This is a genomic window from Metabacillus arenae (assembly GCF_014773385.1).
Classification (GTDB): domain Bacteria; phylum Bacillota; class Bacilli; order Bacillales; family Bacillaceae; genus Metabacillus_D; species Metabacillus_D arenae.
The window spans coordinates 1-57,671 of sequence record NZ_JACXAI010000017.1; the positions used below are offsets into that span (position 1 = coordinate 1).

Here is a 57,671-nt window from a genome sequence, read left to right on the forward strand (position 1 = left end):
ACGCCGCTTTTTCTGCCTCCGCAAGCTTTGCTTGCTGTCACGCCTTTGGCGTGCCAAAATTCTTGAAGGAAAAACGATTCCAGAAATGAATTTCTTTCATCTTATGCTCCCAAAGAAAGAGGGTTTTAAACGGAAAGAATCGGAGGATATGTCGCTTGATATAACGCTCTTGTGTCATCTCGCCGCTGTGCTCTGACATGACACAAGAGCTGGTGTGGGGCTCAAATAAAAAATGGGTATGGAAACGCCGCTTTTTCTGCCTCCGCAAGCTTCACTTGCTGTCACGCCTTTGGCGTGCCAAAATTCTTGAAGGAAAAACGATTCCAGAAATGAATTTCTTTCATCTTATTTTCCTTCAAGAATTTGGAGGCAGAAAAAGCTTAGGAGGAGAAGAAATTGGGTGCATATTTTGCTTGAGCTTGTTATAATCCTATAAGTGAATCAATTGATTACACGGGTTGGGTTGAGGGTCCATCTTTATAAGGAAGGTTTGTGTTGAATAAGTTTTTTGGGATAGATGAGTTTGGTTCTTCTGTTAAGCAGGAGATTTTAGCTGGGGTTGTTTCGTTTTTTACGATTGTTTATATTATTGTCGTGAACGCATCGATTTTGGCTGATGCGGGGATTCCTTTGGAAGCAGGGATACTTGCTACTGTGTTGACCTCTTTTGTAGGCTGTTTTTTGATGGGTTTCTTGGGGAGGTCGCCTATTATTTTGGTTCCTGGTATGGGTGTTAATGCATTGTTTACCTATACGATTTGCGGGACGATGGGATTGTCTTGGCAAGAGGGTTTAGCCGTTGTGTTTGTTTCTGGTATTTTATTTACGGTGATTGCTTTTACCAAGCTTTCGAGCATAATTTCTAAGGCAATTCCAAATTCACTAAAAGAAGCTATTTCTGTTGGGATTGGACTTTTTCTTACATTTATCGGTCTTCAAAAAGGTGGAATTGTCGAGGGAAGTAAAACAACTTTTGTTGCTCTCGGTGATTTTAGTGATCCTCATGTATTGGTTACTTTAATTACTTTAGTTGTCACAGTTGTTTTGTATGCTCGAGGTGTACCTGCAAATTTTTTAATCAGCCTTTTTATTGGATCGATACTTGCAGGCTTTTTTGGTCTGGTGGACTTTAAAGACCTTAAGAATTCTGGTATTGAATTTGGCTCCTACACAGATGTACTAGGTGCAATGTCCTTTGAACGAGTTTTTGATCTGGCGTTTTGGATTGCAGCATTTTCGCTTACTATGGTTATCGTGTTTGAGAATATTGGACTAGTACATGGGTTTGTGACCACAATCAATAGGCCTGATCGGTATAAACGTTCGTTGCAAGCTAATGCAATCTCAGCCATTACATCGGGCTTTTTTGGCACTAGTCCTACGGTAAGTACCGCGGAAACTTCAGCTGGTATTGCTGCCGGCGGAAGGACAGGCTTAACAGCTGTAGCGACAGGGTTACTATTTATGGGAACTTTGTTTTTTTTGCCTGTTGTTAAAATCGTTCCTGATAGCGCGGTTGCTCCAATTTTAATATTAATTGGCGGGCTTATGATTCAAGGAATACAAAAAATAAACCTGAAGGATTTTACAGAAAGCTTTCCGTCCTTTTTAATTATAGCTTTTATTCCTCTCACATATAGTATAGTCGATGGGATGGCATTTGGATTTATTTTGTATCCAATATTAAAAATAGTTATGAAGAGACGACAAGAGGTTGCGATGCCTCTTTATTTCATTGCAGGCTTATTTTTAATTAATTTTATTTTTCATACTCTCCATTAAAGCTGCTTATTTTAAGCAGTTTTTTTTCAATTAAGAGTTTATGTTAATTAAAGTATTAACGTAATAAAGAGTGATATCATTGTCCAGCGCAGGCAGACAGGACGTCCTTGTGCCGGCAGGCATAAGGCCCGAAACCTTTGCCAGCCGAGCGTCATCAACCCTTAGGTCTCAAGGTCAATCCGTCCGAAAGGGTAAAGAACAACCTTCGTGACAGCTCACCTTATGCTTGTCGCCGAAAGTCCTGCATCTTCCACTTTCCAGTTTAGTCCAGTAGTGTTACCATTTTAAAAAGTGCTTTGATCTTGTTAACAGCATCATCATAGGAAAGAGCACATTTATTTAGCATTTGTTTGCAATTATTCCTTAGCATAAACTATTTATCTTGTAAATTATTTGTAAAGGAATAGGAATGTTTGCATGCTTTGAAGAATAAGTAATGATACCTAAACAATACAGAAAAGGTGGATCTTATGTCACAACTTCAGTCAGGTAAGCCCAATGTGCAGCTGCAAAAACCAGCATGGCAGCTTTTTTTAACCCTGCCGGTTCTTTCATGGGCGCTTTATGATTTTGCCAACACTATTTTTTCATCTAATATTACAACCATTTTCTTTCCCTTTTATCTTCAGGAGGTTGTAGGAGAGAGTGAAAGGCTGAATCAAATAGCCAGTACGTTTATCTCCTATGCAAATGCAATAGCAAGCTTCTTCCTAGTCGTCTTCTCTCCCTTATTTGGGGTTATGATTGACCGAACTGGCCAAAAGAAAAAATACATTGTTCCATTCACGATAATTTGTGTATTTTGTACGATCATGATGGGGGTTTTAGCTCCCATTGAGACGGATCTAAAACTATTTGGCTTACCATTGCCGCTTGTTTCTGTCATTGTTTTATTTATCATCGCTAAATTTTTCTACCATTCCAGCTTGATTTTTTACGACACGATGCTTGCAGATTTAGGGTCAAAGCAGGAGATCCCCTTACTTTCAGGGTTTGGAGTGGCAGTGGGCTATATTGGAACCCTGGTAGGTCTAACTGTCTATCTATTTATAGGGGACCAAGGGTTTTATAAAGCGTTTATTCCAACAGCTCTTCTTTTCCTTGTTTTCTCAATGCCCCTTATGTTTTTTACAAAAGATAAGCCATTCGAAAAAATAGGTAAAAAAACATCCTTCATCAGCGGATATCGAGATATTTATCAAACGTTTAAAGAGATGAGGCTTTATAAAGCCACGTTCTTATTTATGATTGCGTATTTCTTTTTAAATGATGCGATTGCGACAGCCATTGCGATGATGGCTGTATATGCCAAGGCAATCGTCGGATTTACTTCAGGTGAATTTATCCTTTTATATCTAGTGTCAACTGTAGCAAGTATTATTGGATCCTTTATTTTTGGGTACGTTACAAAAGCGATTGGCGCTAAAAAAGCTGTAACATTTGTGGGGTATATCCTCCTCATTGCATTGGCAGTTGGTACCTTTGCGCAGACAACTTCAATGTTCTGGATTGCAGGGAGTTTATTTGGTGTTTCTTTGGGAGCAGTTTGGGTCACCTCTCGTACGCTTATTATCCAATTAACACCTGAAAACAAAAGAGGCCAATTTTTCGGGTTGTTTGCCTTTTCAGGTAAAGTTTCATCCATTATCGGACCAGCGTTATACGGAACAATTACACTTGTTCTAGCCGATTATGGAAATATCGCTAGTCGAACAGCATTAGGTTCATTAATGGTCTTAGTGATAATTGGTTTATTCATTCACAGAAATGTAAAAGTTTAGGCATTGATTAACCTTTTGCCCATATCCCACATATATATGTTTTAGAAACATAAGGGAAAGGGTGTGAGATCCCTGGCGCGTAAAATATGGGGAGTTGACTCAGCCTCTAAGGTGGACCAAGATTTATATGCCTGTGTCAAAAAAAAATTTGGTACCCCTAAATTTTGGGGAAGATACTTAACAGACGTAGGCGGTGTTTCAAAAGGCTTAACTAAATTTGAGTTAAGTTTTATTAGAAGTAAAGGAATAAAGCTCCTTCCAATTTATAATGGGTTTAACATCGCAGAAGGGTATGAACAAGGAAAGCTGGCTGTCCGAAACGCCACTTTCCATGCGAAAAAAATAGGAGTTCCGAAAGAAACCGTCCTTTTTGCAAATGTTGAACGATTTATCAAAACAAATGAGGAATGGATTAAAGGCTGGGTTGAGACAATGTATCAAACCGGCTATCGACCAGGGTTTTACCATGACCCTCATGAAGGAGACTTTTCATTTGCTTATTGCCAGGCTGTTGCTGAAAATCATGAAATAGCCAATCAAACAATCCTCTGGAGCTCGGAACCAAATCCAGGTCCTACTTCTGAAAGAAAAGCACCGAAATATAACCCTGCAACAATGAGATGCAGAGGAAATGTATGGGTTTGGCAATACGGAAGAGATGCTGCCGATTGTTCGATTAATACAAATCTTGCTGATGAGCGGTTAGTAAAATATCTCTATTAAAAAGCTTGGACAACGTGTACGTAAGGAATTTTTTAAAACACCTAATTTCTATTGATTTAACAAATTAGGTGTTTTTTAGTTTCTTTTTAGTCTGGTGAAAATCCCAATCTCTTAGTGATATAAACGAGAAATTGGGATTTATTGTTTTAACAATTGCGTCCTTTAATGGAATAGAGAATGATTAATCGTTCCCTTCTAACTTGAAACATTTGAATATCAAAAATTCGAACCATGCAGAAAGTTCTAACTCAAAATCAAATTCACCTTCGTTTATTGGGGACCGACATTCAAATGAATATGACAATACCTCCTATTAAACTCGTACATATGAAGAAGCTGCTAAATTTCCCCACCAAAGATGGCTACATTCTGCCGGTCAGGAACAAACGCCTGCCCGTTCCATTTCAATACGGTCTCTGCATATCCAAGTGAGTCAGCATTGTACCTCCCGGCTATCCTCTGATACGCTTCGAGCTCATATGTGCCGTCCCTGTTAAAATCAACCGGATATAAACCAGATAAAGGATTTACCCAGCCTTTAATCGGTGCTTTCAAAATACCATCCTGGTTGTAAATTTCAGATAAATATTCTTTACCCTTGTAAGTAAGATCCAGAATATACTCTTCTTTAAGTTTATGACTGACCACCGTTGCCTTGTATTGATTTTCAAAATTCACATCGTACTTATAGTGTTCATTGAATGCATCGGAATTAAAAATCTCCCTCATTTGCCCGTTAATATAAGAAAATACATACGCATAAATCATCCCGCCGCTTCCTCCAGTATCAATGACTACTAAAATATCATCCACTTTGTTGCCTGTAAAATCACCTAGAAAGAGTGTCGGATTGTATCCGAGATTATTTTTCAGGGGAATTCGCTGATTTTGGACGACCAGAGTTATATTTTGCCACAAAGGACTATCAGGAGTTTTATTTGCTGTAAGAAGGACATTGTCCATTTTCCCGTCCCCATCAATATCTCCACGCTTAGCGGCCACAATTGAGGGTCTGTTCTGACTCATTTCTCTTGAAGGAAAAGGCTGGATTCTCTCGTGCATTTGCAGCAGCTCTTGCCTTGAAGGATACGGATTTGGAAACGACAAGGCGTTATTAATTGTCTGCCGTGCTTCGTTTGTTAATCCGGCTCTTGCCTGTGTATCAGCCAAACAGTACCAATAATAAGGGTGATTCGTTTCCCGTATTTTTGTGTAATAGTAATGGATCGTTTCTCTGAGATCATACGTGTTCATCTTTATCCCACCCGTCTCTTTATTCTCATATAGAATTATATGCAGGAATTTGGGTTATAACCGTATATATATGGTTTCTTTTATAGGTCAGAAGTCATATCCTTCCGCCTGAAAAATGCAGCTCATTCAAAAAATAGTTGTTTACAGAGCGAGTCGAAGAAAGCCCACTGCTTCAGCTGTGGGAGTATCAAAAGGTTGCAAACCCTTTCTAAATTTAGGCTTTATAAAATCACGCATAAACGATAAAATTGAAACTTCCTATAGTTGAAATTATGTAAGCTGAATCTGTATGGAGTATTCATTTGATTCATTAGGAATTGTTTAAAATCATAGTAAAATAGGATAGGAAACTAAAATAATAGAGTAGAAATAAGAGCAGCATGATGGGTGAATTTCAACAGACGAAATTGGTTAAACTATCCCTAAATTGGGGGTGGTTCGATTGATAAAAATAGTAAAAAGTCTAACAGTTTTGCTAGTCCTAATTTTCCCTAATACGGGAACAATTCTGGCGCAAACTCTTACACCAATATCCTATCCATGCAGCGTGGTTCTTCATCCAGTTAAAGATGTTCCCAATATCCAAGGCACAGCATTAATTACCAAAGTTAAAAAGCCATATACCGATACACCAATGAGTCCTGTTAGAGAACGGAAAAGCGTGGGAATCTATGCTGATTGGCTTCCATTACCTTCTTCATTTGGCGGCTATGACCAATATGAAGGTTTCGCCCAAATAGCTGATGAAATCAGTTGGCAATTTAAAATGTATCAAATTAAGGAGGAAGCTCCAAGTTGGTTTGGTGGAACGCCTTGGGTAGGCAAATTTGACGAGATATCTCTAGAACTTCCTGCAAATACACGAGTAGAAGTACGTCTTTTTAATTCGAAAACGAAAAAGTTGGGACCTGCTATTTTGCAAAACACGTTACAAAGCTGCCGCAACTAAAAAGAAACGGTGATTAAATTGATATTACTCAGTTAAATGCATAAAGGGACAAAGATTGGAGAAAATGCTCAAATAAGTAATTCACTTCCAGCTCATCCAATTAATTGATCAGAATATCCAATATAGGTACTTGTGTGAAAAGAGGCGATTTACATTGAATTTAATTGACAAGGCAAAAAGGTTTGCTGAAATAGCACATAGCGGCCAAGAACGGAAATTATCGGGCGAACCGTATTTTCAGCACCTTGAAAATGTTGCCCTGATTTTATTAAAAGCAGGATTTCGAGAGGAAGTTATCGCAGCAGGGTACTTACATGATGCCGTGGAAGATACAGACACTGAAATCTCACATATAGAGAAGAAATTCGGTATCGAAGTAGCCCAATTAGTAACAGCAAATACAGAAAATAAAAACCTAAGCTGGGAAGAACGGAAACAGCGTACAATCTCCTTCGTAAAAACTGCCTCTATTGAAGAGAAAGCCATTATTGCGGCTGATAAACTGGACAATATCAACAGCTTAGAGGAATTCTACAAGCGACATGGGGATTCTATCTGGTCTTATTTCAATCGAGGAAGAGACAAACAAGCTGAATATTACAAGGCTGTGAGTGAAAATCTTTTTTATCATTTAGATCCAAATCAAATCCCGTCTTATTTTTATTCACTTCAGAGAAGTGTGAAAGAGCTTTTTGGTTAAAAGCTCTAACAGATTTTTTAAATTCAGTTAAAAAACTTTAAGTTTATTAAAGTATTAACGTAATAAAGAGTAGGATCATTGTCCAGCGCAGGCGGACAGGACGTCCTAGTACCGACCGGCATAAGGCCGTAACGCCTTTGCCGGCCGGGCGCCATCGGGCCCTTAGGCCTCAGGGTCAAGCCGCCCGAGAAGGTTAAAGAAAAATCTGCTCGCCTTGTGTTTGGCGCCTATAGGCCTGCGCTCTGCTTTTCATTCATAACCCCCTTCGATTTTGGAAGGGGGTCTTCTAATTACAATCAAACTTCAAAACCCCTTATTTCAAACTGCTATTTAATTTTTGTTGCAGTCATTTATTTTTATATGTTAGTATAAAAATGCAAAATCACATACAAGATATTAAATCACATATATGATTTAAGGAGTTGAATAAATGTCAGTTAAATCTGCTGAACGAGTATTAAGAGTGTTTGAATTGTTAAGCCAGGTCCAACATGGTTTAACGATTAAGGAAATTAGTGAGGCTTTGTCATTTCCTCAAAGCAGTACATCTGGTCTTATTGGAACGTTATTAAAAGAAGGGTACTTATCACTTGATTCTACTAAAAAATATAAGCTGGGACCTAAGCTTATACAAATTGGAAGCGCTGCAATGGAATCATTGGATATCTCATCTCAAGGCATACCCCACCTAAAAAGCCTAATGGAGGATGTGCAGGAGACAGTCTTTATGGCTGTTTTATCTGAAAAGGAACTAGTCTATGTTGCAAAGATAGATAACAACCGATCTATTCGGACGACTGCTCAGCCTGGAAGTCAAAAACCTTTATACTGTACTGGGCTTGGTAAAGCATTTTTAACGTTTATGCCTGATAGGCAGAGAAAAAATATTTTGGACAACATTGAATTGATTCCGATCACTAAACACACGATTACGGACAAAAAAATACTAGAAGAGCAGCTTGATAACTTTAATGAGCTTGGTTATTCGATAGATGATGAGGAAAATGAGGAAGGGTTATTTTGTTTAGCTGCTCCAGTTTATGGAGTAGATCACACTCTTCAAGCGGCAATCAGTGTGGCTGGTCCTAAAGAAAGAATGATAAGGCAAAAGGATTATATTGTAGAAAGATTAATTCATACTTCAAAAGAAATCGCTGTTAGTATTGGCTATACATCAATGAATAGTTAGGTTAAATGAAACGAGGGATTTAAATGGATGTTGTAAGTTTAGGAGAAACAATGATTTTATTTTCTCCTGAGGAAACGGGTCAATTACGGTATAATCGTCAATTCACCTCAAGAGTGGCCGGCGCCGAGACAAATACACTCATTGGCCTTTCTAAGCTTGGCTATCGGACTGGCTGGATAAGCCGAGTTGGCGGGGATGAGCTCGGAAAACGAATTCTATCCAGCGTACGGGGCGAGGGAGTGGATACCTCTTTTGTTAAAGAAGATGGAAGCGCTCCAACAGGTTTGTTTATAAAAGAGCGAACAACTGCCGATAGCTCACGAGTTTTCTATTATCGGAACCAATCGGCTGCTAGTAAAATGACACCTGCCGATATTGAGGAAAATTATCTAGCCAAAGCTAAATTATTGTACATTACAGGGATTACCCCGGCACTTAGCGTTTCTTGCAAGGAAACAGTATTTCATGCAATCGAACTAGCTAAGAAAAATAGTATGAAAATTGTGTTTGATCCTAATGTCCGAAAAACGCTTCTGGATGAAAGAACAGGAAGAGACACACTAATAAAAATGGCAGCTTTGTCAGATATCATCCTTCCTGGAATATCTGAAGGAGACTTTTTATTTCAAACAACTGATTGTGAAAAGATTGTAAGAGAATGTAAACGCTTAGGTGCTGAAAAAGTAATTGTAAAGCTGGGGGAAAAGGGAGCTTATTATTCGACTTCTGAAGAATCCGGCTATGTTCACCCCTTTAAGGTCGAAACGGTAATTGATCCGATTGGTGCGGGCGATGGCTTTGCTGCTGGTGTGATATCTGGAATATTAGATGAACTGCCTATTCATGAGGCAGTAAAAAGGGGCTGTGCAATTGGAGCCATCGTCACAACAGTCAACGGTGATATTGAAGGGCTTCCAGATAAAGAAACACTGGAAACGTATATGAAAAGGACGAATAAAGAGGATGTAATCCGTTAATTCAACTGAAAGGAGTGTAAAAAATGAATACACTTTCAACTATTTTCGAACACAAAATTGTCTCCATTGTTCGCGGTGCTAACCCAGAGGATACCGTAAAGATTGCAGAGGCCCTGCGAGATGGCGGGATTAGATTGATCGAAATCACGCTTAACTCTCCAAATGCTTTAGAATCTATTGAACTAGTTTCAAAAACACTTGGCGATGAGATGGAGGTTGGTGCAGGGACGGTATTAGACTCTGAAACAGCTCGATTGGCGATCCTCGCCGGCGCAAAATTTATTCTATCCCCAACTGTCAATGCAGACACCATAAAAATGACGAAAAGATATGGTGCGGTCAGCATACCGGGTGCTTTTACACCTACAGAAATCCTAAGCGCATATGAAAATGGCGGGGATATTATTAAGGTTTTTCCAGCAAGCATTGGCCCTGATTATATAAAAGATATACGTGGTCCGCTTCCGCATATCCCGCTCTTGCCAACAGGCGGCGTTACTCTAGATACTCTGGGGGAATTCCAAAGAGCAGGTGCTGTCGGTTTTGGGATTGGCAGCTCACTTGTCGACACAAAACAAGAAGTAAACGAAAGATATCTGAGGCTATTAACAGAAAAAGCTGAATCATTTGTTGCCGCCGTCCAGGCTTAAGAAAGAAGGCTGTTTTTGCAAACTTTGTTGCAATTGAAACAAAGTCTATTACTTCGAGTTTAGGGTATCTCCCTGAGGTGAGAGATGAGACTTGAAGTAATCGGGAATTAACGATTGCCTTAATTTCAAATGCCCCTTTTTTTAGTTAAAAGCAACAAACACTTAGAAAAAAGCCTAAAAGAAACATACTTACTACATATTTATGAGGAGAGAATACTATGAAAATTACAAGCTATGAATCATTTCAAGTACCGCCGCGCTGGTTATTTTTAAAAATTGAAACAGATGAAGGAATTGTTGGATGGGGAGAACCTGTCATCGAAGGAAGAGCGGCAACTGTCAAGGCTGCAGTGGATGAATTAATGGAATACCTGATCGGAAAAGACCCGCTTAATATTGAAGATCATTGGAATCTCATGTACAGAGCAGGCTTCTATCGGGGCGGCCCAATTCTAATGAGCGCCATCTCAGGGATTGACCAAGCTCTCTGGGATATTAAAGGAAAATATTATCATGCTCCAGTCCATCAGCTACTGGGAGGAAAAGCGAGAGAATCCATAAAAGTCTATTCCTGGATAGGGGGGGACCGTCCTTCTGATGTTGGGGAAGCCGCTAAAGAAATAGTTTCTAAAGGATTTACTGCTGTAAAAATGAATGGGACTGAAGAGCTCCAATATGTGGATTCCTATGAAAAAATTGATCAAGTGATAGCCCGGATTGCAGCTGTACGTGATGCCGTAGGGCCTTATGTCGGAATCGGAATTGATTTTCACGGAAGAGTTCATAAACCTATGGCCAAAATTCTTGCTAAAGAGCTGGAAGTATACAGGCCAATGTTCATTGAAGAACCAGTATTGCCTGAGAACAATGAAGCGTTGAGAGAAATTGCTAACCATGTTGCCATTCCAATTGCAACTGGAGAAAGAATGTTCTCAAAATGGGATTTCAAAAAGCTGCTGACGGATGGATATGCCGATATTATCCAACCTGATTTATCACATGCTGGCGGAATTACGGAGTGTAAAAAAATTATCTCAATGGCCGAGGCTTTTGATGTTGCAGCAGCTCCTCACTGTCCATTAGGGCCAATTGCACTGGCAGCTTGTCTGCAAGTGGATGCCACTTGTCATAATGCATTTATCCAAGAACAAAGCTTAGGCATCCATTATAACCAAGGCAGTGATTTACTTGATTATATTGTCGATAATCAAGTATTCAAATACGAGGAAGGTTATGTGAAGATTCCGAGCGGTGCGGGGCTTGGAATCGAAATAAATGAAGATCACGTGAGAAAAATGGCAGAGATTGGCCATAATTGGAGAAACCCTGTATGGAGACACCGGGATGGAAGTATAGCTGAGTGGTAATCAAAATAGGCTCTTTTCTAAAAGTTTGCTGATTTTGAAGTATAAAGGATTGTTAAATAGAAGCAATCGGTGTGTTTCGCCGATTGCTGTACCTCTCACCATAGGGGGGTCAATAGTTGTCGGGGTGTGATGAACGATGTGTTATTCGGAACAAAATTTACGAATACAGGGTTAAAATTAAAAGGAAAACAGGTGAGGACATTGACCAACAAGAAAATGACAAAAGTTCGTTACGGGATTGTTTTTATGCTATTCATTACCGTCATTATTAACTACATGGATCGGAGTAATATTTCCATTGCAGCACCTTTTATTTCAGATGAACTTGGATTGGATTCTGTGCAAATGGGGTTAATCTTCTCAGCTTTCGGCTGGACATATTGTGCTTTGCAAATTCCAGGCGGATGGGTTCTAGATAAATTGGGCAACCGAAAAACACATGCATACGGTATTGCAGGATTTTCCCTTGCAACCCTTCTGCAAGGTTTTGTTAGCGGATTCTCAGGATTTTTCCTGCTGAGGGTTGGTCTGGGGGCATTTGAAGCCCCAGCCTTTCCTACCAACAGCAAGGTTGCGGCTAGCTGGTTCCCTGAAAATGAAAGAGCAAGGGCCGTCTCGATTTATACGTCCGGCCAATTTGTTGGATTAGCTTTTTTAACGCCAACATTAGTCTTATTACAAGATTCAGTTGGATGGAGAGGTCTTTTCATTGTAACCGGTATCATCGGAATTGCCTGGGCGATTTTATGGTATCTTTACTACAGAGATCCTCAGCATAGTAAACGTATTAATAAAGCAGAATACGATTATATCAAGGAAGGCGGGGCTATCGTTGAATCCAGCTCCGATAAAAATGAACCTTCTGCTAGAAAAATAGGGAAAAAAGATTTTGCAGCCGTTCTATCAAGCAGAAAGCTATGGGGAATATATCTAGGACAGTTTGCAGTGACCTCCACCTTATGGTTTTTCTTAACATGGTTTCCAACGTACCTTGTTGAATATAGAGGTCTAACCTTCATTAAGTCAGGTTTGTTAGCTTCCTTGCCATTTTTGGCTGCTTTTATTGGGGTTCTATCTTCTGGATTCCTTTCTGATTTCCTTGCGAAAAAAGGTATATCTGCAGATGTTGCTAGAAAGGTGCCTGTTATTACAGGATTACTGCTTTCTACTTCTATTATTGGTGCGAATTTCGTAGAAAGTAATAGTCTCGTTATATTATTCATGTGTATTGCCTTCTTTGGAAACGGTTTCGCTTCGATAACCTGGGTTTTCGTTTCCCTGCTTGCTCCTAAAAGGCTTATTGGAATTGCGGGGGGAGTATTCAATTTCATTGGAGGCACATCATCCATCATCATCCCGATTGTTATTGGTTTTCTAGCCAAAGGCGGAGATTTTGCCCCAGCCCTTACGTTCATTGCATGTATTACATTTGCAGGAGCTCTCTCCTATTTATTCTTAGTAGGAAAAATCGACCGGGTGCAGGATTATGTTGAGTCTGAAAGCTATAGTGCCAAGCTATAGAGAGCGTGTTTTACCATAACGGAAACTTCTATCAGTGAGTTTTTCAGCATGACCACTGGTAGTTAGGAATTAATAATAAAAACTGGTAGACATTTGAGCAAAATTTAGATAATTTTATACAACTGATTATGCCCAAAAGAGAAGAAAGCTGCCAAAGGAACTGGACAGGCTTCTTCTCTTTTTTATTATCTAAAGCAAATATCTCGTTCCATTAGAAATAACTTTCACCTAGCTTTTTAAATACAGGTTTTGAGCATGCTTTTTGCTGGTATGGTGATTTTTCGCTTTTTTCTTTAATCCCAACATAGTTTTGGAGTAAGCTTTTTGCTCTGGTTAAAGATAGATGTGTTTTAGGATTCCGATATGAATTATTCTGAGTACCTAAATGTGGAAGGTTTTCGAAGTCTTCTTTAGTGGGGGGCATATGAAAGTAGTAGCTCCCGGCAGAGATTAACACGTCAGACTGTTGTTGGCTGTATTTAGGATTGTTTGAATAGTGGAGGCCTTTTTTCTTTGCTTTTCCTTCCTTGATTAATTTCAACAATGCTTTTCTTTTTAACAAATATAAAAATTTAGGATTTGGGGCTGTTTTTGCATGGCGATTCACGATAAATATTGCTTTCGCTATGTTGTCAACAGTTAGCTCTATTTGTACACTTTGTTTACGTTCGTCCATTCTTTCTCTCCTTTTCGTTTGAACAAACAGAATTTTCTTATTTATTTAAATTATACTTTTTACAAAGGAAAAAGCAACCTGTTTTTCCACATTCGTAATTTCATAAAGTTTATACTAATAAAAAATTATAACACATAAACATAATTTATTGTAATCTAGCTTCAACAGCCATCTATCAGAAGTCCAAAGCCAATGCTGCCAAAAGATTAATGCTTGGCGTATTTTGCCTCGTGGGATTAGGTCGTTTTTGGTTATTAAAATTAGTTTTCACATAATCCTTTGCTTAATACTAAAGTATGTCGATGAAACATCAGAATTTATATGTTTAACTCACACCATTAAAGATGCACGGAAACTTAGCAGAACAAGGAGTAGGGTGAGCTCATACCTTTGTCACAATTGTGTGCAATTAAGTTGATGAAGGTGCAAATAATCGGCAGACGGTGCAATTAATTCTATGACGGTCCCAATTTTCTTGTAAAAGGGCAATTGAAGAGTATCAAACTAAAGAAAGACTTCGCCAATCAGCGAAGCCTTTCCTTAGTAATATCAAATTGCTTAAGTTAAAGGATAGGTGGTATTTTTACAACAAGAAATCAGCTCCCACCATTGTTAAAGGGCACTGGACGAACGCAGATTGGCTCTCCGTTCAATTTCTTCTGCTTTTTTACTCAGTTTAGGCAATGTAAGGTGGTAGAAAAGGAAGACGCCAAGGATAACGATTGCCATTCCATAATAAATGTAGTCGATATTTGAAATGATTTTTGGGAATAACAGAGCGATTAACCCTAATGTCATTGATTGAGCGAACATCATCATTGGATCGGTCCATCCGCTGACTCTGCCCATTAATTTAGGATGAACAATTCGTGGCAGCCAGCCGCTGATAGCAATATTGATTGGACCAATGCATGTCCCAATAAAGAACACCGCGACAAGGTAAACCCAAATATGTTCAGCAGATCCTAAAAGAAAAATAAGTGAGCCTGCAATTAAAATTGGAACAGTCATCAGCTGATAAGGCTTAAACTTGTGAGCTATAAGGGTTGCAACACCACTTCCTACTAAAAGGCCTATACCTAAAGAGATGGCAAAAAAGGATGAATACATTTCATAATTTTCAGGTGACAATTCATATTTCATCGTAAACATTGGAAGAATAGCGAATCCTCCGTTTACGAATCCAAAGACAAAAAATCCGAAAATAAGGGCAGCAAGCAGCTTATTTTTCTTAATATAGGTTATGCCCTCTTTAAAATCTTTCAAAGAGCTTCGTATGTTGACATCCTTCCAATGAATATCTCCATTTGGCAATCTTGCTGATTTAGGTATCTTGCAAGCTCTAATCAATAATGCAGACACAACAAAGCTGATAAAATCAACTGCTACAGCCCCATGGATTCCAATTGTATTATAAGTAAAAGCTCCTAACCCTACTCCAAATACCATAAAGATGCTAAAAATCAATTGATTTAGCCCAGCTGCTTTAGCATATTGATCTTTTCTTAAAATTCCTTGCACAAGACTCGCTTCAGCAGGATAGAAAAATTTTGCAACCGCGCTCCGTATGAACAGAATCAAAAATGCTAACGGGACTGAATTCAGGAATAAAACTCCAAACAATATGACAGAAAGGATGGCTCTAATCCAATCACAATTCTCGGCTACTTTTTTCCTGTCAAAACGGTCAGCAAACACTCCAACGATAAAAAAAACAAATAAAGTAGGAAGTGAATACATTAATTCAGCGAGGGTAGCATAATAGGGCTGGTGACTAAAGTGATCTAACAGGTAAAAGGCAAAGGCCATATTTCCTACTATTGTTCCCATTTGGGATGTAAGAGCTGCAAAAAACAACTTTACAAAATTTCGATTTTGAAAGATTTCCATCATAACGCTCCTTGAGTTATGTCAATTCATTGCTTCCACTGTTATTATAAATTATTAGTGCTTTAATTCAACTTACACTTTTGTAAAGTTTTCCTAAACATATCCTCAGCATACCTAATTTGGCCTGATATATACTCTTGTTCCATTTGGAACGATTGAAGATAGCTCGAGAACATCTTGATTGTACATTCTTACACAACCGAGCGAAACAGCCTTCCCAATTGAGCTTGGATCATTTGTTCCGTGAATGCCGTAATGAATTTTAGATAAGCTGAGCCACATCGCGCCAAAAGGTCCTCCTGGATTTGGCTCTCTATTTACAATAACAAACTCTCCAATTGGTGTGGCAGTTAATATTTTTCCAGTGGCAATCGGATAAGTTTTCATCACCTGACCATTTCTGAAAAGAGTCAGCTGTTTTTTACCTACAGATATTGCGATTTGATACGGTATCGTCTGCGGATCAGGTAAACCGGGAATCGTAATCGGCTGGCCCACCCTTAGCTGGTTTGGGTTTTGCAGCCGATTAGCGGCAATTAGCGTTTGAACGGACGTTCTGTAGTCCATAGAAATACTAGTTAAGGTTTCCCCTGCCCTCACATAATGAATCAAAAATATCCTCCCCTTATAAGGACGAAATTTAAAGTAAGATAGTTTCAAATTTTACCTATTATTTCTTACCTATTCTTATGATTAGTAAAGCTTTATTGATACTAAATTCAAGATCTTTGTCAATGCTTATACAGTTTAGTTACGGCTATACTTACACTAAACGGGCGCTGCTGCTTTGCGTTTAGGAATCCTGTGATATAATGTTGTCAATATTTATGAGGGTAGGTTGAACGATGCTAAGAGAAAAATACGGAATAATTGATATTGGGTCAAATACAATGAGATTGGTTATATATGAACGAGACAAGAGTGGAAGATTAAGGGAAATAGAAAATGTGAAATCTGTAGCTAGACTAAGAAATTATTTAACGGATCAAGCGTTTTTAACCTTGCAAGGAATAGACATATTAATTTCCACGTTAATAAGCTTTCAAGAGGTAACCCGCCACCATCAATTAGATGATATTAAATGTGTTGCAACAGCTGCGATTCGTCAAGCTCAAAACAAAGAAGAAATTCTAAAAACAGTAGAGAGTAAAACAGATTATACAATTCGTGTGCTTTCAGAATATGAAGAAGCGTATTACGGGTTTTTAGCTGTGGTCAATTCCACCTCAGTGACAAAAGGAATCACAATTGATATCGGCGGAGGGAGTACAGAGGTGACTCTTTTTGAAAATCGTGAAATAGTAGAATATCACAGTTTTCCATTTGGGGCACTGTCTCTAAAAAAACAATTTATTACTGGAGATCTCCCTTCAGAATCTGAAATGATCGCGATCCAAAATTATATAAAGCAACAACTTGCCAAGCTTCCGTGGTTACATAATCAGAATCTGCCAATCGTAGCAATTGGAGGAAGTGCTCGTAACATGGTGCAAATTGATCAGGCATTAAAACAATATCCGTTAGCGGGAGTCCATCAATATAACATGCGGATTGAAGACATAACAGTGATTAAAAGCTATTTAGCAGACTTACCTTTTGAAGAACTCCAAAGAGTTGATGGCTTATCTAAAGATCGTGCAGATATTATTTTGCCTGCGATTGAGGTTTTTTACAGTCTCTATAAAACAGTTGCTGCGACTGCATTTATTTTAAGCAGAAAAGGACTGCGTGACGGCATCTTTTATGAGCAGCTGATGAATGAGCTGGGGCATACAAAATTCCCTAATGTGATCGAAGGGAGCTTTCAAGAGTTAGCGGCAGACTATGATATTGATTTAAATCATGTTAACCACGTAACGAATTTAGCCGTGATGATGGTCGATCAATTAAATGGCGTTCAGGATATTACGCTTACTAAAGGTGACCGGGATCTTTTAAAAAGGGGAGCCTTTGTTTTTAATCTTGGTCAATATATTGATTCAGAATCTAGCAGCCAGCATACTTTTTATTTGCTTGCAAACCGAACAATTGATGGACTGCTTCATAAGGATCGGGTGAAAATCGCGTTAATCGCCTCTTATAAAAACAAGGATGCTTTTAAACAGTACATAGAAAGATACGGAAACTGGTTTTCAAAGGAAGAACAAAAAAAACTGCGATACTTGGGAGCGATCTTAAAGTTTGCCTACAGCTTAAATGCTACGAAAAGAAATATTGTTCATACGATCAGCGTAAAGGCGAAAAAAGATAAGCTTACGTTTCTAATTATGTGTATTGGCGATTGGAAGCCGGAAGAATATCAAGCTGATAAACAAAAAAAGCACCTTGAAAAATTAATAAAGGTTCCAGTTGAACTTCTTTTTGAACATGCAGAGGGGTGAAAAGCCCTAAAAATATCGTTAATTTACAAAAACTTTACATAAAATTTACAAAGTTGTTAGAAAGAAATGCTATTATAACTATTGAAAAAATTATAGGAAGTCTATCAAAAGGGTGGGGTAATCATGCATGCAACGACTAAAGACCTAATTAAACTCAATAACCCTATGTACTACAACAATAGAGAATTAAGCTGGCTTGCGTTTAACGAAAGAGTATTACATGAAGCTCTTGATGAACGAAACCCTTTGCTCGAACGGCTAAAGTTTTTAGCCATTTTCACATCGAATTTAGATGAATTTTTTATGGTAAGAGTAGCTGGTTTAAAAGATCAGGTAAAAGCGGGTTTTAACAAGCCTGAAAATAAAGCCGGCTTAACTCCTAAACAACAGCTGTCACAAATTTCGATAAAAAATCATGAGCTGGTAGAATTGCAATATGAAACACTTAATCACGTTTTATTGCCGATGCTCGAGCAAGAGGATATTGTATTATTGATTATGGAAGAATTAAATGAAAAGCAGGTAAACCAGCTCGAGGAGTATTTTGATGAACAAGTCTTTCCAGTTTTAACCCCTTTGGCAATAGATGCATATAGACCTTTTCCGATGCTGCTTAATAAATCTTTAAATATGGCCGTCATTTTAGAAGATGAAGATGAGATTGAAGAAAACATGTACAAGACGGCTCTTGTGCAAGTCCCTGCTGTACTGGATCGTTTTATTTCCGTTCCTTCATCAGATCATAAGCTTTCCTATGTATTGTTAGAGGATATGATTAGCTTTTTTATTAAGAAGCTATTCAAAGGATATCGGGTTATCTCGGTTACCGAGTTCAGGATTACGAGAAATGCAGATATGACCATCCATGAAGAAGGTGCACGTGATTTATTAAAAGAGATAGAAAAAGAGTTAAAAAAACGGAAATGGGGCGCTGCTGTTAGGCTTGAAGTAAAGAAACATGCTGCGGACAAAAGAATTCTTAACTTTTTACTCTCGGTTCTTGAAATTCACGAGAAGGATGTCTATGAAATTGACGGTCCTTTAGACTTATCATTTTTATTCGGATTTTATAAAGAGCTATCAAATTATAAAGAAAATCTTCTTTATGAAACGCTCATTCCCCAGCCTCCACGCGATGTTCTCACAGATGAAGACATTTTCGAAAAGGCTTCTGAACAAGATATTTTTCTCCACCATCCATATGAATCATTTGAACCTGTTGTCGACTTCGTATCTGATGCAGCAGATGACCCTGACGTACTTGCCATCAAGCAAACTTTATACCGAGTAAGTGGTGATTCACCAATTATTGAGGCTTTAAAACGTGCAGCAGAAAAGGGAAAACAGGTGACAGTACTAGTTGAGTTAAAAGCACGATTTGATGAGGAAAACAATGTTCAGTGGGCAAAAGAATTAGAAAAAGCAGGATGCCACGTTATTTACGGGATGACCTACTTAAAAACCCATAGTAAAATTACATTAGTTGTCCGCAAAAAAAATAGCCGGATTGAACGGTTCGTCCATTTAGGAACAGGAAATTACAACGATCAAACCGCAAAAATTTACACAGATATGGGAATTATTACTTCGAAGAGAAAATTCGGAATTGATGCAACAAATTTCTTCAACTATTTGAGCGGATATACGGAAAAACCGGAATTTCATCATCTTTCTGTCGCTCCTTTTGATATTAGAAGAGATATAATTCATTTAATTGATAAAGAAATTGAATTTCAGAAGCAAAAGGGTAACGGAAGAATTATTTGTAAAATGAACTCATTGACAGATAAATCATTGATTACGAAATTTTATGAAGCATCTAATGCCGGCGTTAAGATCGATCTGATCGTCAGAGGAATTTGCTGCTTACGTCCGGGAATTAAAGGCGTGAGTGAAAATATAACTGTCCGCAGTATTGTAGGTCGTTTTCTTGAGCATAGCCGCATCTATTTCTTTCATCATAATGGCGAAGAGAAAATCTATCTTTCATCTGCCGATTTAATGACTCGTAATATGGAAAAAAGAGTTGAAATCTCATTTCCTATTTTCGAAGGTTTTATTAAAAAAAGGCTGAATCACATTTTGGCAATTACTCTTTCAGATAACACGAAAGCTAGAGAACAGGATGAAAAGGGTGTTTATCATTATGTTAAAAGAACACCTGACGAACAAGAGATTGACAGTCAGCTTGTTTTATTTGGAAATGCCTATCAAGTGCTGGAGGATGAAGAATAAAGCGAACGCCCGATACTTGGGTATTTTCACCCCAAACGGAGCTCTTAATAGTCATATAAAATGACCATCTTGTAGACTAGATGGTCATTTATCTCTTTATAGTTTAAAAATCCATAAACGTTCTGCTCATCATCCAGTTTTTAAAGTGAATACTGTAATTTCAGGTACCGATAAAAACCGGAATGGCAAGCGAGTTGTTCCGAGACCGCGGTTAACATAAAGCTGCATGGTTCCAACCTCATACATTCCTTCTGTATAAACCGAAGCATACGGAGGAGTAATAAGCGGGCCGTAGAAAGGTATTTGAATTTGCCCGCCATGACTGTGGCCTGAAATTTGCAGGTTCACCTTGTATTTATTTGATTCTAAAGCTGCATCAGGCTCATGTGCGAGCAGGATTGAAAAGTTTTCCTCAGTAAAGTTTGATAATGTTTTTTCATAGTCGGGCTTGCCTAACATTAAATCGTCTATCCCTGCCAGTTGAATCATGCTCCCATCTAAAAGCTTGATTTCATGGTATTGATTTTTTAGCAGAATAAAATCTGTCATAGCCATCATATTATGATAAATATCTGTTCCATATCCTCCATGATCATGATTTCCATATATCGCAAATTTTCCTAAGGGTGCTTTGAGTCTGTTCAGCTCTTCCACAACTTTTTGTTTCATAGTATAAACATTGGGTTCATCCATTAAATCCCCAGTAAAAAAAACGATATCCGGCTTTAAATCATTGACTTCATTGAGAACCTTTTTTAAATGAGAAAGGGTAAAAAAATCACTCATATGAGTATCGCTAATCTGGACAATTTTAGTTCCATTAAAAGCTTTTGGAATTTGTTTATGTTTAATATCAAAGGATGTAATATCAATCATTTTAGGCTCAAGGTATCTAGCATAACTATATCCGCCGAAAGCTGTTATAAGACCGGCAGCAGTCAGTCCAACTAATTTTTTTAAAAAGCCTCTTCGCGTATAAGTTTTCATATCAACCAACCATTTCTTAAAATCTATCATCCTATTATAGCATGCTTGTCTATATGAATCTGTATTCCAAAATATGATAAAGTGAACCAATTTATTGTGAAAAATTAGAAATTTAAAGATACATATGCTATTCTATGAATGAATGGTCATTCATTAGGGGGAGATACATTGAATAAAAAAGTGTATATTATAACAGGTGGTTCAAGCGGCATGGGAAGAGCAATGGCAAAAAAATTTGCAGACGAGGGCCACCATGTTGTCATTACAGGGAGAACATTAGAAAAATTAGAAGAAACGAAACGGGGAATTGAAACATTCGAAGGACAAGTTCTGCTTTTTCAAATGGATGTTCGGCAGCCTGAATTGGCAAAAGAAATGATCATCAGAACTGATGAAGCTTTCGGGAGAATTGATGGTTTAGTCAATAACGCAGCAGGCAACTTTCTTGTACCTGCTGAAAAGTTATCAGTTAACGGCTGGAACGCTGTAATCAATATCGTTTTAAACGGAACCTTTTATTGTACCTCTGCAGTGGGTAATTATTGGATTGATAACCAGATAAAAGGTTCTGTTGTAAATATGGTTGCCACTTATGCATGGGGAGCGGGTGCAGGTGTTGTTCACTCAGCCGCTGCAAAAGCAGGTGTCTTATCTTTGACTCGCACACTGGCAGTGGAGTGGGGGAAAAAGTATGGAATTCGTTTAAATGCCATCGCACCAGGTCCAATTGAAAGAACCGGGGGCGCTGATAAGCTGTGGGAATCGGAAGAAGCAGCAAAAAGGACATTAAACAGTGTCCCGCTTGGAAGGCTCGGAACTCCGGAAGAAATTGCAGATCTTGCATACTTTCTCATGTCAGAGCAAGCGGCTTACATAAACGGTGAATGTATTACAATGGACGGGGGACAATGGTTAAATCAGCATCCATTTTAGTTGGCCAGCCATTAAAGGGAAAGTTATTTTCCAAAGGAGTAAGACTCTTTTTTAACGGTGCTGCTATTACCATTTTAGAAATCTTTAAATAATGGCAATCGGTGAATCGCCGATTGCTTTTTGACTCACCTCACATATGAAATGATAGACTTCGTTTCAAGGAAGTAGAAAGCTAAATAATAACCCTCTAGTATGCAATATGGTATAATCATTCAAAAGATTAGTGGTAAGTGAGGAGATTAAAGATGGATCCACTTGATATTATGAGCAATTTAGATAAAGTCCATCCTTTTTATCAAGCTATTTTTAGTGCAGATGAGCAGAAAGTAATTGGCTTTGAGATCCTGGGAAGAACTACTTTAAATGGTGAAGTGGAGAGTTTAGGCCCTTTTTTTCATGACCCGGGAATTCCTGAAGATTACAAAATTGAAGTAGATGATCTTATTTTAAGTAAAGGTTTGAACTTTCTATTAAAAAACACGGATGAATCAGTATTAATATTTCTTAATAGAGATGCGGATTTATTAATGCTGGATCATGGAGAGAGTTTTTTTCAATTATTGAGCGAGTTTGAACAAAATGGATTAAATTTATCCAGAATTGTATTAGAAATTACCGAGCATAATTTTAGAGGTGATCTGGACCAGCTTTATCATTTGCTTGTCTATTATCGTACATACGGAATTAAGGTGGCAGTTGATAACATTGGAAAAGACAGCAGTAATTTGGATCGCATCGGATTGCTCTCACCTGATATTTTGAAGATTGATTTGCATCCGTTAAGAATGACCTCCCCCTCTCAATCCTATCATGATGTCCTGTATTCGATCTCGCTTTTGGCTAGAAAAATAGGGGCTACGTTATTGTATGAAGATATCGAAGTGAATTTTCAATTACAGTATGCGTGGAAAAACGGCGGAAGATATTTTCAAGGCTTTTACCTTCATGAGCCCTCTCCTGAGCTAATCCATAATGATGCGTTAAAGGATCGATTAGAAGGGGAGTTTCACCAATTTATTACACACGAAAAACGAAAGTTGGAACTTTTTTATAAAAGATCGGAGCAATTTAATCAGAAGGTACTTCAATCATTAAGAAATAACAAGCAGGTTTCTGATTTTAATGAACTTATCGTTCAGCTTGCTGAAAAGCTAACAGATTGCTGCTTTCGCGTTTATATATGTAATGAAGAAGGGGTTCAACAAACTGGAAATATCTTCAAAAATGAGGATAATTGGGTATTTCAACCTGAGTATTATTTGAAAAATTGGAGCTGGCGCCCGTATTTTTTAGAAAATATTATTAGGATGAGAAATGACAAAAAGGGATTTTTCAGCGATCTATACAGTGATATCGAAACAGGAGAAGTGATTAGAACTTTTTCTTATCCGATTGATGAAAAACATTACCTCTTTATTGATCTTCCTTATTCTTACTTATATGAGCAGGATGGTTTGTTATAAGAAAAGCGGAAGCGCCTTGCTCAGCCCCGACAAGCATAAGACGCAAATGAAATGAAGGTGTTCTTTACCTTCAATTCATTTGTGGCTTATGACCTCGAGGGGCTAGGCGCTGTAGCTGGACATAAGAAAAGCGGAAGCGCCAAATAAAAACCAAATTACTCTTGAACTTCACATATAAATTCAGATATTACACATGATAAGGGTAAAAAGGTGGTCATACAATGAATACGTTTGCTATGGCACTTGCCATTGTTACCCTTTTAATTTTGGCTGGCGGTCTCATTTTCACCTTGAAAATGGGGAAGGTGGTTAGCGCAAGAAAGAGCGAATATGATACACAGTTAAATGAAAAAATCCAGGAGCATCCATATCTCAGAAATCCAATCTTCATAGCTTATCTTGTTGCTGCCGTCATTTTTGTCGGGTTCGTTTTGTACTTTGCTTGGTCTCACAATTATTAATAGCATTTTTTTAAAGCAATCGGTTTTATCCAATTGCTTTTTTTGTCGTTCAGTCAATATGACATTTTTTTATTATTCCTGAAACATTTCAAGTTTGTAAATCGTCTTAAGTGGTAAATAAACAATAACAGTGTCGGATTTTGGTGATATTTTTAGAAAGGTTATGCATAAATTAAGACAGAATGATTGATAAAATTAGGTAAGGACAAGCCTTACTGAAGGGGTGAAAAAATGAAAAAATTAGTTGGAATTTTAGTCATGTCGATGATAAGCTTTGTAGTTGTCTTTCAAGGATCTGCAGCAAGTGTAAAAGCCAGCGGCGAGGAATTGAATCGAGATGAGGCTTTTTCATTTTTACAAAAAGCTTTTGACGCACAAGTTTCCTTAACTGGAGAAGAAAGAAGCTATTCAGAAATGGAATCGGTCTTATCCCCTTACTTTACCACAGAAATGTCTGAAAAATATTTAAAAGAAAATGCTGTGAAAGAAGGGGACCAGTGGATTGTATATGGTTCTGATTTTACACCCTATACAATACCTTTTTATGATTATAATCAACAAACGAAAGTTATATCGAATGAAAAAGAAGCAGTTGTTTTTCAATTTTATCCAGCTTCAACTGAAGGCCCTGTAGGATATGAAGACCACTATGCTGCTGTGAAGCTTCAAAAGAAAAATGGAAACTGGAAAATTACTGAAATCAATGAGCAAAAAGAGAAGCCAGTTATTGAAAAAAGGGAGATGAAGAAGGATGAAACAAAGGTTAAGGGAGTTTCAACAATTGATGTGCTTGGCTCTGATGGGAACGGGCAAGTAAATGACAATTCAAAAAGCCCTCAGCCATCTTTCTTAGCAACTTTGACTTTTCCGGATTATTTAACTGCATTGATGTCATTTCAATCTTATCAGGCGATTGATTCTTCTTTAGGCGACAAAGTTTTGCTAGCAGAATAAGAAAGGATCCTTTTGTAACAAAAATGTAATTGGGAAATAGCTTGACTATGATACTGATAATCATTATCATTGAGGGTGAAGAGAGATGAAATCTCTGTTCCCCACCCCCTCTATCAGATCGAGAACGAAGCTTGGTATCCGCAGTACCAAGCTTTTTTCATGCTCGATAATCTTTATACTCCTAACAATTTCTCTAATTCCTGTAAGTCAAATCCCCTAACCACACTTTCACCAACTGTTACCGTTGGAGTTGAAGAAGATTCTAAATCATAGACTAACCGTTCCCGTGCATCAAAATCAGTGGAAATATCTATTTCTGTATATTGAAATTGATGATGATCCAGAAATTGTTTAACAATTTTGCAGGGCGGACAATCAGGTTGTGTATATACTGTGATCTTTTTAGTCATTAAGCATATTCCTCCACCTAAGAAATCTTTTCCTTCGCTTTTTTAGTAAAGTAATCAACAAGACCCATCGCGCAAACGGATAAGTCGATTTTTAGAATATCATAGACTGAATGAGATCGTGCAACATTTTGTCTTTTTAAATACCCAAAGATCGTATTTTCCAGCTCTGTTGTTACATGAGAAGCTAATCTTTCTGTGTCTTTCCCACCTTCTTTTGTACAAATGCGTTCAGCTGTATCTACAAACAGAGGGAGCCAGGTTCTTAAGTTGGTAATCGCTTTCCCGGGATCATGACTAATTCCAAAGTGGCTGAAATACAGATAGTCCGGATTTAGTTTTTCAATCATCTCTGCAGACATAAGCATTGCCTCAGGATCGAATTGATTGGGTGATGTGGAAGGTAAGTAAAATTCTAAACCATGGTCCAATAATTCTTGATAGAAGATTCCAATCGCATCTCCAGTAAAAATTCCATTACTAACTGAGTCGTGTATGCTAAAATGGTGATTGGCATGTCCTGGGGAATTGTAAAATGTAAGAGTGCAATTTTCGCTAAGGTTTAATGTATCCCTATCTTCTTTTACTATGATTTTTTCTTCGTTAATTGGAATAATAGGAGTAAACAGCTTCTCAAATTTTTCTTGGTATACAGTTTTCGCTCCGGTGATTAAACGGGATGGATCGATTAAGTGCCTGGCACCCTTAGGATGAACAACAATTTTTGCTTGGGGACATTTTTCTAAGAATAAACCAGCACCACCGGCATGATCAAGATGAATATGTGTTACAATAACGTAGGAAACATCTGATGGGGAAAACCCAAGCTGTGTTAATCCGTTTAGCAAATGGGGGATTGAAGGACTTGCAGACGTTTCAACAATCGTTAGTTTGTCCTCTTTTAGAACATAGGAGCTTGTTCGCCCTTTCATCCCAAGATCAACACAATCTATAATGGAAATGCGGTCATTTACATGAAAAACAGTCGCCATACATGATTCCTCCCATTTTAATCTGCGAATTTTCTTCCATAATATCTATTTTAAGTTAAATGTGTAGAAAATTCAAACAATTGGAAAAGGAAGGAACTGTATTCATGCCATAGAGATTGATGAACTAAATGGCAGGATTGAAAGGAGTAAATACATATGTCTCAGTTATCAGCGATAATTACAAGGTTACAAAGTCTTCAAGAAACAGCAACAGAAAACAATGAGCCAATGCAGCGGTATTTTGAAGTAAATGGTGAAAAAAAATGCAGTGTGAAGTATTTTGAGAAAAACAGTACATTTGAATTAACCGTGTTTGAAAAGGATGAAAAACCAAGAACCTATCCATTTGACAACATTGATATGGTGGCGATTGAAATTTTTGAACTAATCCAAGCTTAGGAGGATTCAGATGGAAAAGAGCCCAATAGTTATATGTCCAAACTGCAGCAGCCAAGAAACAATTGGAAAGGTTTTAACAGCTCAATCAAATCAGAATGTTATTTTCACATGTCATTCCTGTGGATATCAATTAAAGAATATTAAAACAAGCAAGGGATAAGACTGCACATTTTAGTGCCGGATTTTTTCAGAAAATGATTTCCGGCACTATTACTGTGAGTAAGTCTTTTTCTTTTTCGGCAAGGTTTTTTCGTTGTCAGCACCATGAGACATTGACATTACGGTATATAGGTTAAAAATTAATCGCCAAGAAGGTTAAAGAACATTCTTCATGCTTCTTGGACAAGCCCTCTTTTAAATTCCTAATGTGTATAAAAAAATACGGGTTTCGCTATACTAGTTAGCCTGAGCAGTTTATGAAACCTAAAAAAGGAATGATCCTTTTACTCCATGATCGACAAAAAGTGACACCTTCTAAAACAATCTCATTCGATTTAATGAAATTTTTACACAACAAGTGCCTTTTATATTCATATAATATAGGGCAGCTCCCAGAGGGGACAGCTTACTGGAAAACCTATCTGTCACAATTAAGGAGAGGAAACATGACTTTCGACTTTCAGTTTTATAATTTAACGGAAAGTAATATGACATTCTCAACCGTGATTAAAAGGTTAACAGATTTTATCTATAAGGATCCAAGGTGTTCTTTTGTATTATCAATTGGATCTGATTCCCATGTTCACCAAAACCAAACAAAATTTATAACAGCCATCCATTTGCACAGAGTTGGCAAAGGTGCGTGGGGATGTTTAAAAAACACGATTATACCCAGACCTATTCACTCTGTCCACGAGAAAATCTCATTAGAAACTACCCTCAGCCAGGAACTAGCCTATGAATTCATCTCCAACTACTTAATAAAATTATCCGACATTCTTATTCCATTTGCAGATGAAGGAGCAGATCTTACCTTTGAAATTCATTTGGATATTGGCAAAAAAGGTGTGACTAAAGAATTAATTCAGGAAATGACTGGCCGAATCACGGCAATGGGCGTAGAAGCCAAAATAAAGCCCGATTCCTATACGGCATTTAGCTATGCAAACCGGTATACGAAGTAAAGTAACAACTGTCGAATCTTGCGGTTGACGAAAGAAGTATAACAACGTATGCTTTTTAAGGGTTTCTTTTATCCAAATACTGTATTATATGTGAAAGAATAACTAACACTGCAAATAGGGGGACATACTATGTGTATTACATGTGAACATTTGACAGAAGAAGAAAAAGAAATGCTTGTAGGCTTATTATTAGATAATCAATATGCATTAGAACTTTTAAGCAGTGAAATAAATGATATTGAAAATGGGAACAAAAAAGTAAATCAAAGACAATATCAAAAGCTATTGACCTTGTATGATCGGATTCGTTTTGAAATGAATTAACTACATAGTGTTTAAAGCGCTATTTTCCGCTTAATGTGATATCATAAAAGAAGGTTAGTAAAGTGGTGATTAGGGGTATTAGTATTTCGTTCAAGGATAGAAAGAGAGGAAGATTCAAATATGATAAGCCTTCGTGCGGAAGAATTACTAGACACGACCATTCATAGCTTAATTATTCCAGGTGACAAAGTTGCACATGTTAATGTGAAAAATAACCTGGAGCACGCATTACTTGTTCTAACTAAAACGGGTTACACAGCAATTCCTGTATTAGACTCAGCCTTTAAACTATGCGGTTTAATTGGTACGAATATGATAATGGATTCAATTTTAGGCTTGGAAAGGATCGAATTTGAAAAGCTCGAAGAAATAAAAGTAGAGGAAGTAATGAACTCGGAAATACCGCGACTTAAACTAACAGACTCTGCTTCAAAAGCGCTTGACCTCTCAATCGACCACCCATTCATTTGTGTTGAAAACGAAGAAGGAACCTTTGAGGGCATTTTTACTAGAAGAGTTATACTTAAACAATTGAAAAGCCATATGAATAAGCTAAATAAATAATTAAAAGTTATCCGCTGCTACAGGCTGCATGCTTGGACGCTAATAAGTGTCGAATCTCAGCTTTGGCGGCGGTTTTTTTCAGTGCGATTTTCGAAATCATTTTTCGGTACCAGGTACCAAAAAAAGGTTAGCGAAAAAATGCTGCTGTCATACGTAGACAAGGGGTGAATCGATTTGGGACAAGGAGTACTAGCTAAACAACAGGAACTATTTAAAAATAAACAAACGAAACGCCCGCTCGTTCTGGCAGCTGTTATGCTTGCTATGTTTATGTCAGCGATTGAGGCTACCATCGTATCTACAGCGATGCCTGCAATAGTAGCTGATTTAGGTGGCTTTTCCCTTTATAGCTGGGTATTTTCTTCTTATCTTCTAATGAATGCAGTTACGATCTTACTATATGGGAAGCTTTCTGATTTATTTGGAAGAAAACCAATTATTATTTTTGGGATAGTCGTTTTTCTGGCTGGATCGATTCTTTGTGCTTTGGCCGGGTCAATGGAATGGCTTATTGCCGCCAGGTTTGTTCAAGGACTTGGAGCTGGAGCGGTTCAACCAGTTGCAATAACGATTATTGGTGATATTTATACAAAGGAAGAAAGGGCAAAAATCCAAGGATACTTAGCAAGTGTGTGGGGAGTATCAGCGATTATGGGACCTGCCATTGGGGGGATCCTTGTTCAATATGTAAGTTGGAAATATGTTTTTTGGCTAAATCTCCCCCTCGGCATTCTTTGTATTTTTGGTTTAGTTTATTTTTTTCATGAGGGAATTGAAAAGAAAAAACATCAAATCGATTATCTAGGTGCTGTTTTACTATTTACTTCAATTAGCATTTTAATGGTTGTATTAGTAGAAGGCGGTGTTAACTGGCCGTGGAGCTCTCTTCCTGTCATCCTGCTGAGCTTAGCAGCACTTATATTGTTTAGTCTTTTTGTCATTCAGCAAAAAAGAGCTCCAGAGCCAATGATGCCTTTTGATATTTGGCAGGAAAGGTCAATCCTTATCGCAAACCTGACGTCACTTACAACAGGTGTAATGTTGATTGGGTTGTCTTCCTTTTTACCTGCGTTTGTACAAGGTGTCATGGAACAGACTCCGATCGTTGCAGGCTTTACATTAACAGCCATGTCAATCGGCTGGCCGATCTCATCAACGATCTCTGGAAGGCTATTGCTGAAAATCGGCTTTCGAACAACATCAGTAATCGGCGGCGTTGCTCTTATTGCAGGAAGCATCGTCTTTTTGACTTTATCTCCAAATGATGGTCCGCTATTAGCTGGAGCTGGCTCCTTTTTAATAGGAGTTGGAATGGGGATGACATCTACTTCATTTATTGTTTCGATTCAAAGTTCTGTCAGCTGGAAAAAACGAGGAACAGCTACCGCAGCTAATATGTTTATGCGCAACCTGGGAAGCACTGTCGGAGCAGCATTGTTAGGTGGAGTATTGAACAGCCGTCTGCAAGCATATATATCGAAAAATAATCTCGAGGATGAAGTAGATGTTAACACAACAAACTCCCTGCTAAACACAGAGCAACGGGGAAATCTTAATGAAGAAACGCTGGCTGTTCTACAGGACGGGCTAACTAATGCCCTTCATCAGGTTTTTTACGTACTATTTGCTTTTGCACTGGTAAGTTTTATTCTACTCCTATTTCTTCCGAAGAAAGAATAAAAAGAAAGCAGCTGACCTCTTATTCTTTTTCTAATAATTCAATCCTGTTTCCAAAGGGGTCAAAAAAAGAGAAACGATTGACAAAAGGGATTGGCTTTTCATCTTGGATAAGAATGCCATAACTTTCTAAAAACGCTCTAGCAGCATGAAGATGATTCACCTTAAAAGCTGGGTGTCGTTTGCTTTTTATATTCTTCATATTTTCCGTTCCGATATGGAGGGACACGGTACCCGATTTGCACCAAAAGCCCCCATTTTCTTTTAGGGAGTCTGGTTTTTCGATTTCTTTAAATCCAAGAAGCTCTAAATAAAATTTTTTTGCTTCTTCTTCTTTTCCGGTCGGGATGCAAATTTGAATATGATCAATTTTTACAATGTTCCATTCCATTTTATATTCACCTCTAATTAAATGTCTCTCCTTCAGGCTGCATGGAAAAGCTTGAAAATGAACGAATTGTTTTCGAAACTTCGTCGAAGCGATGATGGCTTAAACTATATATCCTAGCAGAAGCAAAGAGGGCATCCCGATTAATCCTCCTCCCCCTGCAAGAGTGCCTTTTAATAATGGACAAAGCCAATTAAAATCTTGTCTACCCTCTTCTTTTCGAAGATTACTTCTACCTTTCTATTTCTATCGTATACGAAAAATGTTCATTGTGTAATTTCAAAAAAGATCGATTATAATATAAGAAAAACTTATTGGATGAGGGGGAAAGGATGTGCAAATTTCAGAGCTGCGTATGCTTGTAGTTTTAGGCGAAGAAATGAATATGCGAAAAGCATCAGAGCGGTTATTTGTATCTCAGCCAGCTTTATCTCAACGCCTGCAATCAATTGAAAAAGCTTGGGGAAAGAAGATTTTTATCCGCTCCCAAAAAGGCTTAACCTTAACGCCGGCAGGTGAAAAAATAATCAGCTTTGCAAAAGATGTGACTTTTCGCCAAGAAAAGGTACGAGAAGAAATTGATGAGTTATACGGAGAGGTGCACGGTACATTAAAGCTTGCTGTTGCTTCCATCATCGGACAAAACTGGCTCCCAAAAGTGCTGAAAACATATGTGAAAAGATACCCGAACGCAAAAATCTCTTTAATCACAGGTTGGAGCAGCGAAATATTAAAAAGCTTATATGAAGATCACATCCATATAGGTATCATACGTGGGAATCCAGAGTGGAAAGGGATAAAGAAGCACCTTTTAACTGATTCATTATTTTTAGTAGACACAGAAATTAATGATATTGAAGAGGTACGGCACACCGAAAAGCCTTTCATTCAATTTAAAAGTGATTCCACCTATTATCAGGAAATACAAGACTGGTGGCACCAGCGTTTCAAAACCTCACCAAAGCGGACGATAGTAGTCGATCAAATTGAAACATGCAAACAAATGGCGATAAATGGAATTGGCTATGCGATCCTGCCAGACGTGACAATTAACGAAACAGTCCAAGATATATATAAAATCCCGCTTCTTAACCAAGACGGCCAACCCTTGGTTCGCGATACTTGGCTTTTAGGTCATGAATCTGCCTTCGAGCTCAAACAGGTTCAAGCATTTCTTGATTTAATTGAAGAATACAAAATGCAGGATGAAGGGTAATGAAGTTGCACGCTATTACTGCAGTTAGATCTGGATTCGTTATTTCAGTTAGGAAAAATTCGCGTAAAGAACGAGACAATTCAACTAAAGTAACTCAATAAATATATGCTACTTAAGCTTTTAGCAAAAAATCGCGCATAGATCCCGGGTTCGCGCATAGAAGCTGAAGTTTCGCTCATAGAATCCAGTGAACCGCGCATAGGCAGAACCAAATCGCGCATAAAACCAAGGTTCGCGCATAGAAGGGAAGATTTCGTTCATAGAACCCAGTGAATCGCGCATAGGCAAATCCAAATCGCGCATAAAACCAAGGCTCGCGCATAGAAGGGAAGATTTCGTTCATAGAATCCAGTGAACCGCGCATAGGCAGCTCCAAATCGCGCATAAAACCAGGTTCGCGCATAGAAGCTGAAGTTTCGCTCATAGAACCCAGTGAATCGCGCATAGACAGCTCCAAATCGCGCATAAAACCAAGGCTCGCGCATAGAAGCTGAAGTTTCGCTCATAGAATCCAGTGAAACGCGCATAGGCAGCTCCAAATCGCGCATAAAACCAGGTTCGCGCATAGAAGGGAAGATTTCGTTCATAGAACCCAGTGAACCGCGCATAGGCAAATCCAAATCGCGCATAAAACCAAGGCTCGCGCATAGAAGCTGAAGTTTCGCTCATAGAATCCAGTGAACCGCGCATAGGCAGCTCCAAATCGCGCATAAAACCAGGTTCGCGCATAGAAGGGAAGATTTCGCTCATAGAACCCAGTGAACCGCGCATAGGCAGCTCCAAATCGCGCATAAAACCAAGGCTCGCGCATAGAAGGGAAGATTTCGCTCATAGAACCCAGTGAACCGCGCATAGGAGTGCAGATTTCGCTCATAGAACAATGGAAATCGCTCATAGCTTAATTGTGGTATTATGTCCGATTTGCAAAAGTGCTTCTATATATAGAATTAATCACCTGGATGAAATATACAGCTCACTGCAGTATTCATTCAGCTTGTCAACGTCTAAATCCTTTGATACAGTAAAGAAGCACATAGAATTTGAAGGAGGATTTTCTACATATGAAAATGATGGATGCAAATGAAATTATCTCATTTATACAAAACAGTACAAAATCTACACCGGTAAAGGTGTATGTAAAGGGTGACCTGGAAGGGCTAGACTTTGGTTCTTCTTCAAAAACGTTCATAACTGGAAATAGTGGTGTTGTTTTTGGAGAATGGGCAGAAATCAAAGAAGTTGTTGAAAACAATGATAAAATTGAGGATTTCGTCATTGAAAATGACCGCAGAAATTCTGCTATCCCTATGTTAGATCTTAAAGGAATCAATGCTCGCATCGAGCCAGGTGCAATTATCCGTGATCAGGTTGAAATTGGCAACAATGCTGTTATTATGATGGGTGCTTCTATTAATATCGGTTCTGTTATCGGGGAAGGCACGATGATCGATATGAATGTTGTCATGGGTGGCCGTGCTACAGTAGGAAAGAACTGCCATATTGGAGCTGGAGCTGTTTTGGCAGGTGTTATTGAGCCGCCTTCTGCAAAACCTGTAGTGATCGAAGATGAAGTAGTGGTTGGAGCTAACGCTGTTATATTAGAAGGGGTTACAGTTGGAAAAGGCGCTGTGGTCGCAGCTGGTGCAATTGTAGTTGAGGATGTAGAGCCATATACAGTTGTGGCAGGAACACCAGCACGTAAAATTAAAGATATCGACGAAAAAACAAAATCAAAAACAGAAATCAAACAAGAATTAAGACAACTATAAATCACCATAATTTTTTTAGAGGCTGACCTACTGAAAGAACAGGCTAAACTAGCTTTTGGCTGTTCAAAAGAGGCCAGCCTCTCCTTTAGAGTGAGGATGAAATAAGATGACATACGAGCAATTAATCGACATTCGCAGAGCACTGCACCGCATTCCTGAATTAGGTTTTCAAGAATATAAAACACAAGCTTTTTTACTGGATTATTTAAAAAGCTTGCCAAATGAACGGGTCGAAATAAAGTCTTGGAAAACAGGTATTTTTGTGAAAATAAACGGGATAAACCCTGCAAAAACAATAGGGTATCGTGCAGATATTGATGGCCTGCCAATCACCGAAGAGACAGGCTTTGAATTTCAATCTGAACATATTGGGCAAATGCATGCCTGCGGACATGATTTCCATATGACGATTGCACTTGGAATTCTCACCCATTTTGCCAGAAATCCAATAGATGATGATCTATTATTTATTTTTCAGCCTGCCGAAGAAGGACCGGGCGGAGCCGAACCTATGCTTCAAAGTACGGAAATGAAACAGTGGAAGCCTGATATGATCACTGCATTACATATATCACCAGATCTCCCCGTTGGATCTATTGCTACCAAGCCTGGTCTGTTATTTGCGAATACTTCTGAATTATATGTAGATCTGAAAGGAAAAGGCGGTCATGCTGCATATCCTCATACTACACAAGATATGGTGGTGGCCGCCTGTTCACTTGTTACTCAGCTCCAATCAATTGTTGCAAGGAATGTCGATCCTCTCGATAGTGCCGTTGTGACAATTGGGAAAATTGCCGGAGGCACTGTGCAAAATATTATTGCAGAACGTGCAAGAATTGAAGGAACGATTCGCACTTTATCAGTCGAATCTATGAAAAAAGTGAAGGAGCGCATTGAAGCGCTTGTCCATGGTGTAGAAATCGGATATAACTGCGAGGCTGTTATTGACTACGGAGCTATGTACCATCAGGTCTTTAATGAAGAACAATTAACGGACGAATTTATTGAGTTTGTGAATGATGATCCCCACACAAAATTCATTTTATGTAAAGAAGCGATGACAGGCGAGGATTTTGGATACATGCTGGCTGACATACCAGGTTTTATGTTTTGGCTTGGTGTAGAATCAGAATATGGCTTGCATCATGCAAAACTGCAGCCCAATGAAGAAGCAATTATCAAAGCGGTCAGCCTTATGTGCAATTATATAACTTTTAAAGCAAACCAAGGATAATACGGTATAAACCCTGCCTCCATGAGACACATTATTTGTAGGAGGTGGATTAAAAAAATGCCAAAAATCGGTGTTGAACAATCCCTGTCAGATGTAGAAGCAGCATTAAAACAAAAGGGTTATGATGTTGTACAGCTGAAAAATGAAAACGATGCAAATGGCTGTGATTGCTGTGTCGTAACTGGACAAAATTCCAATGTTATGGGGATCAATAATAGCGTTATTCCCGGCTCAGTTATTGAAGCAAGCGGGATGTCTGCAGATGAGATCTGCCAGCAGGTCGAAAGCAAAATTCAACGACAATAGAAAAAGGTCAGGCACTAAGGTTCAAATCGGTGCCTGGCCCCTTTTTTATGCAAAAATTTCGAAAACGGTGCAAATAATCGGCTGACGGTACAAAAATTTCGAAAACGGTGCAAATAATCGGCTGACGGTACAAAAATTTCGAAAACGGAGCGAAAAATCGTCTGACGGCGCAAATATTTCGAAATCGGAGCAATTAATCAGCTGACGGTGCAATTATTGCGTTACCGGCGCAATTAACATTTATCCGATTACAGAAGTACAAAACATCAAAAGGCTTCGCCCTCAGCGAAGCCTTTCTCATAGTACTATTCTTTTTTCTCAATATACACTTGATGAGGGAACGGTATTTCGATCCCATTTATATCGAATGCTTCTTTTAGTTCTTTTCGAATTTGCCGTTCAACAGCCCATTGTTCCATGTTCTCCGTTTTGGCGATGACGCGAAGGACAACATCAGAAGCACCTAATGATTGCACCCCAATAACATTTGGTCCATCAACGATTGTTGGAGTTTCTGCTGCAATGCGGTCACATACCTGCTGAATGACTTGAATAGCCTCATCTATATTGTCATCATAAGAGATCCCGATATCGACAAGTGCTCTCATGTTTCCGCGAGAATGGTTGCTTAGGTTTGTAATTTCTCGATTAGGAACGTAATGGAGAGTTCCATCAAATCCTCTAATTTGTGTGGTTCGTAGTCCTACTTGTTCTACTATGCCGTTGAAACCAGCTGCTGTAACATAATCTCCGACATCAATTTGTTTTTCAAGCAATAAAAAGAAACCTGTAACCACATCACTTACTAAACCTTGAGCACCAAACCCTATTGCGAGTCCAACAACTCCTGCCCCTGCGAGCAGGGCCGTCGCATCATATTCAAAAACTTGAAAGACCATGACAACGAAAATAAAAATCAGTACATAAGCAAATACGTTTAGACTTAAGCTTTGCAGTGTTTTCGCTCTCCCAAGAGAAATATTTTCTCTTGTTTGCAGTCGATCAAACATTTTTTCAATCAGTTTTGTACCTATCGCTCTGACGATGAAAAAAACGATAATGATTCCAATTAATTTTAATGCAATAATTCCTGCGCCCGTCATTATAGCAGCCCAGTTTATGTTTTCTATTACAGCCATTTTTCCTCTTCCTTTCTTATGTAATTCAAAAAAGCATTATACTTGGTTCCCTCTTTTAGGACATGTTAAACTAAATGTAACGATAAAAGCTGGGGCAGTTGTAAAGTCTATCACAAAAGAAAAAAATTTCAATTGAATAATTGAGCAAATTCCATGATTGAATTGAAGAAGAAAAGGGAATAACAATCAATGGGCTATTTTTTTAGTCGATTTAAATTCCTTCTTTAAATTAATTATTATTTAATATTGACTAAAAAAAGAGGTTCAGTTATAATTTTATATGAATTAGGAAAGTTAATTGAGAATCAAATTATTGAATTCTCAATTGCATATGAAAGGTAAGAATCATTTCTTATCAAATCAAATTATATGGAGGGATACATAATGGCAGAACGTATGGTAGGTAAACAAGCTCCAAGATTTGAAATGGATGCTGTTTTGGGAAACAAAGAATTTGGTAAAGTAAGCTTAGAGGAAAACATGAAAAACGACAAATGGACAGTGCTTTTCTTCTATCCAATGGATTTCACATTTGTATGCCCAACAGAAATTACAGCTTTATCTGATCGCCACGATGAGTTTGAAGATCTTGACGCTGAAGTAATCGGTGTATCAACTGACACTATTCATACTCACTTAGCTTGGATCAACACAGACCGTAAAGACAATGGTCTAGGAGATCTTAAATATTCACTTGCTGCAGACACAAATCATGTTGTTTCTCGCGAATACGGTGTATTAATTGAAGAAGAAGGTGTAGCGCTTCGCGGATTATTTATTATCAATCCAGAAGGTGAATTACAATATGCTGTTGTGAACCACAACAACATTGGCCGTGACGTTGACGAGACTTTACGCGTACTTCAAGCTCTTCAAACTGGCGGACTTTGCCCTGCAAACTGGAAGCCTGGACAAGCTACTTTATAAATCACTATTTATGAATATGAAAAGGGGCCTAACGGTTAGTTAGGTCTTTTTTAAGCAATTTTAAATCCTGATAACAGGGTTAATATTGGAGGAATTACGATGAAATTAAGAGAACAAATGCCTGAGTTAACTGGTGCAACCGAATGGTTAAACGGAGAGGTTTCTAAAAGTGAATTAACAGGTGAAAAACCAACCTTAATCCATTTCTGGTCTATCAGCTGTCATCTTTGTAAGGAGGCAATGCCTCAAGTTAACGAATTTCGTGATCAATATAAGGATAAATTAAATGTAGTTGCCGTTCATATGCCACGTTCAGAAGATGACTTAAAATTAGAAGACATCAAAAAAGTAGCAGGCGAGCATGATATTACACAGCCCATTTTTGTAGATAGTGAGCATAAATTAACAGATGCATTTGAAAATCAATATGTACCAGCCTATTATGTGTTTGATAAAGAAGGACAATTACGACACTTCCAAGCAGGCGGAAGCGGTATGAAAATGCTGGAAAAACGTGTAAACCGTGTCTTGAATGAAACAGAAAACGCGTAGTCAAGGGAGTAGCCATTTCAGCTACTCTTTTTTTATGAGATCAAGTTAAGTTAAAAAAGTATTAAATTATTTATGTTGGCTACCGATGTCCGGCGCAGGCAGACAGGACGTCCTAGTGCCGGCCAGGCGCCATCGGCTCTTTAGGTCATAAGCCAATCCGTCAAATAGGTTAAAGAAACAACCTTCATGCCGGCTCGCCTGAATGCTTGTCGCAGAAGGACTAGCCCCCTGAGCTTTTCGTTCTTTTGAAAAAATTTAATTAAGCTATGAAATGAATGTAAACTCTTGCAATTCATAGAAAATTCAATTAATATATTCTTGTGACTTAAAAAGTTAAAATGTAGAAGCTAAGTTTCAAATATCTGGAGCTTTGAAATTCACATGTTAGAAAGGTGATTAACTCCAAATAGTTGATCTTCTTTTTAATATGTGAATTTTTATTTGCCATACAAGTAAAGAAAAGGAACATATTAAGAATTATTTTGGAGGGTTTTATTAATGGAAACAGGGACAGTTAAATGGTTCAACGCAGAAAAAGGTTTTGGCTTCATCGAGGTTGAAGGCGGGAGCGATGTATTCGTTCACTTTAGTGCAATCACGGGCGAAGGATTCAAAACGCTTGAAGAGGGTCAAAAGGTTCAATTCAACATTGTTGAAGGTAATCGCGGACCGCAAGCAGCAGATGTAGTGAAATTATAAATTCTGCAAATTAGACAAGCTGCCGAATAGGCAGCTTCCTCTTTGCTAAAATATTTGGGGCTATTCTTCTTTTAGCTCAGTAACAGATACTTCATGTTCGTCTTCAGGATTTCCATCAAAAAAGATTCTCGCTGTTGCTTTACCTTCATCTACATGTTGGATATAAATCGGTTTCCCGTTAAAAGTCACTTGATAAGACTTACCAGAACCTGAAATTTCCTTGGCACGCTGTATGTTCATATTGATAACTCCTTTTTTTCGTTTTCTCTTTTTAATATTTGGTTATTTTTTGTTTTTTATTCCTATTTAGTTGACGATATAAAAATATTTTGATAGTATTAATTGTTACTACTAAGATTTGATATTTTGATTAGGAAACAGCTTCGTGAATTTTCTTGATTTTTTAATACTTAACTCTTAGTGTGAACATTTTTTCTAGGAGGCAATAACATGCAAACAGGTACAGTTAAATGGTTTAATGCAGAAAAAGGTTTTGGCTTCATTGAAATTACTGAAGGCAACGATGTATTCGTGCATTTCTCTGCCATTCAAACAGAAGGTTTTAAAACATTAGAAGAAGGTCAGAAAGTTTCTTTCGAAGTTGTTGAAGGTAATCGTGGACCTCAAGCTGCAAACGTACAAACAGCTTAATTGATATAGATGATGAAGTGGATTAAATGTTCGCTTCATCATTTTTTATAGCTTAAGAAAATTTATGTTTATTAAAGTGTTAACGTGTAAAAGCGAGATATCTTTTTCCAGCGCAGGGCGCAACGGCCCTGAGGTCTCAGGGTCAATTCGTCAAGAAAGTTAAAAAATAACCCTTCATGCCGGCTCGCCTTGTGTTTGTCGCCGATAGGCGGTCGCTCTGCGCTTTTCTTATAAGATCAGAAAGTTTAATTTAATTAAAGTATTAACGTATTAAAGAGTGTTGTCGTTGTCTAGCTCCAGGCGCCATCGGCCCTTAGGTCATAAGCCAATCCGTCAAGAAGGTTAAAGAACAACCTTCATGCCGGCTCGTCTTATGCTTGTCGCCGAAGGATTAGCGCCTTGCGCTTTTCGTTCTATAACTTTTAAATCACTCTCTATTTATGGAAAGTTTGAAAAAATTTGATAAAAGCAAGATAAATAGGGTATGATAGTAGGGTGAAGTTCATTCTTGATCTAAAATTCTCTCCTTAAAGAAAGGTTCCCTCTTAGGCCCTTTTTTTAATTAGTGGATTTGAATGGTCTTTGGAGGTGGGTTGGTATGGCTTTTGGCAGAAAACCTGAAGAAGAAATTGTAACTGAGGAAACAAAAGTTTGGGAATGTTCAGCAGATGATTGTAATTGCTGGGTAAGAGACAACTTTAAAAGCAGTGAAACACCTCTTTGTCCTATTTGTAAAAGTGAAATGACTTCAACAACAAAAGTATTACAGGTTGTTAATAACAATAGTCAGCATTTGTTCTAATAATTAAATAAAAATAAAAGGAAGGCAATAGTTGTTACGGTACCATCTAACGACTATTGCCTTTGTTTTATTCCTGTTATCTTTATTTAAAGGAGTTTCTTATGAAAATCATTGTCCTAGCAGATACTCATATCCCTAAAAAAGCGAAAAAATTACCTGAAATCCTGATTGAGCACCTAAAGGAGTCAGATTTAATCATCCACGCAGGCGATTGGCAGACCCTTGAAGTGTATGATGAACTGGCTAAATATGGAAATGTGGTTGGAGTAGCGGGAAATGTAGATGATGAAAAGATCCAGCAAAAGTTTGGACTTATGCAAACATTATTTGTTCATGGTTACCGAATAGGAATTGTTCATGGCCATGGAGCAAGAGGGACTACGAAAAAAAGAGTATTAGAAGCATTTAAAGAAGAGAATATGGATTGTATCATTTTTGGCCATTCCCATATTCCTGTAAATGAAAAAATTGAAGGAACCTTCTTATTTAACCCCGGATCTCCTACTGATAAAAGAAGACAACCCAAATTTTCATTTGGAGTCATTACCGTTACAGAAAAGGACTTCCAAATAGATCACGTTTTTTTCAGCAAAAAAGACTGAATACACCTTTATTAAAAGGACCCTCGGCGAGACACCGATAGACTTCATTTCAGAGTTTGAAGTGAACCAAAGTATCACTTCCACCTCATTCATTAATAAAACCACAGCTTTACAAATAAAATTTGTTATTTCAAAAAAGATTTATAAATTTATTAAATTTCCTCTTCTCTTTTCCCAGAAATTATCCTATAATCAAAACTGTACTAACTATCTTAATACAGTTCATACGATTGATACAGTTCATACAGTTGTGTTTTGAATGGGAGGGTAGATATGTTTGATTTAGACCCAAGAAGCAGAAAACCAATCTATGAGCAGCTTGTTGATCGATTTATCGACCTGATCATTAATGAAGTGCTGACTGTTGATGAGCAGCTTCCTTCGGTGAGGACACTCGCCCAGCAGCTTACAATTAATCCGAATACAATACAAAGGGCATATAGAGAACTAGAAGCACATGGATATATCTATTCAATTAAAGGAAAGGGCAGTTTTGTCAGTCCTTCTAGTGAACGTTCAAAGCAGGAAAAATTAGACGAATTGAAGTTAGAAATAGAGAAATTAATGACTGAAGCCATTTTTTTAGGAATGACAAGGGAAGAGCTTATTGAACTTGTTCATTCGGCAGGAACGTTAATAGGGGGAGGAAAGAATCGTGATTCAATTGACGAACGTCAGTAAAATCTTCAAGGAGCTAGAAGCAGTCGAAAATGTCACGATTAACGTGAATAAAGGGTCTATATACGGATTACTTGGTTCGAATGGGGCGGGGAAAACGACATTGCTTCGATTAATTGCAGGTATCCTTCATCAAGATAAGGGTGAAATAAAAGTCAATCAGCAAAATGTTTATGAAAATACTGCAGTCAAGCAGCAAGTATTTTTTATTCCGGATATTCCATATGTATTTCCACAATATACTGTCAAGCAAATGGCGCAATTTTATCAACAAACGTATAGCGGGTGGAATCAGGACCGTTTTGATAAAATTAGCGCGGTATTTGACATCGATTGTAATAAAAAGGTTCAGACGTTCTCAAAGGGAATGCAAAGACAGGTTGCGTTCTGGTTAGCCCTTTCTACAATGCCTGATGTTCTTATTTTGGACGAACCGCTTGATGGTCTGGATCCTGTTATGAGGAAAAAGGTTAAAAACCTAATCATTCAAGATGTAGCTAAAAGGGAGATGACTGTTCTTATCTCTTCGCACAACTTGCGTGAAATTGAAGATTTATGTGACCATGTTGGAATTCTTCACAAAGGTAGACTGCTGCTGGAAAAAGAGATCGATGACCTAAAATCAGATACCCACAAAATTCAGGTTGCCTTCAAAAAACCACTTTCAGAAGATTGGCTTAAGCCATTAAACGTTTTATACAGCGAACAACGCGGAAGTGTGTCGTTATGTATTGTCAGAGGAAAGGAAGAAGAAATCTCCACTTATATCAAAAGATTTCAACCGATCATTTATGATTTACTGCCTCTAACATTGGAAGAAATTTTTATTTATGAGATGGGGGATGTTGGTTATGACTTCAAAAACATCTTGGTTTAATAAAGAAATGGCCATTCAGATTTTTAGAAGCACTGGCTGGATAGGAGTCGTTTATTTAATTGGTCTGTTTTTTGCCCTGCCACTCAGAATTTTAATGCTTTACACAAGTGAACAGGAGCTGTCTCCTACGAATCTCGTAAATTTATTTTCGCTGCTGATAGAAGTTCAATTTCTCTTGTTTGTTGTCATTCCTGTTTTATTAAGTGTTTTTCTATTTCGTTTTATTCAAGTGAAACAGTCTGCCGACCTTATTCACAGCTTGCCGATCAAGAGAACGACTGTGTTTCACCAATATAGTTTAATGGGGTGTGCCCTTCTTATCCTGCCAGTAATGTTTAATAGCTTGGTCATGATTCTGTTAGCTTCCATTATTGATCTTGAAGTTTATTACAGCATACAAGATGTTTTTTATTGGGCAGGGGTTACGGTTTTAATAGGGCTGCTTTTCTTCTTTGCAACTGTTTTCATCGGGATGTTAACCGGAATATCAGTCCTTCAAGGAATATTAACTTATATTATGCTGCTTTTTCCAGCAGGAATTCTCGTTCTCATTTACTATCATTTAGAATATTTTCTAGCTGGATTTTCCGCGCAATATTCTTTGCGTGCTAATTTCGAAGCGGCCTCACCTATTACAAATTTGGTTAATTTGGAAAATGGAATTTCTGCTGTTCATTCGATTGTCTACTGCATACTAATTATTGGATTATATGTCGGAGCCCTTTTCCTTTATAAGTATAGAAAGGTTGAAAAAGTATCAGAAGCGTTTGTTTTTATTAGCGTGAAGCCTGTTTTTAAATATGGTGTCGCCTTTTGTTTTACATTACTCGGAGGATTATATTTTGGACAAACCCAAGGCGATTCTTTTATCTGGCAAATTTTCGGATATATTGCAGGCTCCATTTTCGGTTATTTTATTGCCGAAATGGTTTTACAAAAAACGTGGAGAGTTCTTAGATCCATTAAAGGGTATTTTCTGTTTGCAGGGGTCATGGTCGTATTATTTCTTTTATTGGAGATTGATATTACAGGCTATGAAAAGAAAATCCCTGATACAGATGAAATTGCAAGAGTCTATTTTAGTAATAACACATATGAATATGGATTCGAAGAGTCAGAAATACCAAAAAAGTATTTTACCGAACAAAAAAATATTGATGCGATTAGAGAGCTGCATAAGGAGCTTATCGATAAAAATCATTCGTCAAGAAACTTAAATTATGAAGACCAAGCTTTTTTCGCTTATGAATTAAAAAACGGCGATAAATTGATTAGGGGATATTCATTACCAGATGTCAAGCAATTTGCTGCTTTCTATAAACCGATTGTGGAGTCAGAGGAATATAAGAAATTGAACAATGAAATATTATCGATTAGCGAGGAAAATGTAGATAAAATGACGATTACCTCACAAGGACCATACCAAAAAAGTACTTCTTTTTCGGATGAAAAGGAATTGAAAAAGGCTATTAAGCTTTTAAAGGAAGATATTTATCAAGAAACATATGAAAATAGTAATCGCCACTGGGGTTTTCACACAGATATTGAAATACTTTTAAGTAATGACAAAAGATTGAACTTGCCATATAAACATTCCTACCGTTTATTTACAGAGTGGTTCATGGAAACAGGGAAATATGAGGAAGCAGTGGTGACTGCGAACGATATTTCATCCGCTTATGTCATAAATAAAAGTGTTATTCAATTTGACGAAAATAATTTTAGCCATGAAGAGGTTGGAAAATTAATATCTGAAAGCAGTGACACGTTACAAATAACTGAAAGCAAGGAATTGGTAGAAGCACTCGACAATTTCGAATGGGGGGTCGAGGGAGAGTACCTAGTTGCTTTTTATTTTAAAGAAAATGATAATTTGGAATTAGGTTCGTTTGATGAGGATACTTTACCTGGATTCGTTAAAGAAAAATTAAATAGAAATGAATGAATTGGAGGAAATGTTATGGCCATGGCATCGGCTATAGAAAAGGAACAACTAAATTTTAATGAAATATATAACCTATATCATAAATTGATCTACCATATTGCCTACTGTATGACAAAGGATCCGCATGTATCTGAAGATATTACCCAAGAAACATTTTTGAAAGCTTTTCTAAAGCTTGATACACTGTTTGATAAGGAAAAAATCGGGAATTGGCTGTCTGCTATTGCAAGAAGAACAGCGATAGATGTAATCAGAAAAAATAAAGGTGCCTCAGATGTAGCACTTGAGGAAGAGTATTTCCTTGAAAAACAGAGCACGGAATTAGTGGAAGAGGCGATTGAATACAGATTTTTAAAGAATGAGGTTCAAGAAGAGATAAGCACGCTAAAGCCGAGCTATCGAGACGTAATGGTTCTAAAAGTATATTCTGGATTAAAAGATAAAGAGATTGCCAAGCAATTAAAACTGAGCACTGCGACTGTAAAAACCAGGCTGCACAGGGCAAGGCAACAATTAAAAGTGGGTTTATGATTTGGCATAAAGGCAGTCGGTGGTTGTCCGATAGCGTCTAGTCTCACACCCCACCTCTTTTTTCAGGGAGAGACAAAGCTCGGAGTATTAACTATATTTCAATCTCATGAAAACCTTACAAAAACAGCCTATGCTATAGAAGAGGCGAGGAACCATACTAAAATTTGGTTTCTCGCCTTTTTATTATTTATATAATCAAGTGTTGGAAAAAGAAGATCATTTCCCTAGGGTCTATTTCAAAGTTTTTCACCACTTATTTCGGAAATTTAATAGCTACTTTACCCTGAAAGAAGCTTATATAGAAGGATAGAAGGAGCTAAGAAAGAGCTCTTTGTGTTTGTTCATAACTTTTTAGGGAGAGAGAAGCGTGGAAAAACTCAATTACGAAACGATCCAGCGGTATCAATCGTTTCAAACGAAAGAAGAAATGGATCAATCTGTACGGGGATTTTTGTACAAACATAAAGCCGAATTGTCAGATGGGACACTTTCGGTTCTTTCTCATATTTGGAAGTATTCCGTGAAAGTTGTCGGTGTCTCCTTTGCAAAGTATGATTACATTGCTGAGCATGTAAAGTTGAGCAGAAGAACGGTTATTAGAGCTGTTAAAAAACTGGAAGAATCGAGAATCATCAAAAAAATCCCGACTGCTAGATTAAATGGAAAACAAGGAGTGAATCTCCTTGTCATTCAAGCTTATGAACCGATTGATTCAATGAAAATTGACATGTCATCCCATACTGTCACGCCAACTGTCACCCCTAATAAAACAAAGAATAAACAAAGCTCACTCTGTGAGAAAGAATTAAAACCAAATAACGAAATGACAACGTTAGAGTCGTCATTTCATAATTTGGACCCTAGCTATCTTCCTGATTCGATTTCTCCAGAATTTGTGCAAGCTGCAAAACCTTTCTTTCCCGCAATTGAAATTTATAAGCTCTGGAATAGAGTGTTGATTGCCTATAACAAAATCAATCTGCTAAAATGCTTAGATGATGTCATTGAATGCATCGTTCAAGCCTTTAAACAAACAGTGTTTGCTAAAAAAATGGGTAAAATCCACACTTCTTTTGAAGGGTATTTTTACACAGTTGTCTATGCTAAATTGATTGTTGAAAAGCGCAGGGAAAACAAGCATTTGTTGTATGACTTTTTGAATGCTAAATTTTCTGACAGCAATGCGGACAGTTAGACTTGAAAGAAATGGGTATGCTTCGGCACTGTGAGCTCGAACATGATGAGATCATCAAAAAAAGATCATAACCCACATTAGTGAATTTTCTATACGGGATCTGACCTTTTTTCTCATGTAATCATTCCTTTTTCAATATACCTAAATATTCTTTCCAAGGCCCAACGTCCATCCTGTATCTCTCGGCCATTACCCGCATGATTTGAGCAATGTGGGTTAAATCATGAACAACCCACGTAGAAAGCAATTCTTTTACCTTCACTACACCAAATGCAGGGTGTGAACCCGTCAATTCAAGATGCAATTCAGGTTCAATAAGAACCATAAGTTTGGATATGTTTTTTGTTCTAATCGTTTTAAATTCAAGGAGCTTTTGTTCAATCGATTTTTCAGATCCCACTTTTATGTGAGAATAACGATCAAATGGGGGAAATGTTTTACTTTCCCCTTCCCGAAGAATCATTTCTAACCGTGGAATCCAATTATTTTTCTCTCCCTCAATGAGGTGCTCAATCACTTCAGAAGCATTCCAGGTTCCTTCGCCTTCATGGCATTGCAGCCAGCTTTCAGATAAACCAGATAAAAAAAATTCCAATGTTTGTGGTGTACGCTCCAAGACCTCAATAGCTTCCTTTATATTAAAATTCATATAACTGCTCCTTTCTGTGAACGGAAATGACCTTACTATAAAGTATACTCCGATTTAATTCCTTATATCGTATTCTATTAGAATCCTTAGCCCTTTCTAAATCAGCTTTTTGACTATGGTGCCCAAATTTCATTTGGAAAAATTACTAATTATTTTATCTTTAATAGCCTTAATGCGTTAAGAATAACAATAATAGCCGCTCCTGTATCACTTAAAACTGCAATCCAAAGAGTGAGCCAACCAGGGAAAATTAGGGCTAAAGCTATAAACTTAACAATTAAAGAGAACCATATGTTTTGTTTAATAATGGCTAACGCCTTTCGGCTTAAATGAATGGTATGTGGAAGCTTTTCAAGGTTATCCGCCATTAATACAATGTCAGCTGTTTCCATTGCGGTATCTGTTCCTGCACCACCCATAGCAATTCCTAAATCAGCGGTGGCAAGTGCCGGAGCATCATTTATTCCATCTCCTACCATTGCTACCTTATAACCTTCTTTTTGTAATTGTTTAATTGCATCAACTTTATCTTCTGGCATTAATTCAGCAAAGAAGCGGCTTAAATTCGCTTCTGATGAAATCATTTTAGCTGTCCCTTCATTATCGCCAGTCAACATAACAACTTCGCTAATTCCAACTTCCTTCAATCCTTGCAGTGCTTTTACAGAAGTTTTTCGAAGTGTATCGGATACAGAAATGACACCTAATATTTTTTGTTCATTACCGATTATTACTACTGTTTTTCCTTTACTTTGAATCTCTTGAACTTGTGACTTAATATTGCCTAAAGAAATTTCCTTTTCTTCAAACAGTTTTAGATTACCAGCATAATGAATAACACCATCGATGGTTGCTTGAACACCTTTACCGACTATACCCTTAAATAACTCACCATTTTTCGATTGAATACCTTTGTCTTTTGCATATTCAACGATGGTTTTTGCAATCGGATGGGTTGAATAATCTTCTAAAGTTAAAGCAATCGATAATAATTCTTCTTCTGAAGTGTTTAAAGTTATGATTTCAGATACTTTTGGTTTTCCTTCAGTTAAAGTACCAGTTTTATCAAAAGCAATGGCATTTATTGAACCTGCTGTTTCTAGGAAAGTACCACCTTTTATTAACACACCATTTTTGGCAGCATTTCCAATAGCTGAAACGATTGCTACAGGAGTAGAAATAACCAGTGCACATGGACAAGCAACCACTAATAGTTCAAGTCCTTTATAGAACCATTCTCCCCAAGTACCAAAGTTAAGAAGGGGAGGCAGTACCATAACTGCTAATGCTAAGACAAACACAATAGGTGTATATATACTAGCAAATTTATCAACAAATGCTTGTGTTGGTGCTTTTTGTTCCTGTGCTTCTTCAACTAAATGTATGATTTTAGAAATCGTGGTATCTTCGACTAATTTAGTCACTTTGATTTCAAGAGAGCCACTTTCGTTAATTGTTCCAGCATAAACTGTATCACCAATTACTTTATCGACAGGAATAGATTCCCCTGTAATTGGTGCTTGGTTAACGCTGGATTCTCCTTGAAGTATTTCTCCATCTAAAGGGATTCTATCTCCTGGTTTTATAATAACAATATCACCAATTGAAACATCTTCAACAGGCATTTTAATCAATTCTGTTCCCGCCTTAATCCACGCTTCTTGGGGAGCTAAATCCATTAAATTACGGATAGAGTTCCTTGTTTTCTCAATTGACTTGTTTTGTAAAGTAGTGCCTAAAGAAAACAACCAAACAACTGTTGCACCTTCTAACCATTCTCCAATTAATGCCGCTCCAATAGCGGCTGCTGACATTAGCACATTCATATCTAATGAACGGCTTTTAATAGAATAAAAAGCACTTTTAACTGGTTTATAGCCGCTTATCACCATTGCAACAGCGTAGAGAAGGTTAGACATCATTGAAGATATTCCTGTAAAAGAACCTATAAATCCGAATGCAATTAGAATTCCAGACAGAATAATTAAGCCATTATCATTATTTTTTGGGGAAGCCTGTGTTGTTTTATTATTTTTAGAAAGCAATGAAGCTTTAAAACCAATTTTAGAAACTTCAGTAATGATTTCTTCCACACTATTCTCATGTTCTACTTTCATCTTACCAGTAGAAAAATTCACATTTACATTCTTAACCCCAGAAATCGTATTCAAGTGGTTTTCAATGCTCTTTGCACAACTTCCACAATCCATACCTTCAACATTATATGTTTTTACATTATTGTTTTGTTTTAGTGGTTCAATCGTGTATCCAAGTTTTTTAACTTCATTTTCTATTAAATCAAATGAAGTACCCATTTTTCCAACCACTTGTAGCTTTGCAGTATTGTAATTTACCTTAACCTCTTCAATATCAATTAACCCGCTAAGTCCTTTTTCAATCGTTAATGCACAAGAAGGACAATCCATTCCGTGAATTCGATATTCAGCTTTTTCGCCTCTAGCAGAAAGTTTATTTTCCTTTTTAGGTTCTTCCATTTTACTTGAACAACAGCTCGATTTTTCTTGTATTCCTTCATCTTCATTAGTACAACTAGATGAAATAGCAATTGTATCTTCATCATTCACAGCTGATGTTTGGCTGTTACAGCAACTGTTTGATTCATTTACATTGGTGAAGTCTGCTTGTTCAGTTGGACTACTATAACAAGAAGTGTTACTTGTCTTTAAATCAACTTCTTCACTACTGCAACAATTGTCAGTCACTTTAGCGCTAGTGCTTTCTATTTTTTCAATCTGATTACGACAACAGTCTTTATTTTCTTTTATTATTTGTGGTTCTTTTTCATTTGAACCGCAGCATTTATCCGCCATTCATCCCAACTCCTAATCTATGTGACGTTCGCAGCATGCAACATCATTTTGAACATCTTCAAGGACGACATCAAACATCGTTAATAAATCTCGTATATGTTGATTACTTAAGCTGTAATAACAGTATTTTCCTTCATTTCTCCCTGCAATAATCCCGCAACCTTTTAAACAAGCAAGGTGTTGAGAAATATTTGATTGATTACCATTAATCTCTTCAACAATTTGAGAAACGGTCTTTTCTTCGTTTTTTATGCATTCGAGTATTTGAATCCTTGTTTTGTTAGAAAATCCATGAATTAATTTTACTTTCATGTCGATATTAATGGTTTTCATATAGTAGCCTCCCAATATATTAGACCGAGCTAATGTGTTTGTTATTATCATATTAGCAATCTCTAATATGTGTGTCAAACATAATTATGAGAGGTATTTGAACAATACGAAGTATGTGCGAAGAGTAGTATCACATTGTAAACAAAAAGAAAAGCCATGTATAAACATGACTTTTTCTAACCTCTAATATTTTTTGTAGAGCAACGTACTTTGGCTCCAACGTGATTTCACTGGTTCGAATCCAGTCTCGGCAACCAAGTTTTAATCCTTGACAAAGGGCAGTTCTCAGATTCCATTGTGAATTTAGTATTCAAATTGAAGATTTAAAAAATGGAGGTTCGCCGAAATGGGCGAACCTCACACAGCTGGATGCAAGATTCAGTAGGGAATAAAGCAAACCTCACTGCACGTCATTTTATTACGAGTTTATTTGGAAATTTCACTTAAAGCCTCACCAGCTTTTTTATCAGATTGTTCAACTGCAAGATCTCCTAAAGCAACCATTCCAACTAAAGCTCCATCTTCGACAATTGGCAAGCGGCGGATTTGATGATCTGCCATCAGCTTACTTGCTTCCTTATCAGACATATTTGGCTGACCTGTAATTAGATCTTCACTCATGACATCTTTTACAGAGGCATCAGTCTTTTCTTCGGCTACACATCGAATCACAATATCCCGGTCCGAAATAATCCCCTTTACCTTTTTATCGTCCTCACATACGGGAACCGATCCTATTTCATTCTCCTTCATTAACAATGCAGCCTCTTTTACAGAAGCATTTGGTTCACAATACACAATATCATCTGTCATCATTTCTTTGATTTTCATCAAAAATTCCTCCTTAAAAGTATTGTTATTTATTAACTACACGTTTTGAAAGAATTTAAACCTTAAATTCTAGTAGTTGCGAAAAAGAATGGTTTAGCAAATTTAAAAACCTGATTTCTTGCTAATGGCAGGAAATAATCTGACAGTGAAAAAGCCAGAGAGTACTTTATAAATTGTTTGTTAAACCGTGAATCAGAATAAATAGAATTGGAAAAATAAAAATTGACATGAAACCAAAAGGTGTTATATTATAATAAACGAAACCAAAAGGTGTTATTTTGGTGAGAGAAAGGAGAATGTTCTTGGAAACAAATAATCAAAATCCAATACAAGATATCAAGCAAAAGGTTATATTTGAAGCCCCTATTCAAAAAGTATGGGATACTGTATCGACTTCGGAAGGCATTTCATCATGGTTCATGCCAAATGATTTCGAACCAAAATTAGGACATGAATTCCATTTGCAATCACCTTTCGGACCATCACCATGTAAAGTCATAGAACTGGACCCCCCTAATCGACTTTCATTCACATGGGATATCGAGGGTTGGGTTGTTTCATTTATCTTAAAGGAGTTGGACGGTAAGACAGAGTTTACTCTTATTCACGGTGGATGGGAAAATCTTGGTGAAACTGTTGGAAAAGCTAATGAAAAGACTTCTGTCATTCGTGATAGAATGAATCATGGCTGGGGAGGAATAATTGAGAGACTTCGTAAGGATGTGGAGAATTAAGTGTCCCAATCAGCGCAAAAGTATGATGTATTTCAAGCGATTGCTGACCCAACTCGCAGAGGAGTACTCCGGCTTCTAGCTGAAAAGGAATTGCCAATCTCAGAAATAACATCTCATTTTCCAATGAGCCGCACGGCTATTGCAAAACATCTTCATATCCTTTCAGAAGCAGAATTAGTGTGTGGACGAAAGATAGGCAGAAAAAAACTTTACCGCTTGCAACCAGAACCATTGGCAGAATTAAAACAATGGCTTTCTTTTTACGAGCAATTTTGGGACAACAAATTGTCAATCCTTAAACATGTGGTTGAAAATGATGTGGAAAATGAATTAACAGACGTTCAATATAGTAAAAAGGAAAAATAAAAATCATAACTACCGATTGACTGGTGGTTATGATTCTTTTCTTGTACGGGATTGCTGCCACATTAAAAACAAAAAGTAGGGGGCTCCGATGACTGATGTAATGAACCCAGCTGGAATTTCGATGGCGGTAAGATTCCTCTTCCTATCGAATCAGCCAATAGTAAAATGAAACCCTCCAGTCGCAATTAACCAGGCAGCGGTGCAAATAACCGGATAACGGCGCAAATAATCAGATAACGGCACAATTACCGGATAACGGTGCAAATAATCCAAAAACGGAACAATTAATCGGATAACGGGTTATGAATCAAATCCTTCATTTATATTTCTGTGACCGGCGATGAACTTGGCCGTGGTAGGATTTTACTTTGAATCGTTTTTGGCTCCTTTTAGCTACCTGGTCGATAGAAAAATTGGTGATTTTCCGTTCTTTTGGTGGAGTTAGTTTTTGAGTCGGCTCATCTTTATTAAAAGAAATGGATATTTTTTTGTTTGCTAATTTTTCTGTGCCGAGTGTTTTTTTCATTTTTTCAAGTGTTTCTTTTTGCTCGTTCATTGCTGATTGAATGTCCATTATGCGCTCAGCATAGAATTCCTTGTCTTGAGACAATTGCTTTTTATAGGATTCAGACGTTTTGAAAAACCATTTTTTCCTGGAGGATTCTGCTTCTGCAAGTTGTTTATTTGTTTGTTCAAATCGTTCATTGATTTCCTTAATTTGCTCAAATATTTGTTCAAAAGCTGTTGTTCGATTTAATATTTCAGTTAAAAGCTTCTGATTATTTTCTTGTGATTCATCCAGCTGTGTTTTCATTATATGATAGTGATGATTAACTAAGTCAAATTCACCATTTAGCCTTTCCAGCTGCTTCTCTTTCGTAGTGAGTTCATCTTTGATAAGATTATTTTCACCAATCTCTTTGTGTAGTTCACTTTCCAGCGCTGATACTTTTGATTTTGCTTGCTCCAGTTCGTTCTTAAGGTATTTCGTTTCCGATATCAGCTCTGTCCGTTGGTTTGTCAATTGTTCATGCTGTTTTAATACTTGTTTATATTGAAGGGATTCATGGATAAAGAGATCCTGCTGATTTTGAAGCTTTGCTTCTAATTTATTCTTTTCATTCATTAAACTCAGTCTGTCCTTTGATAGTTCTTCTTCATATTCCTCGTTTGCCTTAAGCTCCTCATACAGCTGGCTGATCTTCATTTCCAATTCTTCGTTTACCCTCTTCAGCTTTTCACTTTTTTGATAATAGTATTGAGATTGAAGCTGTTCAACTTGCTGTTTGTAGCGCTCAAGCTCTGACTTTAAGAAAAATGTTTTTTGGTCATCTATTTCAAAATGCGGTGTGTTGAGATTGGATTGACTTTTTTCCATGATCGTTATCGCCGCCTTTATATTTTTTTCTTAGTTATTTTATCTATATGCGACAGGGAGAAATTTTTTACTAAGTTTAGTTTGAAAGCGATCGCAAGGTGCCTGGCACCGTTTCTCCATCTAAAGGATGAGAAGACAACGCCAATGGTTGGAGGGGCTTTCCTTCTATTGTATTAATTTTGAAAAAATTTAGTCAAATAGCTGGAAATATATTTCGAAAACCGATATATTAAGTAATACATTGTAAAATTTTTCTTTGTGACAAAGGAGGGGTTTGGTGGAGACGTTTAAAAAGCTGAAAGAATTTTACATGCCATACAAGCGGAATTTTTTATGGTCCATGTTTTTTATGTTGTTTATGACAGCGATTACGGTTGTCTATCCAATGGTCCTGCAGATTACAATTGACGAAGTTGTACTAAAAGAAAAATTTGGTCTTATTCCGTGGATTGCACTCGGCTTTATTGCTCTGATGGCTGTAAAAGGGCTGACAACGTATTTTCATCAATTTCTAGGGGATATTTTTGGGATTAAGTCAGTCTATCGTTTGAGAAATGAGCTATATGAAAAGCTGCAGCGACTACCATTTAGGTATTATGATAACGCGAAGACTGGTGACCTTATGTCACGTCTTACTGCAGATGTTGAAGGGTTTCGTTTCTTTCTTTCATTTGGAATTGCTGAACTCGTTCGGTTTATCCTGCTGATTGGGATTAGTCTATGTGTCATGTTTTATTATTCTGTTCCACTTACGCTTGTAACAATAGCCGCTCTTCCTTTCCTTGGCGTAGTTGTTTTTATGTTTGACAAACGGGTTCATCCAGCTTTTAGAGGAATTAGAAAATCCTTTGGTAAATTAAATACAAAGGTGCAGGAAAATATAAGCGGGATACACACGGTTAAATCTTTGTCAAGAGAAGAATTTGAAATATCACGCTTTAACAATTCGAATGGAGATTACAAGGAAAAGTATTTGGATACTGCGAATGTATGGGCCAAATACTTTCCATTAATGGAGTTCATCGGGAATATTTGTGTTGTTGCCCTTTTAACATATGGGGGATATTTAGTTATGAATGGGAGTGTTCAGCCAGGGGAGCTCGTCGCTTTCTTCAGTCTCGTCTGGTACATTATGTGGCCGATCATGAACTTGGGATTTGTCATCAATCTTTTTTCTCAATCGAAAGCTTCTGGAGAACGTTTACTTGAAATATTGGAAGCAGATGAAGAAATCACTGACAGTGAACAAACGGTTGAAGTTCAAAAATTGGAAGGACATGTCACATTTTTAGGTGTTTCTCTTCAATATAACCGGGAAGTTGCACAAGCGTTAGATGATGTTTCATTCGACGCTCCGACTGGAAAGACAATTGGACTTATCGGGGCGACAGGGGCTGGGAAAACAAGTATCACACAGCTCATGAACCGCTTTTATGAACCGTGTAGCGGGAAGATCTTGCTTGATGGAAGGGATATAAACGATTACCCCTTAAAAACGATTCGATCAAGCATAGGAGTTGTCCTGCAGGAATCATTTCTTTTTTCGTCCACAATAAAATCCAACATATCATACGGAAGACCTGATGCGCCAATGGAGGAAATTATCGACGCTGCAAAAAGAGCCCAAGCACATGACTTCATCATGGAACTTCCTAAGGGATATGACACTATGCTTGGAGAGCGTGGAATGGGATTGTCAGGAGGACAAAAGCAGCGGATTGCCATAGCTCGGGCGATTTGTGTGAATCCAAGTATTCTTATTTTGGATGATTCAACAAGTGCGGTGGATATGGATACAGAGTTTCATATTCAAAAGGAACTGAATGAGGTAATGAAAGGGAGAACGACATTTATCATTGCTCACCGAATTTCTTCTCTAAAGCATGCAGATGAAATTATCGTTCTCGATTCAGGAAAAGTCGCTGAAAGAGGAACACATAAAGAGCTGCTTGAAAAAAATGGACCATATAAACGTATTTATGATATCCAATATAAAGACCAAAAAGCTGTTTCTCAGCATGCAGGGTAGGTGAAAGCATGAAAGAAAGAGAAGAAAAATCAATTATTAAAGAAAGGTTCCATTATTCAACAGACCAGGTGATTGAAAAACCATTTAACTGGCAGCAAATGTGGAGGTTGTTTAGCTATATGAAGCCCTATTCAAAAAACCTCCTGCCGCTTGCTGTCATCACCGTTCTTTTAGCTACAGCTGTCAGGCTGATCGCTCCAATTATCATTGGGGTGTATACGCTGGATCATGCGATTGGCAACAAAGATATGAATTTATTGATGATCCTTGTTGGTGTGATTGGAGGGTTATATACCCTCTCATATGTTGCAAATATCTTTCGAATCCGCTGGATGAATATGCTTGGACAAAATATCATTTTTGATTTAAGAAAGCATTTATTTACACATGTCCAATCGCTATCCCATCGTTTCTTTGACCAAAGATCTGCAGGAAGCATACTAGTCCGGATTATGAATGATATTAATTCCCTTCAAGAGTTATTTACGAATGGGGTTATCAATCTATTAATGGATTTCCTGCTGCTCATCGGAATTATTGTGATCTTGTTTACATTAAGTCCTGAATTAACGATTGCCATTATGATCATTTTGCCAATTATGTTCTTTATTTCTACTAATCTTCGCAAAAAGATTCGTCGTTCATGGCAAATGGTTCGGCTTAAGCAGTCTAAGCTCAATTCTCATCTTAATGAAAGCATTCAAGGAATTCGTGTCACACAGGCTTTCACTCAAGAGAAGGAAAATATTGAATTTTTTGACGGGGTAAACACAGAAAACTACGACAGCTGGCGTGATGCGACTCGTAAAAATGCGATGTTCAGGCCAATAGTTGAAATGACGAACGCAGTCGGCTCAGCGATTTTAATATGGTACGGAGCTACTCTGATCGCAAATGGCAGTATTACAATTGGAGTATTCGTCTCCTTTGCTTTCTATTTAGGGATGTTCTGGGAGCCGATTTCAAGACTTGGGCAAGTATACAACCAGCTATTAATGGGAATGGCTTCATCTGAAAGAATTTTTGAATTTTTAGACGAAAAACCAATCGTATCAGAAACGGAAGATGCGATCCATCTCGATGAAATGAAAGGCCATATTGAATTCAAAGATGTAGAATTTTCCTATGATGAAACGAGAACCGCTTTAAATAAAATTTCGTTAACGATAAATGCTGGCCAAACGGTTGCCCTTGTTGGTCACACCGGATCTGGAAAAACGACGATCGCAAACCTGATCAGCAGATTTTACGATGCAACAAACGGAGAAGTAAAGATAGATGGCAACCCGATTAAAGATTTGGCCATTTCGAGCTTGCGTTCACAAATCAGTGTCGTCCTCCAGGATACCTTTATTTTTTCAGGAACAATTATGGAAAACATTCGGTTTGGGTCTCCTGATGCATCAGATGAAGAGGTGATTCGTGCTGCGAAGGCTGTAGGAGCTCATGAATTTATTTCCCGCCTTTCAAACGGATATGAAACAGAGGTCGAAGAAAGAGGAAATGTGTTATCTGTCGGTGAAAGACAGCTCTTATCCTTTGCCCGGGCGCTGCTGGCAGATCCAAAAATTCTCATATTGGACGAAGCAACAGCAAGCATAGATACAGAAACGGAAGTGAAAATTCAGCGTGCCTTAAAAGAATTATTAAAGGGCCGAACAGCAATCATGATCGCCCATAGATTATCCACGATCAGGGAAGCTGATAAGATCATTGTCCTTGATCACGGAAATATTATGGAAGAAGGAAGCCACCATCAATTGATGGATCAAAAAGGAATCTATTACGAATTAGTGAAAGCACAATACCGGATGCTTGATGTAGGATAGGGAAAGAGATCTGTACTAGTTTTAGTGCAGGTCTTTTTTTGCGATTTTATCAAGGATGAGTCCCCTGGAGATAGGTAACTCATTCATGTGGGAGAGATCGCTCATAGAACTCTAGATTTCGCTCATAGCGACGAGTCAATCGCACATAGAAGAGGGAGGTTCGCTCATAGGACCGAGATCGCTCATAGAAAGTGGAAATTCGCTCATAGAATCCCAGATTTCGCTCATAACCCCGAGTCAATCGCACATAGAAGAGGGAGGTTCGCTCATAGGACCGAGATCGCTCATAGAAAGTGGAAGTTCGCTCATAGAAAGTGGAAATTCGCTCATAGAATCCCAAATTTCGCTCATAACCCCGAGCCGATCGCGTATAGAAGAGGGAAGCTCGCTCATAGGACCGAGATCGCTCATAGAAAGTGGAAATTCGCTCATAGAATCCCAGATTTCGCTCATAACCCCGAGCCGATCGCGCATAGAAGAGGGAAGATCGCTCATAGAACCGAGATCGCTCATAGAAAGTGGAAATTCGCTCATAGAATCCCAAATTTCGCTCATAACCCCGAGCCGATCGCGCATAGAAGAGGGAAGATCGCTCATAGCCCCAAGGTCGCTCATAGACGTGGGATTTTCGTCGAATAATCGATATATTGCAAGTTTCAAAGATAAATCTTTAGTTAGTGGAAATATCTTTGAAATTCGATTATAAAATTTCTAACTGATTCCTTTTCTTAAAATTTTTTCTAAGAATATAAATAATAATGAAACTTATGGTAAGATTGTTTCGTATTATTACCATAACATATATAAAATGGAGGTA

Annotated in this window: 58 protein-coding genes; 42 read left to right on the forward strand and 16 right to left on the reverse strand. The window is 37.7% G+C overall.

The window, feature by feature from the left end:
- The 4 genes from IC621_RS26510 to IC621_RS13565 all read left to right on the forward strand — a co-directional run.
- The coding region (locus IC621_RS26510; protein ID WP_224752522.1) for a hypothetical protein at positions 1-196 on the forward strand (196 nt) is incomplete at its 5' end.
- A gap of 296 nt (positions 197-492) precedes the next feature.
- Positions 493-1,782: an NCS2 family permease gene (locus IC621_RS13555; RefSeq protein ID WP_191158859.1), complete on the forward strand. Its 1,290-nt coding sequence runs from the start codon at positions 493-495 to the stop codon at positions 1,780-1,782.
- Positions 1,783-2,252: 470 nt separating this feature from the next.
- Positions 2,253-3,563, forward strand: a complete 1,311-nt coding sequence (locus IC621_RS13560) for an MFS transporter (protein WP_191158860.1) — start codon at positions 2,253-2,255, stop codon at positions 3,561-3,563.
- Between the two features lie 72 nt (positions 3,564-3,635).
- On the forward strand, positions 3,636-4,286 hold the full coding sequence (locus IC621_RS13565; RefSeq protein ID WP_191158966.1) for a glycoside hydrolase domain-containing protein: 651 nt from the start codon (positions 3,636-3,638) through the stop codon (positions 4,284-4,286).
- Positions 4,287-4,625: 339 nt separating this feature from the next.
- Here the strand turns inward: IC621_RS13565 and IC621_RS13570 are convergent, their stop codons facing one another.
- Positions 4,626-5,348 carry a VCBS repeat-containing protein gene (locus tag IC621_RS13570; RefSeq protein WP_191158967.1) on the reverse strand — a complete coding sequence of 241 codons (723 nt, stop codon included), beginning with the start codon at positions 5,346-5,348 and terminating at the stop codon, positions 4,626-4,628.
- Between the two features lie 634 nt (positions 5,349-5,982).
- On the opposite strand from IC621_RS13570, the gene IC621_RS13575 reads away from it, so the two are divergent.
- The 7 genes from IC621_RS13575 to IC621_RS13605 all read left to right on the forward strand — a co-directional run bounded on the left by IC621_RS13575 (position 5,983) and on the right by IC621_RS13605 (position 12,893).
- Positions 5,983-6,489 carry a hypothetical protein gene (locus IC621_RS13575; protein WP_191158861.1) on the forward strand — a complete coding sequence of 169 codons (507 nt, stop codon included), beginning with the start codon at positions 5,983-5,985 and terminating at the stop codon, positions 6,487-6,489.
- Positions 6,490-6,643: 154 nt separating this feature from the next.
- The gene (locus tag IC621_RS13580) at positions 6,644-7,189 is read left to right on the forward strand and encodes an HD domain-containing protein (RefSeq protein ID WP_191158862.1); all 546 of its coding nucleotides are present in this window, start codon (positions 6,644-6,646) and stop codon (positions 7,187-7,189) included.
- 430 nt (positions 7,190-7,619) lie between these two features.
- Complete coding sequence (locus IC621_RS13585) at positions 7,620-8,378, forward strand: IclR family transcriptional regulator (protein WP_191158863.1); 759 nt, start codon at positions 7,620-7,622, stop codon at positions 8,376-8,378.
- Positions 8,379-8,401: 23 nt separating this feature from the next.
- Positions 8,402-9,355, forward strand: coding sequence for a sugar kinase (locus IC621_RS13590; RefSeq protein ID WP_191158864.1), 954 nt, complete (start codon positions 8,402-8,404; stop codon positions 9,353-9,355).
- Between the two features lie 23 nt (positions 9,356-9,378).
- A complete protein-coding gene (locus IC621_RS13595) occupies positions 9,379-10,005 on the forward strand; it encodes a bifunctional 4-hydroxy-2-oxoglutarate aldolase/2-dehydro-3-deoxy-phosphogluconate aldolase (RefSeq protein WP_191158865.1) in 627 nt (208 codons plus the stop codon).
- A gap of 218 nt (positions 10,006-10,223) precedes the next feature.
- Positions 10,224-11,372: a galactonate dehydratase gene (dgoD, locus tag IC621_RS13600; protein WP_191158866.1), complete on the forward strand. Its 1,149-nt coding sequence runs from the start codon at positions 10,224-10,226 to the stop codon at positions 11,370-11,372.
- A 216-nt stretch (positions 11,373-11,588) separates the two neighbouring features.
- Positions 11,589-12,893 (forward strand): MFS transporter, encoded by a 1,305-nt coding sequence (locus IC621_RS13605; protein WP_396653027.1) that lies wholly within the window; start codon positions 11,589-11,591, stop codon positions 12,891-12,893.
- Between the two features lie 211 nt (positions 12,894-13,104).
- On the opposite strand, the gene IC621_RS13610 is transcribed toward IC621_RS13605, so the two are convergent.
- The 3 genes from IC621_RS13610 to IC621_RS13620 all read right to left on the reverse strand — a co-directional run bounded on the left by IC621_RS13610 (position 13,105) and on the right by IC621_RS13620 (position 16,026).
- Complete coding sequence (locus IC621_RS13610; RefSeq protein ID WP_191158868.1) at positions 13,105-13,569, reverse strand: YkyB family protein; 465 nt, start codon at positions 13,567-13,569, stop codon at positions 13,105-13,107.
- A gap of 612 nt (positions 13,570-14,181) precedes the next feature.
- A complete protein-coding gene (locus tag IC621_RS13615) occupies positions 14,182-15,459 on the reverse strand; it encodes an MFS transporter (protein WP_191158869.1) in 1,278 nt (425 codons plus the stop codon).
- 114 nt (positions 15,460-15,573) lie between these two features.
- Positions 15,574-16,026 (reverse strand): L,D-transpeptidase family protein, encoded by a 453-nt coding sequence (locus IC621_RS13620; protein WP_449809677.1) that lies wholly within the window; start codon positions 16,024-16,026, stop codon positions 15,574-15,576.
- 278 nt (positions 16,027-16,304) lie between these two features.
- Here IC621_RS13620 and IC621_RS13625 point away from each other — a divergent pair, with 278 nt between their 5' ends.
- Both IC621_RS13625 and IC621_RS13630 read left to right on the forward strand, forming a co-directional pair.
- Positions 16,305-17,840: a Ppx/GppA family phosphatase gene (locus IC621_RS13625; RefSeq protein ID WP_191158871.1), complete on the forward strand. Its 1,536-nt coding sequence runs from the start codon at positions 16,305-16,307 to the stop codon at positions 17,838-17,840.
- A 123-nt stretch (positions 17,841-17,963) separates the two neighbouring features.
- Positions 17,964-20,075 carry an RNA degradosome polyphosphate kinase gene (locus IC621_RS13630; RefSeq protein ID WP_191158872.1) on the forward strand — a complete coding sequence of 704 codons (2,112 nt, stop codon included), beginning with the start codon at positions 17,964-17,966 and terminating at the stop codon, positions 20,073-20,075.
- 129 nt (positions 20,076-20,204) lie between these two features.
- On the opposite strand, the gene IC621_RS13635 is transcribed toward IC621_RS13630, so the two are convergent.
- Complete coding sequence (locus IC621_RS13635; protein WP_191158873.1) at positions 20,205-21,062, reverse strand: metallophosphoesterase; 858 nt, start codon at positions 21,060-21,062, stop codon at positions 20,205-20,207.
- A 168-nt stretch (positions 21,063-21,230) separates the two neighbouring features.
- Here IC621_RS13635 and fadH point away from each other — a divergent pair, with 168 nt between their 5' ends.
- The 4 genes from fadH to IC621_RS13655 all read left to right on the forward strand — a co-directional run bounded on the left by fadH (position 21,231) and on the right by IC621_RS13655 (position 24,873).
- Positions 21,231-21,995, forward strand: a complete 765-nt coding sequence (gene fadH / locus IC621_RS13640) for a 2,4-dienoyl-CoA reductase (RefSeq protein WP_191158874.1) — start codon at positions 21,231-21,233, stop codon at positions 21,993-21,995.
- Between the two features lie 245 nt (positions 21,996-22,240).
- Positions 22,241-23,458 (forward strand): EAL-associated domain-containing protein, encoded by a 1,218-nt coding sequence (locus IC621_RS13645; RefSeq protein ID WP_191158875.1) that lies wholly within the window; start codon positions 22,241-22,243, stop codon positions 23,456-23,458.
- Positions 23,459-23,679: 221 nt separating this feature from the next.
- Positions 23,680-23,919, forward strand: coding sequence for a hypothetical protein (locus IC621_RS13650; RefSeq protein WP_224752524.1), 240 nt, complete (start codon positions 23,680-23,682; stop codon positions 23,917-23,919).
- 231 nt (positions 23,920-24,150) lie between these two features.
- Positions 24,151-24,873: a DUF3993 domain-containing protein gene (locus IC621_RS13655; RefSeq protein ID WP_191158876.1), complete on the forward strand. Its 723-nt coding sequence runs from the start codon at positions 24,151-24,153 to the stop codon at positions 24,871-24,873.
- Positions 24,874-25,046: 173 nt separating this feature from the next.
- Here IC621_RS13655 and IC621_RS13660 read toward each other — a convergent pair whose 3' ends face one another.
- Complete coding sequence (locus IC621_RS13660) at positions 25,047-25,283, reverse strand: glutaredoxin domain-containing protein (RefSeq protein WP_191158877.1); 237 nt, start codon at positions 25,281-25,283, stop codon at positions 25,047-25,049.
- A 17-nt stretch (positions 25,284-25,300) separates the two neighbouring features.
- On the reverse strand, positions 25,301-26,272 hold the full coding sequence (locus IC621_RS13665; RefSeq protein ID WP_191158878.1) for an MBL fold metallo-hydrolase: 972 nt from the start codon (positions 26,270-26,272) through the stop codon (positions 25,301-25,303).
- Between the two features lie 156 nt (positions 26,273-26,428).
- Between IC621_RS13665 and IC621_RS13670 the strand changes: the two genes are divergently transcribed.
- The 6 genes from IC621_RS13670 to IC621_RS13695 all read left to right on the forward strand — a co-directional run bounded on the left by IC621_RS13670 (position 26,429) and on the right by IC621_RS13695 (position 30,363).
- Entirely contained in the window at positions 26,429-26,671 is a 243-nt protein-coding gene (locus tag IC621_RS13670) for a YkuJ family protein (RefSeq protein WP_191158879.1), read from the forward strand.
- A gap of 10 nt (positions 26,672-26,681) precedes the next feature.
- Positions 26,682-26,831 carry a hypothetical protein gene (locus tag IC621_RS13675; protein ID WP_191158880.1) on the forward strand — a complete coding sequence of 50 codons (150 nt, stop codon included), beginning with the start codon at positions 26,682-26,684 and terminating at the stop codon, positions 26,829-26,831.
- Positions 26,832-27,276: 445 nt separating this feature from the next.
- The gene (locus IC621_RS13680; RefSeq protein WP_191158881.1) at positions 27,277-27,795 is read left to right on the forward strand and encodes a ribonuclease H-like YkuK family protein; all 519 of its coding nucleotides are present in this window, start codon (positions 27,277-27,279) and stop codon (positions 27,793-27,795) included.
- Between the two features lie 129 nt (positions 27,796-27,924).
- Positions 27,925-28,119 carry an antirepressor AbbA gene (abbA, locus tag IC621_RS13685; RefSeq protein ID WP_191158882.1) on the forward strand — a complete coding sequence of 65 codons (195 nt, stop codon included), beginning with the start codon at positions 27,925-27,927 and terminating at the stop codon, positions 28,117-28,119.
- Between the two features lie 120 nt (positions 28,120-28,239).
- Positions 28,240-28,683, forward strand: coding sequence for a cyclic-di-AMP-binding protein CbpB (cbpB, locus tag IC621_RS13690; protein WP_191158883.1), 444 nt, complete (start codon positions 28,240-28,242; stop codon positions 28,681-28,683).
- Positions 28,684-28,938: 255 nt separating this feature from the next.
- Positions 28,939-30,363, forward strand: coding sequence for an MDR family MFS transporter (locus IC621_RS13695; RefSeq protein WP_191158969.1), 1,425 nt, complete (start codon positions 28,939-28,941; stop codon positions 30,361-30,363).
- A 19-nt stretch (positions 30,364-30,382) separates the two neighbouring features.
- Here the strand turns inward: IC621_RS13695 and IC621_RS13700 are convergent, their stop codons facing one another.
- Positions 30,383-30,751 carry a VOC family protein gene (locus tag IC621_RS13700; protein ID WP_191158884.1) on the reverse strand — a complete coding sequence of 123 codons (369 nt, stop codon included), beginning with the start codon at positions 30,749-30,751 and terminating at the stop codon, positions 30,383-30,385.
- Positions 30,752-31,082: 331 nt separating this feature from the next.
- Here IC621_RS13700 and IC621_RS13705 point away from each other — a divergent pair, with 331 nt between their 5' ends.
- The 4 genes from IC621_RS13705 to IC621_RS13720 all read left to right on the forward strand — a co-directional run bounded on the left by IC621_RS13705 (position 31,083) and on the right by IC621_RS13720 (position 35,276).
- A complete protein-coding gene (locus IC621_RS13705; RefSeq protein ID WP_191158885.1) occupies positions 31,083-31,964 on the forward strand; it encodes a LysR family transcriptional regulator in 882 nt (293 codons plus the stop codon).
- 1,061 nt (positions 31,965-33,025) lie between these two features.
- On the forward strand, positions 33,026-33,733 hold the full coding sequence (dapD, locus tag IC621_RS13710) for a 2,3,4,5-tetrahydropyridine-2,6-dicarboxylate N-acetyltransferase (RefSeq protein ID WP_191158886.1): 708 nt from the start codon (positions 33,026-33,028) through the stop codon (positions 33,731-33,733).
- A 106-nt stretch (positions 33,734-33,839) separates the two neighbouring features.
- Positions 33,840-34,970, forward strand: coding sequence for an N-acetyldiaminopimelate deacetylase (locus IC621_RS13715; protein WP_191158887.1), 1,131 nt, complete (start codon positions 33,840-33,842; stop codon positions 34,968-34,970).
- A 57-nt stretch (positions 34,971-35,027) separates the two neighbouring features.
- Positions 35,028-35,276 carry a YkuS family protein gene (locus tag IC621_RS13720; RefSeq protein ID WP_191158888.1) on the forward strand — a complete coding sequence of 83 codons (249 nt, stop codon included), beginning with the start codon at positions 35,028-35,030 and terminating at the stop codon, positions 35,274-35,276.
- A gap of 305 nt (positions 35,277-35,581) precedes the next feature.
- On the opposite strand, the gene IC621_RS13725 is transcribed toward IC621_RS13720, so the two are convergent.
- Entirely contained in the window at positions 35,582-36,415 is an 834-nt protein-coding gene (locus IC621_RS13725) for a mechanosensitive ion channel family protein (RefSeq protein ID WP_191158889.1), read from the reverse strand.
- Positions 36,416-36,799: 384 nt separating this feature from the next.
- Here IC621_RS13725 and IC621_RS13730 point away from each other — a divergent pair, with 384 nt between their 5' ends.
- The 3 genes from IC621_RS13730 (at position 36,800) to IC621_RS13740 (ending at position 38,593) form a co-directional block, all read left to right on the forward strand.
- The gene (locus tag IC621_RS13730; RefSeq protein ID WP_191158890.1) at positions 36,800-37,342 is read left to right on the forward strand and encodes a peroxiredoxin; all 543 of its coding nucleotides are present in this window, start codon (positions 36,800-36,802) and stop codon (positions 37,340-37,342) included.
- Positions 37,343-37,441: 99 nt separating this feature from the next.
- Positions 37,442-37,894, forward strand: a complete 453-nt coding sequence (locus IC621_RS13735; RefSeq protein ID WP_191158891.1) for a TlpA family protein disulfide reductase — start codon at positions 37,442-37,444, stop codon at positions 37,892-37,894.
- A gap of 498 nt (positions 37,895-38,392) precedes the next feature.
- On the forward strand, positions 38,393-38,593 hold the full coding sequence (locus IC621_RS13740; RefSeq protein ID WP_191158892.1) for a cold-shock protein: 201 nt from the start codon (positions 38,393-38,395) through the stop codon (positions 38,591-38,593).
- Positions 38,594-38,653: 60 nt separating this feature from the next.
- On the opposite strand, the gene IC621_RS13745 is transcribed toward IC621_RS13740, so the two are convergent.
- A complete protein-coding gene (locus IC621_RS13745; protein WP_191158893.1) occupies positions 38,654-38,833 on the reverse strand; it encodes an H-type small acid-soluble spore protein in 180 nt (59 codons plus the stop codon).
- Between the two features lie 210 nt (positions 38,834-39,043).
- Between IC621_RS13745 and IC621_RS13750 the strand changes: the two genes are divergently transcribed.
- The 8 genes from IC621_RS13750 to IC621_RS13785 all read left to right on the forward strand — a co-directional run bounded on the left by IC621_RS13750 (position 39,044) and on the right by IC621_RS13785 (position 45,874).
- Complete coding sequence (locus IC621_RS13750) at positions 39,044-39,244, forward strand: cold-shock protein (protein ID WP_191158894.1); 201 nt, start codon at positions 39,044-39,046, stop codon at positions 39,242-39,244.
- 598 nt (positions 39,245-39,842) lie between these two features.
- Positions 39,843-40,046: a cold-shock protein gene (locus IC621_RS13755; RefSeq protein WP_191158895.1), complete on the forward strand. Its 204-nt coding sequence runs from the start codon at positions 39,843-39,845 to the stop codon at positions 40,044-40,046.
- Positions 40,047-40,147: 101 nt separating this feature from the next.
- Positions 40,148-40,648, forward strand: coding sequence for a metallophosphoesterase family protein (locus tag IC621_RS13760; RefSeq protein WP_191158896.1), 501 nt, complete (start codon positions 40,148-40,150; stop codon positions 40,646-40,648).
- Between the two features lie 273 nt (positions 40,649-40,921).
- Entirely contained in the window at positions 40,922-41,329 is a 408-nt protein-coding gene (locus IC621_RS13765) for a GntR family transcriptional regulator (RefSeq protein ID WP_191158897.1), read from the forward strand.
- Positions 41,304-42,203 carry an ABC transporter ATP-binding protein gene (locus tag IC621_RS13770; RefSeq protein ID WP_191158898.1) on the forward strand — a complete coding sequence of 300 codons (900 nt, stop codon included), beginning with the start codon at positions 41,304-41,306 and terminating at the stop codon, positions 42,201-42,203. The genes IC621_RS13765 and IC621_RS13770 overlap by 26 nt, the downstream gene beginning before the upstream one ends.
- Complete coding sequence (locus tag IC621_RS13775; RefSeq protein ID WP_191158899.1) at positions 42,178-44,148, forward strand: polysaccharide biosynthesis protein; 1,971 nt, start codon at positions 42,178-42,180, stop codon at positions 44,146-44,148. Before IC621_RS13770 ends, IC621_RS13775 begins: the two co-directional genes overlap by 26 nt.
- A 15-nt stretch (positions 44,149-44,163) precedes the next feature.
- Complete coding sequence (locus tag IC621_RS13780) at positions 44,164-44,679, forward strand: RNA polymerase sigma factor (RefSeq protein WP_191158900.1); 516 nt, start codon at positions 44,164-44,166, stop codon at positions 44,677-44,679.
- Between the two features lie 367 nt (positions 44,680-45,046).
- Complete coding sequence (locus tag IC621_RS13785; protein WP_191158901.1) at positions 45,047-45,874, forward strand: helix-turn-helix domain-containing protein; 828 nt, start codon at positions 45,047-45,049, stop codon at positions 45,872-45,874.
- A 121-nt stretch (positions 45,875-45,995) separates the two neighbouring features.
- On the opposite strand, the gene IC621_RS13790 is transcribed toward IC621_RS13785, so the two are convergent.
- From IC621_RS13790 to IC621_RS13805, 4 genes are all read right to left on the reverse strand, one after another.
- The gene (locus IC621_RS13790; protein ID WP_191158902.1) at positions 45,996-46,523 is read right to left on the reverse strand and encodes a DinB family protein; all 528 of its coding nucleotides are present in this window, start codon (positions 46,521-46,523) and stop codon (positions 45,996-45,998) included.
- 149 nt (positions 46,524-46,672) lie between these two features.
- Complete coding sequence (locus tag IC621_RS13795) at positions 46,673-49,354, reverse strand: heavy metal translocating P-type ATPase (RefSeq protein WP_191158903.1); 2,682 nt, start codon at positions 49,352-49,354, stop codon at positions 46,673-46,675.
- Between the two features lie 12 nt (positions 49,355-49,366).
- Positions 49,367-49,687, reverse strand: a complete 321-nt coding sequence (locus IC621_RS13800) for an ArsR/SmtB family transcription factor (RefSeq protein ID WP_191158904.1) — start codon at positions 49,685-49,687, stop codon at positions 49,367-49,369.
- 426 nt (positions 49,688-50,113) lie between these two features.
- Positions 50,114-50,518, reverse strand: a complete 405-nt coding sequence (locus IC621_RS13805) for a CBS domain-containing protein (RefSeq protein ID WP_191158905.1) — start codon at positions 50,516-50,518, stop codon at positions 50,114-50,116.
- Positions 50,519-50,820: 302 nt separating this feature from the next.
- Here IC621_RS13805 and IC621_RS13810 point away from each other — a divergent pair, with 302 nt between their 5' ends.
- Together IC621_RS13810 and IC621_RS13815 are read left to right on the forward strand one after the other, a co-directional pair.
- Positions 50,821-51,252 (forward strand): SRPBCC family protein, encoded by a 432-nt coding sequence (locus IC621_RS13810; protein WP_224752525.1) that lies wholly within the window; start codon positions 50,821-50,823, stop codon positions 51,250-51,252.
- The gene (locus IC621_RS13815) at positions 51,253-51,618 is read left to right on the forward strand and encodes an ArsR/SmtB family transcription factor (RefSeq protein ID WP_191158906.1); all 366 of its coding nucleotides are present in this window, start codon (positions 51,253-51,255) and stop codon (positions 51,616-51,618) included.
- A 316-nt stretch (positions 51,619-51,934) separates the two neighbouring features.
- On the opposite strand, the gene IC621_RS13820 is transcribed toward IC621_RS13815, so the two are convergent.
- Positions 51,935-52,996, reverse strand: coding sequence for a hypothetical protein (locus tag IC621_RS13820; protein ID WP_191158907.1), 1,062 nt, complete (start codon positions 52,994-52,996; stop codon positions 51,935-51,937).
- A 277-nt stretch (positions 52,997-53,273) separates the two neighbouring features.
- Here IC621_RS13820 and IC621_RS13825 point away from each other — a divergent pair, with 277 nt between their 5' ends.
- Entirely contained in the window at positions 53,274-55,025 is a 1,752-nt protein-coding gene (locus IC621_RS13825) for an ABC transporter ATP-binding protein (protein WP_191158908.1), read from the forward strand.
- An 8-nt stretch (positions 55,026-55,033) separates the two neighbouring features.
- Positions 55,034-56,854 carry an ABC transporter ATP-binding protein gene (locus tag IC621_RS13830; RefSeq protein WP_191158909.1) on the forward strand — a complete coding sequence of 607 codons (1,821 nt, stop codon included), beginning with the start codon at positions 55,034-55,036 and terminating at the stop codon, positions 56,852-56,854.
- A 237-nt stretch (positions 56,855-57,091) separates the two neighbouring features.
- Here IC621_RS13830 and IC621_RS13835 read toward each other — a convergent pair whose 3' ends face one another.
- Positions 57,092-57,514 carry a hypothetical protein gene (locus IC621_RS13835; protein WP_191158910.1) on the reverse strand — a complete coding sequence of 141 codons (423 nt, stop codon included), beginning with the start codon at positions 57,512-57,514 and terminating at the stop codon, positions 57,092-57,094.
- Positions 57,515-57,671: the final 157 nt, after the last annotated feature.

Excerpts from the sequence above, each read along its gene's own strand:
- IC621_RS13560 (WP_191158860.1), top strand. The coding sequence starts at position 2,253 with ATGTCACAACTTCAGTCAGGTAAGCCCAATGTGCAGCTGCAAAAACCA.
- IC621_RS13570 (WP_191158967.1), bottom strand. The coding sequence starts at position 5,348 with ATGCACGAGAGAATCCAGCCTTTTCCTTCAAGAGAAATGAGTCAGAAC.
- IC621_RS13585 (WP_191158863.1), top strand. The coding sequence starts at position 7,620 with ATGTCAGTTAAATCTGCTGAACGAGTATTAAGAGTGTTTGAATTGTTA.
- IC621_RS13590 (WP_191158864.1), top strand. The coding sequence starts at position 8,402 with ATGGATGTTGTAAGTTTAGGAGAAACAATGATTTTATTTTCTCCTGAG.
- IC621_RS13595 (WP_191158865.1), top strand. The coding sequence starts at position 9,379 with ATGAATACACTTTCAACTATTTTCGAACACAAAATTGTCTCCATTGTT.
- dgoD (WP_191158866.1), top strand. The coding sequence starts at position 10,224 with ATGAAAATTACAAGCTATGAATCATTTCAAGTACCGCCGCGCTGGTTA.
- IC621_RS13605 (WP_396653027.1), top strand. The coding sequence starts at position 11,589 with ATGACAAAAGTTCGTTACGGGATTGTTTTTATGCTATTCATTACCGTC.
- IC621_RS13610 (WP_191158868.1), bottom strand. The coding sequence starts at position 13,569 with ATGGACGAACGTAAACAAAGTGTACAAATAGAGCTAACTGTTGACAAC.
- IC621_RS13615 (WP_191158869.1), bottom strand. The coding sequence starts at position 15,459 with ATGGAAATCTTTCAAAATCGAAATTTTGTAAAGTTGTTTTTTGCAGCT.
- IC621_RS13620 (WP_449809677.1), bottom strand. The coding sequence starts at position 16,026 with ATGGACTACAGAACGTCCGTTCAAACGCTAATTGCCGCTAATCGGCTG.
- IC621_RS13625 (WP_191158871.1), top strand. The coding sequence starts at position 16,305 with ATGCTAAGAGAAAAATACGGAATAATTGATATTGGGTCAAATACAATG.
- IC621_RS13630 (WP_191158872.1), top strand. The coding sequence starts at position 17,964 with ATGCATGCAACGACTAAAGACCTAATTAAACTCAATAACCCTATGTAC.
- IC621_RS13635 (WP_191158873.1), bottom strand. The coding sequence starts at position 21,062 with ATGAAAACTTATACGCGAAGAGGCTTTTTAAAAAAATTAGTTGGACTG.
- IC621_RS13645 (WP_191158875.1), top strand. The coding sequence starts at position 22,241 with ATGGATCCACTTGATATTATGAGCAATTTAGATAAAGTCCATCCTTTT.
- IC621_RS13650 (WP_224752524.1), top strand. The coding sequence starts at position 23,680 with ATGAATACGTTTGCTATGGCACTTGCCATTGTTACCCTTTTAATTTTG.
- IC621_RS13655 (WP_191158876.1), top strand. The coding sequence starts at position 24,151 with ATGAAAAAATTAGTTGGAATTTTAGTCATGTCGATGATAAGCTTTGTA.
- IC621_RS13660 (WP_191158877.1), bottom strand. The coding sequence starts at position 25,283 with ATGACTAAAAAGATCACAGTATATACACAACCTGATTGTCCGCCCTGC.
- IC621_RS13665 (WP_191158878.1), bottom strand. The coding sequence starts at position 26,272 with ATGGCGACTGTTTTTCATGTAAATGACCGCATTTCCATTATAGATTGT.
- IC621_RS13670 (WP_191158879.1), top strand. The coding sequence starts at position 26,429 with ATGTCTCAGTTATCAGCGATAATTACAAGGTTACAAAGTCTTCAAGAA.
- IC621_RS13675 (WP_191158880.1), top strand. The coding sequence starts at position 26,682 with ATGGAAAAGAGCCCAATAGTTATATGTCCAAACTGCAGCAGCCAAGAA.
- IC621_RS13680 (WP_191158881.1), top strand. The coding sequence starts at position 27,277 with ATGACTTTCGACTTTCAGTTTTATAATTTAACGGAAAGTAATATGACA.
- abbA (WP_191158882.1), top strand. The coding sequence starts at position 27,925 with ATGTGTATTACATGTGAACATTTGACAGAAGAAGAAAAAGAAATGCTT.
- cbpB (WP_191158883.1), top strand. The coding sequence starts at position 28,240 with ATGATAAGCCTTCGTGCGGAAGAATTACTAGACACGACCATTCATAGC.
- IC621_RS13695 (WP_191158969.1), top strand. The coding sequence starts at position 28,939 with ATGCTTGCTATGTTTATGTCAGCGATTGAGGCTACCATCGTATCTACA.
- IC621_RS13700 (WP_191158884.1), bottom strand. The coding sequence starts at position 30,751 with ATGGAATGGAACATTGTAAAAATTGATCATATTCAAATTTGCATCCCG.
- dapD (WP_191158886.1), top strand. The coding sequence starts at position 33,026 with ATGAAAATGATGGATGCAAATGAAATTATCTCATTTATACAAAACAGT.
- IC621_RS13715 (WP_191158887.1), top strand. The coding sequence starts at position 33,840 with ATGACATACGAGCAATTAATCGACATTCGCAGAGCACTGCACCGCATT.
- IC621_RS13720 (WP_191158888.1), top strand. The coding sequence starts at position 35,028 with ATGCCAAAAATCGGTGTTGAACAATCCCTGTCAGATGTAGAAGCAGCA.
- IC621_RS13725 (WP_191158889.1), bottom strand. The coding sequence starts at position 36,415 with ATGGCTGTAATAGAAAACATAAACTGGGCTGCTATAATGACGGGCGCA.
- IC621_RS13730 (WP_191158890.1), top strand. The coding sequence starts at position 36,800 with ATGGCAGAACGTATGGTAGGTAAACAAGCTCCAAGATTTGAAATGGAT.
- IC621_RS13735 (WP_191158891.1), top strand. The coding sequence starts at position 37,442 with ATGAAATTAAGAGAACAAATGCCTGAGTTAACTGGTGCAACCGAATGG.
- IC621_RS13740 (WP_191158892.1), top strand. The coding sequence starts at position 38,393 with ATGGAAACAGGGACAGTTAAATGGTTCAACGCAGAAAAAGGTTTTGGC.
- IC621_RS13745 (WP_191158893.1), bottom strand. The coding sequence starts at position 38,833 with ATGAACATACAGCGTGCCAAGGAAATTTCAGGTTCTGGTAAGTCTTAT.
- IC621_RS13750 (WP_191158894.1), top strand. The coding sequence starts at position 39,044 with ATGCAAACAGGTACAGTTAAATGGTTTAATGCAGAAAAAGGTTTTGGC.
- IC621_RS13755 (WP_191158895.1), top strand. The coding sequence starts at position 39,843 with ATGGCTTTTGGCAGAAAACCTGAAGAAGAAATTGTAACTGAGGAAACA.
- IC621_RS13760 (WP_191158896.1), top strand. The coding sequence starts at position 40,148 with ATGAAAATCATTGTCCTAGCAGATACTCATATCCCTAAAAAAGCGAAA.
- IC621_RS13765 (WP_191158897.1), top strand. The coding sequence starts at position 40,922 with ATGTTTGATTTAGACCCAAGAAGCAGAAAACCAATCTATGAGCAGCTT.
- IC621_RS13775 (WP_191158899.1), top strand. The coding sequence starts at position 42,178 with ATGACTTCAAAAACATCTTGGTTTAATAAAGAAATGGCCATTCAGATT.
- IC621_RS13780 (WP_191158900.1), top strand. The coding sequence starts at position 44,164 with ATGGCCATGGCATCGGCTATAGAAAAGGAACAACTAAATTTTAATGAA.
- IC621_RS13790 (WP_191158902.1), bottom strand. The coding sequence starts at position 46,523 with ATGAATTTTAATATAAAGGAAGCTATTGAGGTCTTGGAGCGTACACCA.
- IC621_RS13795 (WP_191158903.1), bottom strand. The coding sequence starts at position 49,354 with ATGGCGGATAAATGCTGCGGTTCAAATGAAAAAGAACCACAAATAATA.
- IC621_RS13800 (WP_191158904.1), bottom strand. The coding sequence starts at position 49,687 with ATGAAAACCATTAATATCGACATGAAAGTAAAATTAATTCATGGATTT.
- IC621_RS13805 (WP_191158905.1), bottom strand. The coding sequence starts at position 50,518 with ATGAAAATCAAAGAAATGATGACAGATGATATTGTGTATTGTGAACCA.
- IC621_RS13820 (WP_191158907.1), bottom strand. The coding sequence starts at position 52,996 with ATGGAAAAAAGTCAATCCAATCTCAACACACCGCATTTTGAAATAGAT.
- IC621_RS13830 (WP_191158909.1), top strand. The coding sequence starts at position 55,034 with ATGAAAGAAAGAGAAGAAAAATCAATTATTAAAGAAAGGTTCCATTAT.